This is a genomic window from Pseudoalteromonas sp. T1lg88 (genome assembly GCF_002964765.1).
GTDB lineage: Bacteria > Pseudomonadota > Gammaproteobacteria > Enterobacterales > Alteromonadaceae > Pseudoalteromonas.
Genome location: NZ_PQCF01000032.1, coordinates 230,685 through 288,355, shown reverse-complemented (window position 1 = coordinate 288,355; position 57,671 = coordinate 230,685). Strand labels below are relative to the sequence as shown.

Annotated in this window: 47 protein-coding genes and 1 other RNA gene (2 of these 48 cut by a window edge); 19 read left to right on the top strand and 29 right to left on the bottom strand. The window is 45.9% G+C overall.

All coding sequences use genetic code 11. The features are described from left to right. From purF to fabB, 10 genes are all read right to left on the bottom strand, one after another. On the bottom strand, window positions 1–1,510 hold the 5' portion of the coding sequence (gene purF, locus C2M34_RS12915; RefSeq protein WP_105199119.1) for an amidophosphoribosyltransferase. The gene continues 5 nt to the left of window position 1, outside the view; only the first 1,510 of its 1,515 coding nucleotides appear in the window; it begins with the start codon at window positions 1,508–1,510; its stop codon lies beyond the left edge, outside the window. 17 nt (window positions 1,511–1,527) lie between these two features. Further along, window positions 1,528–2,022, bottom strand: coding sequence for a CvpA family protein (locus tag C2M34_RS12910; protein WP_105199246.1), 495 nt, complete (start codon window positions 2,020–2,022; stop codon window positions 1,528–1,530). A gap of 60 nt (window positions 2,023–2,082) precedes the next feature. Then, window positions 2,083–2,751: an SPOR domain-containing protein gene (locus tag C2M34_RS12905; RefSeq protein WP_105259017.1), complete on the bottom strand. Its 669-nt coding sequence runs from the start codon at window positions 2,749–2,751 to the stop codon at window positions 2,083–2,085. 11 nt (window positions 2,752–2,762) lie between these two features. After that, window positions 2,763–4,022 carry a bifunctional tetrahydrofolate synthase/dihydrofolate synthase gene (gene folC, locus C2M34_RS12900; protein ID WP_105199117.1) on the bottom strand — a complete coding sequence of 420 codons (1,260 nt, stop codon included), beginning with the start codon at window positions 4,020–4,022 and terminating at the stop codon, window positions 2,763–2,765. Between the two features lie 27 nt (window positions 4,023–4,049). After that, the gene (accD, locus tag C2M34_RS12895; protein WP_105199116.1) at window positions 4,050–4,925 is read right to left on the bottom strand and encodes an acetyl-CoA carboxylase, carboxyltransferase subunit beta; all 876 of its coding nucleotides are present in this window, start codon (window positions 4,923–4,925) and stop codon (window positions 4,050–4,052) included. A gap of 187 nt (window positions 4,926–5,112) precedes the next feature. Next, entirely contained in the window at window positions 5,113–5,901 is a 789-nt protein-coding gene (gene truA, locus C2M34_RS12890) for a tRNA pseudouridine(38-40) synthase TruA (protein ID WP_105259016.1), read from the bottom strand. 101 nt (window positions 5,902–6,002) lie between these two features. After that, on the bottom strand, window positions 6,003–8,243 hold the full coding sequence (locus tag C2M34_RS12885) for a FimV/HubP family polar landmark protein (RefSeq protein ID WP_105259015.1): 2,241 nt from the start codon (window positions 8,241–8,243) through the stop codon (window positions 6,003–6,005). Between the two features lie 347 nt (window positions 8,244–8,590). Further along, window positions 8,591–9,607, bottom strand: coding sequence for an aspartate-semialdehyde dehydrogenase (locus C2M34_RS12880; RefSeq protein ID WP_105199113.1), 1,017 nt, complete (start codon window positions 9,605–9,607; stop codon window positions 8,591–8,593). 17 nt (window positions 9,608–9,624) lie between these two features. After that, window positions 9,625–10,740: a 4-phosphoerythronate dehydrogenase gene (locus C2M34_RS12875; RefSeq protein WP_105259014.1), complete on the bottom strand. Its 1,116-nt coding sequence runs from the start codon at window positions 10,738–10,740 to the stop codon at window positions 9,625–9,627. Window positions 10,741–10,845: 105 nt separating this feature from the next. Next, complete coding sequence (gene fabB, locus C2M34_RS12870) at window positions 10,846–12,060, bottom strand: beta-ketoacyl-ACP synthase I (protein WP_105212973.1); 1,215 nt, start codon at window positions 12,058–12,060, stop codon at window positions 10,846–10,848. 187 nt (window positions 12,061–12,247) lie between these two features. Here fabB and mnmC point away from each other — a divergent pair, with 187 nt between their 5' ends. The 11 genes from mnmC (at window position 12,248) to C2M34_RS12800 (ending at window position 22,995) form a co-directional block, all read left to right on the top strand. Beyond that, window positions 12,248–14,227 (top strand): bifunctional tRNA (5-methylaminomethyl-2-thiouridine)(34)-methyltransferase MnmD/FAD-dependent 5-carboxymethylaminomethyl-2-thiouridine(34) oxidoreductase MnmC, encoded by a 1,980-nt coding sequence (mnmC, locus tag C2M34_RS12865; RefSeq protein WP_105259013.1) that lies wholly within the window; start codon window positions 12,248–12,250, stop codon window positions 14,225–14,227. 165 nt (window positions 14,228–14,392) lie between these two features. Next, entirely contained in the window at window positions 14,393–14,752 is a 360-nt protein-coding gene (locus C2M34_RS12860) for a hypothetical protein (protein WP_105259012.1), read from the top strand. A gap of 471 nt (window positions 14,753–15,223) precedes the next feature. After that, window positions 15,224–15,895, top strand: coding sequence for a ribonuclease T (rnt, locus tag C2M34_RS12855; RefSeq protein WP_105259011.1), 672 nt, complete (start codon window positions 15,224–15,226; stop codon window positions 15,893–15,895). Between the two features lie 166 nt (window positions 15,896–16,061). Next, window positions 16,062–16,418: a transfer-messenger RNA gene (gene ssrA / locus C2M34_RS12850) on the top strand. 212 nt (window positions 16,419–16,630) lie between these two features. Continuing rightward, the gene (locus tag C2M34_RS12845; RefSeq protein ID WP_105259010.1) at window positions 16,631–17,848 is read left to right on the top strand and encodes an integrase domain-containing protein; all 1,218 of its coding nucleotides are present in this window, start codon (window positions 16,631–16,633) and stop codon (window positions 17,846–17,848) included. Window positions 17,849–18,360: 512 nt separating this feature from the next. Beyond that, window positions 18,361–18,567 (top strand): AlpA family phage regulatory protein, encoded by a 207-nt coding sequence (locus tag C2M34_RS16090; RefSeq protein WP_105259008.1) that lies wholly within the window; start codon window positions 18,361–18,363, stop codon window positions 18,565–18,567. A 341-nt stretch (window positions 18,568–18,908) separates the two neighbouring features. Then, window positions 18,909–19,598 carry a YagK/YfjJ domain-containing protein gene (locus C2M34_RS12825; protein WP_158681448.1) on the top strand — a complete coding sequence of 230 codons (690 nt, stop codon included), beginning with the start codon at window positions 18,909–18,911 and terminating at the stop codon, window positions 19,596–19,598. Between the two features lie 824 nt (window positions 19,599–20,422). Then, a complete protein-coding gene (locus C2M34_RS12815; RefSeq protein WP_105259004.1) occupies window positions 20,423–21,436 on the top strand; it encodes an HNH endonuclease domain-containing protein in 1,014 nt (337 codons plus the stop codon). Between the two features lies 1 nt (window position 21,437). Next, on the top strand, window positions 21,438–22,016 hold the full coding sequence (locus tag C2M34_RS12810) for a class I SAM-dependent methyltransferase (RefSeq protein WP_105259003.1): 579 nt from the start codon (window positions 21,438–21,440) through the stop codon (window positions 22,014–22,016). 24 nt (window positions 22,017–22,040) lie between these two features. After that, the gene (locus C2M34_RS12805) at window positions 22,041–22,448 is read left to right on the top strand and encodes a hypothetical protein (RefSeq protein WP_105259002.1); all 408 of its coding nucleotides are present in this window, start codon (window positions 22,041–22,043) and stop codon (window positions 22,446–22,448) included. A gap of 148 nt (window positions 22,449–22,596) precedes the next feature. After that, window positions 22,597–22,995: a hypothetical protein gene (locus tag C2M34_RS12800; RefSeq protein WP_199878799.1), complete on the top strand. Its 399-nt coding sequence runs from the start codon at window positions 22,597–22,599 to the stop codon at window positions 22,993–22,995. Window positions 22,996–23,039: 44 nt separating this feature from the next. On the opposite strand, the gene C2M34_RS12795 is transcribed toward C2M34_RS12800, so the two are convergent. The 4 genes from C2M34_RS12795 to C2M34_RS12785 form a co-directional block, all read right to left on the bottom strand. Continuing rightward, window positions 23,040–24,317 (bottom strand): McrC family protein, encoded by a 1,278-nt coding sequence (locus tag C2M34_RS12795; protein ID WP_105259000.1) that lies wholly within the window; start codon window positions 24,315–24,317, stop codon window positions 23,040–23,042. Next, complete coding sequence (locus C2M34_RS15780; RefSeq protein WP_234398817.1) at window positions 24,307–26,175, bottom strand: AAA family ATPase; 1,869 nt, start codon at window positions 26,173–26,175, stop codon at window positions 24,307–24,309. Before C2M34_RS15780 ends, C2M34_RS12795 begins: the two co-directional genes overlap by 11 nt. Window positions 26,176–26,267: 92 nt before the next feature. Then, window positions 26,268–27,032: a hypothetical protein gene (locus C2M34_RS15775; protein ID WP_199878798.1), complete on the bottom strand. Its 765-nt coding sequence runs from the start codon at window positions 27,030–27,032 to the stop codon at window positions 26,268–26,270. 17 nt (window positions 27,033–27,049) lie between these two features. Continuing rightward, the gene (locus C2M34_RS12785) at window positions 27,050–27,583 is read right to left on the bottom strand and encodes a HEPN domain-containing protein (protein ID WP_105258999.1); all 534 of its coding nucleotides are present in this window, start codon (window positions 27,581–27,583) and stop codon (window positions 27,050–27,052) included. A gap of 158 nt (window positions 27,584–27,741) precedes the next feature. On the opposite strand from C2M34_RS12785, the gene C2M34_RS12780 reads away from it, so the two are divergent. The 6 genes from C2M34_RS12780 (at window position 27,742) to C2M34_RS12755 (ending at window position 37,805) form a co-directional block, all read left to right on the top strand. Next, window positions 27,742–28,473: a hypothetical protein gene (locus tag C2M34_RS12780; RefSeq protein ID WP_105258998.1), complete on the top strand. Its 732-nt coding sequence runs from the start codon at window positions 27,742–27,744 to the stop codon at window positions 28,471–28,473. 191 nt (window positions 28,474–28,664) lie between these two features. Further along, window positions 28,665–32,132 carry a type I restriction-modification system endonuclease gene (gene hsdR / locus C2M34_RS12775; RefSeq protein WP_105258997.1) on the top strand — a complete coding sequence of 1,156 codons (3,468 nt, stop codon included), beginning with the start codon at window positions 28,665–28,667 and terminating at the stop codon, window positions 32,130–32,132. Window positions 32,133–32,210: 78 nt separating this feature from the next. Beyond that, window positions 32,211–33,719, top strand: coding sequence for a class I SAM-dependent DNA methyltransferase (locus C2M34_RS12770; RefSeq protein WP_105258996.1), 1,509 nt, complete (start codon window positions 32,211–32,213; stop codon window positions 33,717–33,719). Next, window positions 33,716–34,951: a restriction endonuclease subunit S gene (locus C2M34_RS12765; protein ID WP_105258995.1), complete on the top strand. Its 1,236-nt coding sequence runs from the start codon at window positions 33,716–33,718 to the stop codon at window positions 34,949–34,951. Before C2M34_RS12770 ends, C2M34_RS12765 begins: the two co-directional genes overlap by 4 nt. Next, on the top strand, window positions 34,951–36,702 hold the full coding sequence (locus C2M34_RS12760) for an AAA family ATPase (protein WP_105258994.1): 1,752 nt from the start codon (window positions 34,951–34,953) through the stop codon (window positions 36,700–36,702). The genes C2M34_RS12765 and C2M34_RS12760 overlap by 1 nt, the downstream gene beginning before the upstream one ends. Next, a complete protein-coding gene (locus tag C2M34_RS12755; protein ID WP_105258993.1) occupies window positions 36,702–37,805 on the top strand; it encodes a hypothetical protein in 1,104 nt (367 codons plus the stop codon). The genes C2M34_RS12760 and C2M34_RS12755 overlap by 1 nt, the downstream gene beginning before the upstream one ends. A gap of 539 nt (window positions 37,806–38,344) precedes the next feature. On the opposite strand, the gene C2M34_RS12750 is transcribed toward C2M34_RS12755, so the two are convergent. The 5 genes from C2M34_RS12750 to C2M34_RS12730 all read right to left on the bottom strand — a co-directional run bounded on the left by C2M34_RS12750 (window position 38,345) and on the right by C2M34_RS12730 (window position 45,906). After that, window positions 38,345–39,565 carry a S8 family peptidase gene (locus C2M34_RS12750; protein ID WP_105258992.1) on the bottom strand — a complete coding sequence of 407 codons (1,221 nt, stop codon included), beginning with the start codon at window positions 39,563–39,565 and terminating at the stop codon, window positions 38,345–38,347. Window positions 39,566–39,576: 11 nt separating this feature from the next. Next, on the bottom strand, window positions 39,577–40,134 hold the full coding sequence (locus tag C2M34_RS12745; protein ID WP_105201084.1) for a hypothetical protein: 558 nt from the start codon (window positions 40,132–40,134) through the stop codon (window positions 39,577–39,579). A 364-nt stretch (window positions 40,135–40,498) separates the two neighbouring features. Then, window positions 40,499–41,119 (bottom strand): response regulator transcription factor, encoded by a 621-nt coding sequence (locus tag C2M34_RS12740; RefSeq protein WP_105258991.1) that lies wholly within the window; start codon window positions 41,117–41,119, stop codon window positions 40,499–40,501. Beyond that, window positions 41,116–44,676: an ATP-binding protein gene (locus tag C2M34_RS12735; protein WP_105258990.1), complete on the bottom strand. Its 3,561-nt coding sequence runs from the start codon at window positions 44,674–44,676 to the stop codon at window positions 41,116–41,118. The genes C2M34_RS12740 and C2M34_RS12735 overlap by 4 nt, the downstream gene beginning before the upstream one ends. A gap of 420 nt (window positions 44,677–45,096) precedes the next feature. Continuing rightward, window positions 45,097–45,906, bottom strand: a complete 810-nt coding sequence (locus C2M34_RS12730; protein ID WP_105201081.1) for an ion transporter — start codon at window positions 45,904–45,906, stop codon at window positions 45,097–45,099. A 426-nt stretch (window positions 45,907–46,332) separates the two neighbouring features. Between C2M34_RS12730 and rnk the strand changes: the two genes are divergently transcribed. After that, the gene (gene rnk / locus C2M34_RS12725; RefSeq protein ID WP_105212998.1) at window positions 46,333–46,746 is read left to right on the top strand and encodes a nucleoside diphosphate kinase regulator; all 414 of its coding nucleotides are present in this window, start codon (window positions 46,333–46,335) and stop codon (window positions 46,744–46,746) included. A 113-nt stretch (window positions 46,747–46,859) separates the two neighbouring features. Here the strand turns inward: rnk and C2M34_RS12720 are convergent, their stop codons facing one another. Further along, on the bottom strand, window positions 46,860–47,795 hold the full coding sequence (locus C2M34_RS12720) for a general glycosylation pathway protein (protein WP_442792789.1): 936 nt from the start codon (window positions 47,793–47,795) through the stop codon (window positions 46,860–46,862). A gap of 249 nt (window positions 47,796–48,044) precedes the next feature. Between C2M34_RS12720 and C2M34_RS12715 the strand changes: the two genes are divergently transcribed. Next, window positions 48,045–48,470: a hypothetical protein gene (locus C2M34_RS12715; RefSeq protein WP_105201078.1), complete on the top strand. Its 426-nt coding sequence runs from the start codon at window positions 48,045–48,047 to the stop codon at window positions 48,468–48,470. A gap of 76 nt (window positions 48,471–48,546) precedes the next feature. On the opposite strand, the gene C2M34_RS12710 is transcribed toward C2M34_RS12715, so the two are convergent. The 9 genes from C2M34_RS12710 to C2M34_RS12665 all read right to left on the bottom strand — a co-directional run. Continuing rightward, window positions 48,547–49,269: an SIR2 family NAD-dependent protein deacylase gene (locus tag C2M34_RS12710; RefSeq protein WP_105258988.1), complete on the bottom strand. Its 723-nt coding sequence runs from the start codon at window positions 49,267–49,269 to the stop codon at window positions 48,547–48,549. A 103-nt stretch (window positions 49,270–49,372) separates the two neighbouring features. Then, a complete protein-coding gene (locus tag C2M34_RS12705; RefSeq protein WP_234398816.1) occupies window positions 49,373–50,689 on the bottom strand; it encodes a sensor histidine kinase in 1,317 nt (438 codons plus the stop codon). Continuing rightward, window positions 50,689–52,014, bottom strand: a complete 1,326-nt coding sequence (locus C2M34_RS12700) for a sigma-54-dependent transcriptional regulator (protein ID WP_105258986.1) — start codon at window positions 52,012–52,014, stop codon at window positions 50,689–50,691. The genes C2M34_RS12705 and C2M34_RS12700 overlap by 1 nt, the downstream gene beginning before the upstream one ends. Before the next feature lie 314 nt (window positions 52,015–52,328). Next, complete coding sequence (locus C2M34_RS12690) at window positions 52,329–53,534, bottom strand: ABC transporter permease (RefSeq protein WP_105258985.1); 1,206 nt, start codon at window positions 53,532–53,534, stop codon at window positions 52,329–52,331. 9 nt (window positions 53,535–53,543) lie between these two features. Continuing rightward, the gene (locus tag C2M34_RS12685; protein ID WP_105258984.1) at window positions 53,544–54,857 is read right to left on the bottom strand and encodes an ABC transporter permease; all 1,314 of its coding nucleotides are present in this window, start codon (window positions 54,855–54,857) and stop codon (window positions 53,544–53,546) included. A 1-nt stretch (window position 54,858) separates the two neighbouring features. Next, window positions 54,859–55,605: an ABC transporter ATP-binding protein gene (locus tag C2M34_RS12680; RefSeq protein ID WP_105258983.1), complete on the bottom strand. Its 747-nt coding sequence runs from the start codon at window positions 55,603–55,605 to the stop codon at window positions 54,859–54,861. A 29-nt stretch (window positions 55,606–55,634) separates the two neighbouring features. Next, a complete protein-coding gene (locus tag C2M34_RS12675; protein WP_105201072.1) occupies window positions 55,635–56,894 on the bottom strand; it encodes an efflux RND transporter periplasmic adaptor subunit in 1,260 nt (419 codons plus the stop codon). Window positions 56,895–57,263: 369 nt separating this feature from the next. Beyond that, the gene (locus C2M34_RS12670) at window positions 57,264–57,593 is read right to left on the bottom strand and encodes a Na+/H+ antiporter subunit G (RefSeq protein ID WP_105213005.1); all 330 of its coding nucleotides are present in this window, start codon (window positions 57,591–57,593) and stop codon (window positions 57,264–57,266) included. A gap of 8 nt (window positions 57,594–57,601) precedes the next feature. Then, a protein-coding gene (locus C2M34_RS12665) for a K+/H+ antiporter subunit F (protein ID WP_105201070.1) crosses the window boundary here: on the bottom strand, window positions 57,602–57,671 show its 3' end. 200 nt of this gene lie beyond the right edge of the window; 70 of the gene's 270 nt are visible here — the last part of the coding sequence; its start codon lies beyond the right edge, outside the window; its stop codon occupies window positions 57,602–57,604.

Below are 57,671 nucleotides of genomic sequence, written 5' to 3'. Positions count from 1 at the left end.
CGTCTTGGTTATGAATTTCCAAGTTTGCCGACATCGCCTTTTCACGACCAGACTTGGCCGAGTCATTACGTAGCTCGTCGATACGATTTAGGTAATCCTGGTCGATATCACCGGTCACATAGTAACCATCGAAAACCGAGGTTTCAAAACGGGTGATTTCCGGGTTTTCCTGGGAGACTGCGGCAACCAGGTCTTCCAGTGATTGATAGATAAGACCATCTGCACCAATGCTGGCATTGATGTCTTCTACTTCACGACCATGGGCGATCAGTTCGGCAGCCGATGGCATATCGATACCATAGACGTTCGGGAAGCGTACTTCCGGTGCCGCTGAGGCAAAGTATACATTCTTAGCGCCGGCTTCACGGGCCATTTCAACGATCTGGGCTGAAGTGGTGCCGCGCACGATTGAATCATCAACCAACAATACGTTTTTGCCTTTAAATTCACGGGCAATGGCATTGAGCTTACGACGTACTGACTTTTTACGCAGTTCCTGACCCGGCATGATGAAGGTACGGCCGATATAACGGTTCTTCACAAAGCCCTGACGGTAAGGCAGTTCAAGTACTGAAGCGATTTCCAAAGCGATATCACATGAAGTCTCTGGAATTGGGATCACCACGTCAATGTCCTTATCAGACCATTCTCGTTTGATCTTCTCGCCCAGCTTGGTACCCATGTTTACGCGTGTGGCGTATACCGACATATTATCGATAGTTGAGTCAGGACGGGCAAAGTAAACAAATTCAAAAAGACATGGGTTGTAAACCGACTTATCGGCGCACAGTTGTGAGTACAACTGACCGTCTTCGGTTACATAAATGGCTTCACCCGGAGCTACGTCACGGATAACTTCAAAACCGTCTGTGTCCAGTGCCACGCTCTCTGATGAGAACATGTACTCTGTGCCCTTTTCAGTTTCGCGCTTACCAAAGATAAGCGGACGAATACCGTGCGGGTCACGAAACGCAACCATGCCGTGGCCGATGATCATGGCGATAGTGGCATAACCACCGATAACCTTAGAGTTCACCTCTGAAATAGCGGCAAAGATATCTTCTGCGGCTAATTTCAGCTTGTCGCACTTGCTCAGCTCATGGGCAAGCACGTTTAGCAGGATTTCGGAGTCCGAGGTGGTATTTACATGACGACGCGCCTCGTTGAACAGCTGCTCTTTTAGCTGCTCGGCGTTAGTCAGGTTACCGTTATGGGCCATGGCAATACCGAATGGCGAGTTCACGTAGAAAGGCTGCGCTTCCGCCGAGCTTGAGGTACCCGCGGTTGGGTAACGCACATGACCTAGGCCGATATTGCCCTGCAGGCGCTTCATGTGTCTTGTATGGAACACATCTTTTACTAAGCCATTGGCCTTACGCAGACTGAAGGTATTATCTTCAATCGTAATAATACCCGCCGCATCCTGACCGCGGTGTTGCAAAACAGTTAAGCCATCATACAAAGCCTGATTAACAGGCGATGTTCCGACTATACCAACGATACCACACATTAAAATTTCCTCGCCGATTAACGGTTAGCTGAATTTAAAAAGCTTGAGTTGTTCTCGAGGTAGTCAAAAAACCACTCGATCACAAAGCCAAATTCAGGGATAAGTCGAGATGCGCTCCACCAGTTTGTATTCGGGGCTCCGGTAAAGGCATCGAGAAAGAATAGAATAGCGCTGACGACCAACACGCCACGCAAGGCACCAAACACGATTCCAAACACGCGATCGGTACCCGACAAACCGGTGCGCTGCACCAACTCGCCTAAGATGTAATTTAACAATCCACCCAACAACAGCGTAGAGAAAAACAGTATGGCTATCGCTGCGGCATTTCTTAAAAGGGGTTCTGAAATATTGGTTAGGTAGGAAGCTAAATAGGGGTAAAAGATACTGGATACAAAAAACGCAGCGGCCCAAACGGCCAGCGACATAGACTCTTTAATAAAGCCTCGCACTAAGCCAATAATGGTAGACAGTGCAATAATGCCGGCAATGGCGTAATCAACCCAGATCATAATAACCACTAGTCGTTAGTTTGGGGCGCATTCTAGCGGAGCGGGACGTTAAATACCAGATCATTTTGTTACTTGGAACTGGGTAATACGACCTTGTAAATTGGTCAGCTTTTGTAACTTGGGCAGTTGTTGCTCAAGCTTTTCCTTACTTAATTCCGGCCCCACCAACACCTTGGTCAGGGTGCCGTTAGCGGTTTTAACCTCGCGGGTAAAGACCTTGAAACCATTGCTCTTAAGCTTGGCCATCAGCGCATCGACACTGCCTTTGCGGGAAAAGGCACCCAATTGCACTACATAGGCCATTTGCGTTAAGCCACTTTGTTTGGGGCGCTCCAAGGGCTCATCCTTGGTCAGTGTGGAAACCGCCACCGTGGTGCTTTCTGTGCTGGGTTGCTGCGCCTTTGGCTGTGGCGCTGGTGTGCCGGCAGTTTTATCGACGGAATCACCGGCTAAACCATCAACTAAATCCTCAGCTGAGCCAGAAGCGAGCTTTTCATCGTCGGAGGCTAATTCTTCGATTTTTTCATCTTTAGGTAAAGGAGCCATATCGGCCTTGTCAGACAAGGCCTGCTGTAAGTCGATAGACTTGAACTCAGGGCGCTCGGGTATGGCTTTAAAACCTTCCTTGTACCGCACCTTATCGCCATCCAAAATATTAGGAATAAAAACAATAGCGGCAACAACTACAATAGTGGTTCCGATCAAACGGTTAACAAACCCTGAGTTCACTCTTACAGCCCCTAACTCTCAAAAAATGTGATTGCTTCTGCTACAGTGTAAAACGATCCGAAAATAATCAAAAGGCTTTGCTCGCAAAGTTGCGGTAAAACCGCCTCAATGGCATCGCCAACACAATTATGGGCGCCGGCTACACTGACCTGCTTGCCTATCGTTTTGGCCAACTGCTCAGCCTGTGTGCCCCTGGGGTTATCCAAGGTAGCCACATGCCAATAATCGACCGCATCCTTCATCGCTTCAATAACATCGGCGTGCTCTTTGTCGGCCAACATACCAACGATAGCATAAATACTAACCCCTTGTTGCTTAAAGGATTGTAAACGCTTGGCGAGAAAACGTGCAGACTCGCGATTATGAGCCACATCCGTGACTACTCGAGGCTGCTCGCTCAGGGTCTGAAAACGCCCGGTGACCTTAAGGGCCTTAAGGCAATCGGCGATCACCGTAATATCCGGTAATAGGTTGAGTTTATAAAGTACGCTCAGCGCCGTGGCGGCATTTTGCGCCGGAATAGCAGGTTGGGCAAAGCACAGATCATAATCATCCATTTGCCAGCTAAAGGTGACTTCATCTTCACTAAAATGAAAATCGCGACGGGATAGGCATAGATCGGCGCCAATTTCCTTGCCGTAATCAACCACAGTATGGGGTATATCCAAATCGCCCACAATAGCAGGCACACCGGTGCGGAAAATACCGGCCTTGTCATAGCCTACCAATTCGCGGGTATCGCCCAGGTATTCTTTATGATCCAGGTCTACCGTGGTGATCACGCTGGCAACGGGAGTGACTATATTGGTGGCATCATAACGCCCGCCTAGGCCTACTTCCATCAGCACATAATCCACATCCATACGCTTAAAGATGTGCAGCGCCCCTAAGGTGCCGAACTCAAAATAAGTCAGTGCGGTGTCCCCTCGCCCTTGTTCAAGCGCGTTAAAGGCATCCACATGAATTTGATCGTCAAGCTCGGCGCCATTGATGCGCACCCGCTCGTTGTAACGAATAAGGTGAGGCGAGGCATAGGTACCGACGCTATAGCCCTGGGCTAATAACAGCGCTTCTAAACATTGGGCCGTGGTGCCCTTGCCGTTGGTGCCGGCGATAAGAATGATTTTGCTGCGGGTATCGAGCAGGCCGATTTGCTCTGCCACGCGCTGAACGCGCTCAAGGCCCATTTCAATGTTGGCAGGATGGATCTGCTCTAAATAACAAAGCCAATCATCTAGGCTAGACGATTGGCTCGGTTTCGAATCTGACATAGGTAAGTTTCTAGATTGCCGAGAAATTTACGCTACTCTATGCTCTTGTTCGGTAGAAGGCAAGTTCATTAGCTTGGCCAGCAGACGCGCTAAGGTGTCACGCATTTCGCGGCGGTCAACGATCATGTCGATGGCACCGTGCTCAAGTAAGAACTCACTGCGTTGGAAACCATCCGGCAGGGTTTCACGCACAGTTTGCTCGATTACGCGCGGACCGGCGAAACCGATAAGTGCCTTTGGCTCAGCCACGTTAACGTCACCTAGCATGGCCAATGACGCCGATACACCACCCATGGTTGGGTCTGTCAGTACCGAGATAAACGGCAGGCCTTTTTCACTCATTTTCGCCAGTGCTGCACTGGTTTTCGCCATCTGCATCAGTGACATAAGCGCTTCTTGCATACGAGCACCGCCCGACGCAGAGAAGCACACCAGTGGCATGTTGTGCTCTAAACACACATTCACGGCTTCAACGAAACGCGCGCCCACTACCGAGCCCATTGAACCACCCATGTAGGCAAATTCAAACGATACTGCGGCAACAGGAATACCCTTTAGCTGGCCCTTCATGGCAACCAGAGCATCTTTCTCACCACTGCTCTTTTGTGCAGCGTTGATACGATCTGAATACTTTTTCGAGTCTTTAAATTTCAAGACGTCTTTAGGCTCATGCTGAGCGCCCAACTCGGTGCGACCGGCGTCGTCTAAAAATAGCTCCAGACGCTTACGTGCAGTGATACGCATATGGTGATCACACTTAGGACACACGTTCATTGCCTTTTCCAGCTCAGCCTTATAAAGGATGGCATCACACGAAGTACATTTAGCCCAAACGCCCTCAGGGATCTCTTTTTTGCCCGAAGACTTGGTTGTTTTTGGTAAGATCTTTTCTAACCAGCTCATTTGCAACTCTCTTAATGCTTGTTAGTAGCGAGGCGGATGTACCACCCCAAAATTAGCCGATAAATTAGCACAATTAAAACATGAATTTAGTTGCTTAGATATAAAAAACTGGTCGGCGTAGTCTATTACGGCGACCAGTCAAACTTTTGTATGAACTAAATACATCAAAAAGTGACGCTATTTTTCCCTAATTATTGGGCAGAAACAGCGGCCCCAAAGGGGTAGAAGGTATTTGCCACTTCTCGGGATAATCAACATCCACCAAGTATAAACCATTAGGCTTGGCGGTGGCGCTGGCCTGGGTGCGGTCTTTAAGCTGCAACAAATGTTGCATCCAATCCGGCTCCTGTGCGCCTACGCCTATGTCCATTAAACAGCCGGTGATATTACGTACCATATGGTGCAAAAAGGCATTGGCCTTGATATCTACGACTATATAGTCCCCCACCCGTTCCACATTAAGGTGATGAATATTGCGAAACGGCGTATTGGACTGGCAGTGCACCGCCCTAAAGGAGGTAAAGTCTTGCTCACCCAGCATATAATGACAAGCCGCATGCATACGCTCGGCATCAAGGGGCTGGTGATAATGGGTCACACCGGAGCGTAAAATTCCCGGGCGATAAGGATGATTGTAAATCACATAACGATAACGACGGGCGGTGGCACTAAAGCGGGCATGAAATTCATCGTCAGCCTGCATGGCATAGCGCACGGCAATGTCGTCTGGCAGCTGCGAATTCATGCCTAGGGTAAAGGCGCCCATATCGCGTTTGGCGTGGGTATCAAAGTGTATAACCTGGCCCGTGGCATGGACACCGGCATCGGTGCGCCCGGCACAGGTGATCTCAACCGGATGATCGCAAATTCGCGATAAGGCCGTTTCAATTTCTTGCTGAATACTGCTGACATGGGACTGGCGCTGCCAACCACTGTAGCGAGCACCGTTATACTCAATTCCTAACGCGACGCGCATTGACACTCTTTTCGATTGCAAAATTTTCGGCATTTTATCTGCTCTGGCCCTAAATAGCTAATCCGGCTGCTTATTAGGGGTTAGCAATCACGCCAAGGCGCTTATCTTTGAAGCCGCTCTTTCAGTGCCAGTGCTTCTTGCTGCAGGGTTTGCGGGCCATTATCAAGCACCTCTTGCAGCGCCTCCAGTGCCGAGTCAAGATCATCGATTTCCAGATAGGCACGGGCCAAATCCAGTTTAGCGCTATAACCGCCGTCCTCGGTATCGACATCTGTTTTCGCAGTATCTTCGAGCAAATCATCAAACTCGCCCAGGCCCACATCCATATTGGCGTCTTTATAAGGCTCCTCAACGAGTTCGGCGTCATCGCTTTGCGCCAGCAGATCATCGATTTCCACATACTGACCTGCGCTGCCCGCTTCTATTTTTTGTGGTGCGGCCGCCAGCTCGGTTTCGTCTTCACTTTGACCATCACTTGCAGCTTCATCAGAGGCTTGGCTAAACGCATCAACAAGGCCATCATTGATGGGTTCAAGATCGGCGAGATCATCATCCGCATCTTGCATCAATGCCTGCAAGTCTACATCACCAGGAATATCGTCCCGTTCCGGCAGCTGCTCCCTTGACTGAGTCGGTGACTCTGCCAATTCGTTAAGCATGGCATCGAAATCCGTGTCACTGATATCCTCAAGAAACGCTTCATCCATTTGCTCATCGTCAAGGGCCGAGTCTTCGTCGTAGTCCGCCGCCAACAGAGCATCGATATCGAACTCATCGGCAACTTCTTCCACTAAGATCTCGGCGGAAGGCTCAGGAGAAGGCTCCGCTAAATCCTCAGGTAAAAACTCGTCGTCTGCCTTTGCCGCATGCTCGGGTAAATCTTCCGGTAAAAGTTCAGCTGAAAGTTTAGCTGAAAGCTCGGCGGATGAAGCGCCTGAATGTTCATCATCTTCACCCTGTACACCAGCTAGCGGCTGATCAATTTCGAATTCATCGGCAACCTCTTCTGGCAAGAGCTCAGCTGAAGGCTCAGGAGCAAGATCTGTCAAAGGCTGGGATAAATCCTCAGGTAAAAACTCGTCTTCTACCCTTGCCGCATGCTCGGGTAAATCTTCCGGTAAAAGTTCAGCTGAAAGCTCGGCCGACAGCTCGGCTGAAAGCTCCTTGTCTTCGCCCTGAACCTCATCCTTATCTAGCTCTTCGTTCGCCGGCACCTTAGTGACAAATAAGTCATTAATTTCTGCATCGCTCAGCGCGTCCAGATTGTCACTTAGTGACACCGGTTTATCGGTCTCGACATAGGTATCGGCATCAATGCTCGGTAAATCAGAGCTCTGCTGGAATACTGCTTCTTCTTGGCTGATTTCTGCCTTGGCGTTCTTTTCCTCGACGTTCTCTTCCTTGGAATTAGCGGCAAAATCCACTTCATTCGGCTCGTTTAAGGGCTGAGCCGCGGCAACTGCTTGAGTCTCGGCGGTCAATGGTTCTGCTGCCACCGGGCTAGGCGCTTCTTCCTTGCTTCGCTTTTTCAAAAACACCACCACCAGCGCCACAATGGCTAAAACCGGCAACGTCATCATCAGCAACCAAGTCAACCAGCCGGGCAACGCATTAAACCAGTTGGCGTTTTGCTCCTGTTGAATTTGCTGTTGTCGCGCCATGGCCTTACGCTCGGCCATAAACTGCTGCAGCTGTTGTTGCAGCTCGGCATCTTTTTCATCAAGCAGGGCCTGAACCTGAATAAGCTGATCGGTAATTTTCTGCAATTGCGCACGTAGACGCTCATTGTCGGCGAGGATCGACTCGGCATTGCTTACCGAAGCGCTAAGCTGCTGTTGTAACTCGACTAAGCGCTCATTTTGCTCTTGCTTGAGTCGCTCAATCTCTAATTCCAATTCACGTTTTGCTTGTGCTGCCTGCTGTTGACGCACCCTACCGGTTTTAACACTTGCGGTTGTACCCGCAGTTCTGATCTTGGCCCACAACTTATCGTCTTGCTCCGATTTGGCCTTGGCCAAAAGCGGATCTATGGTGCGAATTTCCCGCATCGACGGTATCTGTAAGTAAGCGCCGTCACGCATATGGTTAAGATTGTTATCCAGGAAGGAGTTTGGATTCTTTTCATACAGTGCCACCATCACCTGATACATGGTCACCGAATTGTCCGGGCGCACCCTGGCGGCAATACGCCACAGGGTATCGCTCGGTTTAATCGGCCCGATAGCACGAATTTGCTCGCTATTATCAGCCCCTTCCGGGTCACGGTTCTCGGTGCTTTGCGCACTGGCACCAGCATGGCTTAAGGCCAGGAGTAAAAAAAACAGGGTAACTAGAGAGCGCATGCTTTTCCTTTACTAACGTTAAGTGCTTTATTTGCGGGGCTGTGGGCAAACGAGCATTTTTTGACGATTCGTTGTTATTTTTGTGCTTTATTGCAATTTATGGCAAGTAACAGCAAGTATTATTCCACTTGCAAACTATAAACCAGATATTGGCGAATATCCACGACCAGTGAGGCAATTTAAATCTAGAACGAAGCGCTTGATATGTATAAGAAAAGCGGCCATTAGCCGCTCTCTTGTAGGTCGGTGCTGTGCGCCGACATGGTGATATTAATTGAGGATTTTGTCGGCATAGAATGCCGACCTACAACCATAGCGGCAAAGGTCGACAACCTGTGCCGCTGATATCAAAGATAATGAGCGATCAGCTCTTCAGCAATCTGTACGCTGTTGGTAGCCGCACCTTTACGGGTGTTATCACTCACCACCCACATATTTAAGCCATGCGGATGAGAAATATCCTGACGCACACGGCCGACATAAACACTGTCGTTGCCGCTGGCATCGGATACCGGCGTTGGGTAATCATGCTCGTCTTCGATAAGCTCAACACCCGGGGCATCCTGTAATAACTGCTTAACGTGCTCAACGTCCACCGGCATCCGGGTTTCTAAATGAATGGCCTCGGCATGACCGAAGAATACCGGCACGCGCACCGCCGTTGGGTTCACCATTACGGTTTCATCACCCAGGATCTTCTGCGTTTCCCACACCATTTTCATTTCTTCGCGCGTATAGCCGTTGTCTTCAAAGGCATCGATTTGCGGAATAACGTTAAACGCCATTTGCTTGGTGAAAACCTTATTGTCCAGTGGACGACCATTCATCAGGTTAGCGGTTTGCTTTGCCAGCTCGTCAACCGCTTCTTTACCTGCGCCCGACACCGCCTGGTAAGTAGAGACATTAATGCGTTCAATGCCATAAGCATCATAAATTGGCTTAAGCGCCACCAGCATCTGGATGGTTGAACAATTTGGGTTGGCAATAATATTGCGGTTACGGAAATCCGCCAGACTGGCCGCATTCACTTCCGGCACAACCAGAGGCACATCATAGTCGTAACGGAATTGTGAGGTATTGTCGATAACCACACACCCAGCCTCTGCAGCGATGGGCGCGTATTTTTCAGACACACTGCCACCGGCCGAGAACAAGCCAATATGCGCATTGGCAAAGTCGAACTGCTCAACATCAAGTACTTCTATGGTTTCGCCGTTGAATTCAATCTCTTCACCCGCAGAGCGGCTGCTGGCCAATGGGAACAGTTGATCAACCGGAAATTTTCTTTCCGCCAAGGTCTCTATGATTTGACGACCCACTAAACCAGTGGCGCCCAATACCGCGACATTATATTTTTGCGACATATCTCTTCCTCAAGGCGTTAAATACTAAACCCAAACGCTGCCAAGGCGCTCAGGTAAGGGTTACTACCGCTGAGCGTCAAGGTGCTGAGCTCGCGGCGAACCGGATAGGTTTTGCGCAACAGATCAAAGCCATGGCTATGCAGTTGTGCACGTAAAATGGCGTCATCACGACGCACATCGTAAATTAGGTGTACCAGGGCGCCAAGCTCCTCCTTACTCCAGCTCTCGCTTAGAGTAAGCTGAGTCAGGCTTGGTGTCGGCAAATGCTGCGCTAAATCACTGTTGGGTGTCAGATCTAGGTGCTGACACAAGGCTTGATATAGCATCAAGGTACCACGGCCCTTGCCCTCCAGCGTATGTCCGGCAATATGCACCGTCGCCAGCTCTACATAGGGCAACAGCTCTTCGAGAATATCCGGCTCGTTTTCCCACACATCCAATACCAAGCATAAGTCATCCTCGGCTTGCTGACGCGCTAACAGGGCCTGATTGTCTATCACATCACCACGGCTGGCATTGATCAGAATTTTACCTTCACTCAATGCATCGATGCGCTGCTTATCGAGTAAATGATAGGTGCAATGCTCGCCGTCTTTAACCAGGGGCACATGAAAGGTGATGATATCGGCCTCGGCTAGGGCTGTTTCCAGGCTGTGCCAGTCTCCGACATCGCCGCGCGTCTGTCTCGGCGGGTCGACCAAAAGAGTTTTCACGCCGATAGCGGCGAGTTTATCCGCCAGACACTGGCCGATATTACCGACACCAACAATGGCAATGGTTTTGTCGAACACAGAAAAATGCTGCTCTTGCGCTAGGGCAAACACCGCACTGAGCACATATTCGGCTACGGCCACCGCATTACAACCCGGAGCACTGGCAAAAGGCACCTGACGCTCGGCTAAGTAAGCTTGATCTATATGATCGACGCCTATGGTGGCGGTGCCGACAAACTTTAAGCTGGTATTTTGCGCCAACAACTCGGCATTAACCTGGGTCACCGAGCGCGTTAGTAATACGTCCGCATCCTTGACCATTTCTGGAGTCAAGGCCCTGCCATCGAATCGCTCAATCTCGCCCAGAGGGGCAAAAAAGGCATCCACAAGGGGCATATTTTGATCTGCTAATATTTTCATTTTTCTTCCCAGAGGGACTAGCGGAGCGCTATTTTAATCATGCTGCTGCCACAAAGCAAAAAAGCCACGCAATTGCGTGGCTTTTTCTGCAAACTCAGGTCGGTATTAAGCTTTGTACTTGCTCATTACCAGGGTCGCGTTGGTGCCACCAAAACCGAAGCTGTTAGACATCACGGTGTTAAGCTCAACATCGCGACGCTCGGTCACAATGTCCAGGCCTTGTGCCTGCTCATCCAGCTCGTCGATATTGATAGACGGTGCTACGAAGTTGTTCTCAAGCATTAGCAATGAGTAAATTGCTTCGTGTACACCGGCAGCGCCTAGAGCGTGACCCGTCATCGCCTTGGTTGCACTGATAGCAGGTGAGTTGCCACCGAACACTTCTTGAATCGCACCCAGCTCTTTTACATCACCTACAGGCGTTGAAGTGCCGTGCGTGTTCAGGTAATCAACCGGCGTGTCCAGGTCTTGCATGGCTTGGCGCATACAACGTACCGCACCTTCACCCGAAGGAGCTACCATGTCGTAACCATCAGAAGTGGCACCGTAACCCGTGATTTCAGCGTAGATGTGCGCGCCACGAGCAAGGGCATGCTCTAGCTCTTCAACAACCACGATACCGCCACCACCAGAGATAACGAAACCGTCACGGTTAGCGTCATAGGTGCGTGATGCTTTTTCAGGTGTCTCGTTGTACTTGGTAGACAAGGCACCCATGGCGTCGAATTCCATTGCTAGGGTCCAGTGTAGCTCTTCACCACCACCGGCGAAGATCACGTCTTGTTTACCCAGCTGGATTTGCTCAACCGCGTGACCGATACAGTGTGCAGAAGTGGCACAAGCCGAGCTGATTGAGTAGTTAACACCTTTAATTTTAAAAGGAGTGGCCAAACACGCAGAAGTGGTGCTCGCCATGGTACGAGGAACCATGTAAGGACCTACACGCTTAACGCCTTTTTCGCGCAAGGTGTCTGCCGCTTCAACCTGGTACTTAGATGAACCGCCACCTGAGCCAACGATAAGGCCGGTGCGCTCGTTAGATACTTGCTCATCCGTTAGTTTGGCATCGGCAATCGCCTGAGCCATAGAAATATAAGCATAGGCTGCCGCATCACCCATAAAACGGAATGCTTTGCGATCAACGTGCTCTTTCACATCTAAGTCGATGCTGCCAGAAACCTGGCTACGAAGGTTGTATTCAGCAAACTCTGGGTTAAAAGCGATACCGCTTTTGCCCGTTTTTAAAGACTCTAATACTTCTTCTTTATTATTACCGATGCTTGAAACTACACCGATACCCGTAATTACGGCTCTTCTCATGAGAATTTACCCTAGCTTATTCCTAAATTGCGTGTAGTGTACGCGCAAATGTCCTACAAAGTGGTCATTCCAGCGTACATCTGTACTCTGAACTTTTCAAGCATGTCGCGATGATCTTTTGGTGACAATATACGTGCCGCCCTAAAGACGTTAAAATAGCGGCCAAACTGTTAAGCCTTGAGTCTTCATGATCACCCACGCGACTATCCATTTTAATGACACCGGCACTCCGGTAGCCGATGCCTTTGACGATGTTTATTTTTCCAACGAAGACGGCTTGGCCGAATCTGACTTTGTATTTTATCAGCATAATCAGATAGATGAGAGACTAAAATCACATCCTCGCAAACATTTTGTGATTGCCGAAACCGGCTTTGGCACCGGCCTTAACTTTCTTAATGCCTGGCAGCGCTTTACCCAGTGTGCCGATAAAAAGGCCGAGCGCTTGCATTTTATCTCATTTGAGAAATTTCCCATTCGCAAAGTCGATCTGTCCAAGGCCCTGAATAACTGGCCGCAACTGAGTCAATATGCCGAGCAATTATTGGCCCAGTACCCTGACGCCCTGCCAGGTTGCCACCGTCTGCACTTTGGCAATGTTACCCTAGATTTATGGATAGGCGATGTAAAGGACTCATTGGCTCAGCTAAATTATGGCAGCGCCGGACTGGTCGATGCCTGGTTTTTAGACGGCTTTGCACCGAGTAAAAACCCGGATATGTGGCAACAAAGCCTGTTCGATGCCATGGCTCATTTAGGCCGCGAGCAGGCCACCTTTGCCACTTTTACCGCCGCCGGTTTTGTCCGCCGCGGCTTGAAAGATGCAGGCTTTGAGGTAAAAAAAGTTAAGGGCTATGGCCGTAAACGGGAGATGATAGTAGGTCAACTAACAGCGCCGACAGCACAGGCCAACTGCCCAGCTCCCTATCAGCGCCAGGCACGCGCCTTAAATAAGGTCGCCATTATCGGCGGCGGCATTGCCAGCAGCCTGTTGCTGCATCGTCTTAGCGCCCGCAATATCGCCGCCACCTTGTTTTGCGCCGACGGCGATCTGGCCCAGGGTGCCTCCCACAATAATCAGGGCGCCCTCTACCCGCATCTACAGGCGGATGTGTCGCCTTCAAGTGAATTCTTTGCCCACAGCTTTGCCTACGCCAGACGCTTGTATGATCAATTACTGAGTGAGGGTTTCACCTTCGATCACCAATGGTGCGGCGTCTTGTTACAAGGGGTAAAGGATGAGATGCGCAAACGCCACGCTAACTTGGTGGCCAAGGATAACTGGCCTAACTGGCTTATTCACAAGGTGGATGCAGAGCAAGCCAGTGAATTAGCGGCAGTGGATATCCCTTATAGTGGCCTGTTTATTCCCAAAGGTGGCTGGCTGAGCCCGCCACAATTGGTGCAGGCCTTAGCGGATGCCGCCTGTAAAGAGGTGGCGCACGAGCTCAATTTTAACACCCCTATCCGCTCTTTGAGTCAACAAGACGGGCAATGGTATCTAGAGGGTGAGCAACAAACCTACGGCCCGTTCGACGATGTCTTTATTTGTATGGGTGAGCACAGTGACAGCCTGCTGCCGGGTCAAGGCTTGGCGCTGCAAAGCGTGCGCGGGCAAGTATCACATCTGGAAAACAGCTCGGCTTCAAGCAAACTTAATACCGTGCTTTGCCACAAGGGTTACTTCACCCCAAGTAGCCAGGGCGCGCATTGCATGGGCGCCACCTTTACCAAGGACACCAAAGAGCGGGATATTCGCGCCGAGGATAATGACACCAACTGGCAGCAATTTGCCGACTTTTATGGTGAATGTGATTGGACCGAGGAGTTAGGCACAGTCACAGGCGCTAAGGCGGCCATTCGCGCCACCTTGAGCGATCACCTGCCGCTCTTTGGTCAATATGCACAAGATCATGAATATATGAAGGCCTTCCCACAACTGGGTGTGGGCGTATGGCAGCAAGCTGAGCCCTTGCAGCACGAGTTTAGCGGTTTACACCTGTTTACCGGCCTCGGAGCCCGCGGTTTATGCACTGCTCCCATATGTGCCGAGGCGCTGGTTGCCAGCCTGTGTGATGAACCACTTCCTCTTAGTTTGCGTGTTGATCAGGCCCTGCATCCGGCCCGATTTACTATCCGAGGCCTAAAACGCGGACAAATAACATGATTTTTCGTTAAACATGGGTTAACTTTATATATGATAAGTAATAAACCTGAACTGGGATAGTAACTGCTTGAGCCGTAACTTATTTATTCCCTTAACACGGATAAGACGAATAAAGCCCTAGACCTACAATCCAGGTTAATAATTTTATATAAATGGAGTGAAACCATGAACAACGCGCTTCGTCGAGCGGCAACCTTAACATTTGCAGGCCTGCTGATGGCCGCCAGCCACCAGGCTAACGCCGACTTATCTATTTTGCCGTTGCCAAAAGATTTTCAAACCCACATGACGGTGGAAAAAAAGTACCCTATGGTCTTAGACGGTTTCACTCGCCTTAGTGACAGCCAGGTGCAGTCGTTCTATAGCGACAAACTGGGTGAGCCGCTGAAGATCACCAGCGATATCGACCGCTTTACCCTGTTTTATAATGTTGCCGGCCACCCGCTGCGCATTGCCGTATACCAGCGCGGCGAATGGACAGAGATCAGCGCCATGGTCAACGCCAAGACCGCCGGCGACATGTGATACCAATTCACTTAAATAGCTAATCATTCTAGCGGGCTAAATATCATGCTAACGGCGTTGGAATTTTTCTATGGAGAATAACTACATAAGAAAAATTCCGCCTTGTTATCACATCATTTATCCAGCGCTATCTCTGCTCACATACTTAACAGAATTGGTATAAGCATAAAAAAGCCAGCGGCCCGCTGGCTTTTTACTTTCCCCGAATTCACTAACGCCTTGCTAAGGCTTAGCCATCTGGATCACCACGCGACGGTTTTTGCCCCCACTCAACCAGGGTATTATTGGACTCAACATCTAATTGGCTCTTTGACCTCAAATTACATTCTGGCTCTATAGGAAATTTAGCAATTTATAAACCTCTCCCTAGAGGCAGCTCGGGTGAGCAACAATAATTTTTCCTTAGCCCTGTTGGCCGGGTCGAGTTTTTGCGATAATAGCCGACCTTTATCGGCTTTGGGCAGTAAATAGATGGCAGACGCACAACAACCTCTTTTTTCACAACGCTTTCGCGGCTTCTTTCCAGTAGTTATCGACGTTGAAACCGCAGGCTTTAATAAAGAAACCGATGCGTTATTGGAAATTGCTGTCACTACCTTAAAAATGGACGACCAGGGTGTGCTGAGCCTGGATCAAACCGAGCATTTTCATATTACTCCGTTTGAGGGCGCCAATATTGAGCAGGCAGCCATCGAATTTAACGGTATCGACCCGTTTTGCGCACTACGCGGCGCGGTTGACGAGCTTGAGGCGATAAAAAGCATTTGTAAGTTTGTGCGCAAGGCGCAAAAGGACGCCGGTTGTCAGCGCTCTGTTGTGGTCGCCCATAACTCCGCGTTTGATCACGGCTTTTTGAATGCCGCCATCGAGCGTTGCAAAATTAAACGCACCCCATTTCACCCTTTTGTCAGCTTTGATACCACCTCACTGGCGGGCTTAGCGCTGGGACAAACCGTGCTGGCCAAGGCCTGTCGTGCCGCCGGCATCGAATTCGATAACTCCCAGGCGCACAGTGCCTTGTATGACACCGAGCGCACCGCCGAGCTCTTTTGCTATATAGTCAACAAATGGCAAGCCCTTGGCGGCTGGCCTTTGCCGATAAATGAGCAGGAGCAAAACCCTGAACAAACAGCGTCAGAGTAATCATGATTAGCGCCCAACCTGAGCGATCATGACTGTTTTGTTATACAACTACCCAGTTTACTGTGTATTAACTAGACGAACAGCCCTGATTTATAACAAATTCTCATATCGTGCTTGTGGTCCAGGCGCCGACTCAGTTATACTTCAAGGACTGAAACGTATTTCAGGGGCTGATTAGGATTCGACGGGATTCAAGAAGCCTAAGGTGCATGTCGAGGTGCGGTTGGCCTCGTAAAAAAGCCGCATTTAAAGTAATCGCAAACGACGATAACTACGCTCTAGCGGCATAATAGCCCGCTAGCACTTCTCCGGTGTATGTCTGTGGACCCGGTTCTGAAGTGTCACCCTACACGGACTCGCTACGGAAACCCTGGCCGGGGTTGAAGGGCTAAAACTAAGCGGCCTCGCCTTTGTTTATCGTGTTCGTCCGAGACTCAAAGGTTAACCAATAGACGATACTAAACATGTAGGACCGAAGGTCGACGCTTTCCGGACGGGGGTTCAAATCCCCCCAGCTCCACCACTTTAGAGTTCGATTAAGTTCGAAAACGTTCAAAAACCCGTTGAGTTTCAAGGCTTAGCGGGTTTTTTAATGCCTTTAATGTTCGCCCACGTTTGCTGGAATTCACTTCTTTATGTACTATTTCATGTACTAAGTTAGTACATAGCGCACCAACTCGTAGTACATTGATGCGTCAAAGCCCCATATATCAAGGCCTTCAGGGAATAGTACATATGGCAAAAACAGTTAAGCCATTAAATGACACGCAGATTAAAAACACCAAAGCCACTGACAAAGTGCAAAGCCTAGCAGATGGCTATGGCTTGTATTTGAACGTGATGCCCAACGGTACTAAAAGCTGGGTGTTCAAATACCAAAAGCCCTACACCAAAAAGCGCACAAACATCAGCATTGGTAAATATCCAGAAGTTACTCTAGCACAAGCGAGGAAAAAACGAGAAGACGCGAGAGCCTTGCTAGCTGATAACATCGATCCAAAAGAGCAAAGAGACCGCCATTACCAACAAGAAGCCGAAAAAAGAGAGAACACGCTTCGACGCATTGCCGAGCTATGGTTTGACGTTCATAAGAGTAAAGTCAAAGCAGACTACGCAAAAAATGTATGGAATTCGCTCTCTTTACATATTTTCCCTGCACTAGGTAAGCACCCCATCCACTCGATTGACGCGCAGCAGGCGATCAGCGCCATTAACCCCATTGCCGCCAGAGGTAACCTTGAAACGGTAAAAAGGCTATGCCAACGGCTCAATGACATCATGAATTTTGCTGTTAATACCGGATACATTGAACACAATAGGCTGGTGGGTATTCGCTCGGCCTTTGCATCTCCAAAGAAAGTCCCAATGAAGACCATCAAAGAAGATGAGTTGCCTGAATTTCTCTCTGCACTGCATGATGCAAGTATCAAAACTACAACACGCTGTTTAATTGCTTGGCAGCTGCATACAATGACTCGCCCTAATGAAGCAGCTAAAACCAAATGGGATGAAATAGATCTCGAAAAACAGCTATGGGTTATTCCCGCTGAGCGTATGAAAATGAGCAAAGAACACCGCATTCCATTGTCACCTCAAGCAGTAAAAATCCTTGAAAAAATGCGTGCAATAAGCGGTAATCGAGAATACGTGTTCCCCGCAGATAGAAACCCTCGCACCCACACCAACCTGCAAACGGCGAATGCAGCGATTAAACGCATGGGATTTAAAGGCCGACTCGTTGCTCATGGTTTAAGGGCACTGGCGAGTACCATTTTGAATGACCACCAGCAGTTCGAGCCAGTACTTATTGAAGCAGCCCTCGCCCACCAAGACAAAAATGAAGTGCGTGCTGCTTATAACAGAGCCGACTACTTAGAAAAGCGCAGGGAAATGATGTGCTGGTGGAGCGATTATATTACTCAGGCGCAAATTAAAGGCTTTGAGTTGGTCTAAATATGCCACTCAGTAACTAAAGATAGGTGAATCATTACGGCGCCTAGCCAACAGAGACAGTGCTATTCGCTATCACTGTTATCCCCCTAATTCTTAATTAAAACAGAGGCGATGCACACCTAACCGCCTCTTCACACAAATATTAGGTGCAAAAAGCAAGTAGACAAGTTTTTTTCACTTTTTTTTTCACCATCATCCCCAAGGTCGCCTCGGCCAAAATACATATTTTTTCCTTAAACACGAAAACACATGAAACCTAAAATGCAGCGTAAGTAAACACTAACAAAATTAATTCAGGCGCACCTATTCATGGAGCATATCGCTTATACCAATGTTGAGCAAAAGCATCTCCTTGAAGTTTACGTTTCTATCTATCCGCAAGCTATCCGCAAGTTGCATCGCATTAAAAAACATTTAATCTTTGTCTCGTCCGCGGTTGATAAATTCCGATCTGCGGTGTTCGCAGGTGTTAAAACACACCTATTTTATTAAAACAGAATTGGAGAGATACGATGAATAGACTTCCAAAATTATTAACACGAAAAGAAGTATTATCGATAGTGGGTTTTAGTAGAACGACCATATATGAAATGGAGAAACTAGGAAGATTTCCTGAAGCCAAACGACTACACCCTAATAGTAGGAGCGTAAGGTACAACGCAGCGGAAGTTTATGAGTGGATTGATAACTTCGGTAAACAGCAAACATGCGATTCATGAGGCAGCACAGCATTATGGTGCCCATAGAGTTCGCAGTCATGAGCGAAAATGATGTCGCTGAGTACCTAAGAATGGGCGTATTAACGCTTAGGAGACACGTGTCAAAAGGCAGTGTGCCAAAACCAATTAAGCTGGGCAAAGTTTCGGTTTGGCCGACTCTGGAAATTAACGAGTTAGTGCAGAACATTACCGAACAAAAACGATCAAAAACGCAAAAGAAATGATGGTTATAAGATCGATGAGAGAGCTTAAAACAGCAGCCTTTAAGGGCAACTCCCCCGAAGGTTTTATCCTAATATCAAGCGAAATATATTCCAATAAATTGAATGGAGATTCTATTCATGACTAATGCAAAGTTCATCTTTATGAATATTGAAACTGAAGATAAAGAGCTAACAAGGCATAAAAGTTTCATTAGTCCTGCATTTGCGAGAGATCACCTTTTTAAAGGAAAGTGCGGTATCGCTCTAATCATCAAGGTTCTGAAAAAGTACAACATTGATAAGAGTCGAATGAACAGGATAGTCCATTTGGTTGATTCATTTATCTGCCAATATCAAAAAGTATTCGCGCTTCGCTTTGACTTGCACCACGGCCGGCAAAATACTGAAGACTCAAATAGCGTACTTCAACGTTTTCTGAAGCAAATAAAGCAAAGGTTAAAAGCCAATTATAAATCAGATATCAAGGTTGTCTGGAGCTGCGAGAAATGCAAGAGCCTTCACCATCATTATCATGTTGCCTTACTCTTAAACGGAAACAAGGTGAAAACGCCTCAGAAGGTATACAAAGTGGTACGGGAACTATGGGAGAGAATATCCGGTGGCATTGCTCCGTACATACCCCATGTACACTACAATCTTGTGCGTAAAAGTGACGAACGTTTCTGGATCACCCTACAAGCCCTTTTCGTTAGATTAAGTTACCTGGCAAAGAGTGAAACCGACTACAGGCCAGCTGGCGGCAAGAAATTCAGTTTCGGTATGAGCCGAGTAAATCCAGAGTATATTGATAGAGGCCCAGCAATATAAGCAGCCGACTCTAGGTTTAGGGCTACTCATCGCAATCAAGGTAGCCCTAATAATCCATCAGGAGAGTGATATGCCCAGAGGTGGAAAACGTAAAGGCGCAGGAGCCCCTAAAGGAAATAAAAACGCCCTCAAACACGGCGGCAGAGCCAAAGTCCTATTTGGCATTCCTTTAGATAAAGAGCTAACTAGAGTCGAATACTTAGGCTTGTGTCTTACACAGCTTGAATACATTCACAAACATTGTAAGCGCAATGGGTTTGCCCCAAGCAGTGAGTTTCTTATCCATAGCCAAAGATATGGGGGAGCTGTAAGAGGCAACCTCCCTGATATTCGATATCGCCGGTAACCACAACGTTACAGTGATCGCTTAAAGCCAAATAATCAAAGAGCGATCATACAGACCTTAAAATGAGCCAAGGATGGCTTAATTAAAACAACCACTCCTTTGTTATTTTAAAAAAACGAACATAGAAAAACGTTGTCGTATCACCAAAGAGGGATGGCTTTCGTTAGAGCGATCATCACTTTGGCTCTCAGTAAAAAATCCTGAAGAACATACCAAACAATCATACAGCCTTGCACCCAACACCATCACGTACCGTAACCCACAGTAAAACAAGGTTTCTATGAATTTTACCTCTAAATCAGCGATCACAACCTTAAAGTGATCGATCACTAATTTAGTATTAATCCCCCTAAAATATTTCTGCATAGCCAAGCGACTGTAGATTACCAAAGGCCACCAGTAAGCCTAATGTGACTTGCGTTTATTGGCGTTAAATTTTAACCTCTCCCTGAAGCTGTTGAAGAATGGATTAGATAAAATGGAATTTTATGAAGTAGAACCAACGCTGGATAACTACTGGCGAGCTATTATCCTATTCGGCCGCAATGTAGCATCCTACAAATTTGCCCTAGCCAAAGCCTTATATGACTTAAAAGCCGTCCCCAATGACTTAATCACACTCGATCAACTTGCAGTGCCTTTTAGCCAGCATCTGTGTGAGCATTTAAAACACTCCCCTAAACAAATCACATCACTGTCGAGTAAGTTTCTCAGTGCCTGCTCAAGCTACAATAAGGATGAAATTAATCACGACGAACTAATCAAACAAACTGTAAAGCTTGGCTTCGCCAACGTCATTGACGCATTTCATGTTGTAAACAGTGGTGAAATTGGTCACCGATTCTTTATCGATGAACGTAAGACACATAACGGTATCCGCCTTACCGAAAACTTTTTTAAGTTGGCTGAGCACGAGCAGTTCACTAACTTTAAAAACGAAACAGAGGCTCGGTGGAGATTGGTAGAACAAGCATGGAAAATGGGAGTAGCTAGAAATCTAATCAGCGTTGAGTACGATAAAGAGCTCAAGACGTTATTCACCGGAACAAAAGAACGCAGAGTCAACATCACTAGTTGCCGTGATAGCCTAAATGGCTATCAAAAGGGTCGCTGCTTCTATTGCTATCAGCCTGTCAGTATCAACACTCAAGCCGACCAGCTGGTAGATGTAGATCACTTTTTACCCTGGACACTAAAAGACCATGTACCAAATATAAACGGTGTCTGGAATTTGGTTTTGTCTTGCCAAGATTGTAATCGTGGTGAAAAAGGAAAGTTTGCTAAAGTGCCTGTTCTGGAGCTTCTAAAAAGGCTGCATAAGAGAAATGAGTACTTTATAAATAGTCACCTACCACTACGTGAAACCCTTATCCAACAAACAGGGAAAAATGAGGCACAAAGGCGAGCCTTCTTGCAGACTAATTATACGTTAGCGAAAAGTATTCTTATCCACACCTGGCAACCTGAAATCAAAGGCATAATCACTTTTTAATATGAGCATTCAATTTTACGAGCAAAACGCGCAAGCCTTCTTCAATGACACAGTCAATGTAGATATGACAGATATCTATACAAGGTTTACTGCTAACTTAGCTAAGGGAGCCAAGATTCTAGACGCTGGCTGCGGCTCTGGCAGAGATTCTAAAGCCTTTTTAGATATGGGCTTTGACGTTTATGCATTTGATGCCAGTAAGTCACTTTGCGAGCTTGCTAGTGCAGAAACAGGATTGATAGTTAAGCACCAGACCTTTGATGATGTAACAGCCGAATCTCAATATGACGCGATTTGGTGTTGTGCTTCCCTACTCCATGTTCTAGAGAGTGAACTACCCGAAATATTCAATAAGTTGTCTAGGGCGCTAAAGCCAGGCGGCATTTGGTACTTGTCTTTCAAGTATGGCGACGGAGAACGTATTAAAGATGGTCGCCATTTTACCGACCTTAATGAGCAAAAGCTTGAGTTCCTAGTCAAAGCCTTATCTAACGTCAGTATTGAGACAATATGGATTTCAGAAGATAAAAGGCCGGATAGAAGTGAAAGCTGGTTGAATGCCATCCTTATCCACCACTAATTAACTAATCAATCAGGGAAGATTATGCAAATAGAATGCCCTTCGTGCAAAACGGACAACAAAGTCGAGTTTGGTGATAATATTTTGTGCAATGAATGCAAAGAGTCGTTTGGTGGCCATTCATATAAAAAGTTCAAAAAGCCTTTGATATCAGCCTCAACAGCCTTATTTATCGGAGCGTTTGGAGCATATAAACTAGACAAAAACTTTATTGAGCAACAAAGGTACCCTGTTGAATTAGAATATGAACTAATCAATAGCTGCGTCAATTCTGATCGAAGCGCACTCACCAGTTCTTTATTTGTTAATAAAACAAAAGCCTGTATCTGCACATTAGAAAAAACAATGGACGAAGTTAGCTATAAACAGCTTAAAGAAAGTGAGTCGACTTTCGTGACCCACTTTCGCTCAAATATAAATTTATGCAGTTAGTTACCTAGTTCGGGGCGGGTTATTACCACGCCCTTTACCAGATGGATTACCAGTCTTACTTGGGCCATTAGGTGGAGTAATGCTGAGGCCGTCTGTAAACTTTGCACGTCTATTTATCATGATAATTTCCTTAAATTTAGATTGTGTAATGTCTCTATCGGAGACAGATTCATATTTGCACACGGAGAAAGGACAAATGGGGACACCCAAAAAAGAATCACAAATAAAACTAGAACTAGTGGCTTTAATTAACATGCTAGGCTGGTCCAGAAACCAAGCTGCAAGATACATATACACTGAGACACATGATTTCGATGATGATAGTGAAATACGTAAGTTTGAAGCAAACTTCATAAAGGCGTTACAGCGTGACCAAAATCAAGATAGGCTTGAGGTTTATTTTGATATTTTGCTCGCTTCACCTGAAGCCGAAGCTATTGATTTCGTAAAAAATAAGTACATTCCACTTGATGTTATTAGCTCATCACTGAGTGAAAGTATGAAAGATATATCAAAGTGCATTACTAAAACCTTAAAATCAGAATAAGTGAATTAGCAGTCTGCTAGCATAATGAGGGTTACATACAGTAACTACCCCAAAGCTATTGGGCACGTATCGTTGACCAGATCATACGGAACAACATTTAACTTTAAATCATCTTTGTAGTTGAAGCTTTCAAGGCTGGTGGAGAATCCAGCGTGGCTAGGGTAAATTAAATAGAGCTCTCCCCTGCCTTTCAGGTATTTTTCACCATAAGCAAATAATTGATAAATATCCGCCTGGCTCAAATGATATTTATCGCTCGTATTACTTAAACTCTCATTTATCAACTTCCACTTGGTATCAAGTACCGATACCGCTCTACTACCATCGTATATTACGAAATCGGGCTGAAGTCTAAACCACACATCACCTTTATGTTCCGTCAAGCCAAGGTGTCGAACTTGTTGCTTTAATGAAAAAGACTTGGGTATTTGAATAGAAAGCTGCTTCGCAACATATCGCTCAAAAAGCGTCTCCATCGGGAAGAGAAATGAAATGCCACGATGTTTTCCAACCATAGAAATAGGCGATCTATAACTCAGAATTAACTCACACCATGGTTTCAAAGGCCGATAGTGAGCAAGAGTTCGATCATCCCTCCATAATCGAAAGTCCTGCTCGTAGTTTGTTGATATGTCTATCTCATGGAAAAAGAACAATAGTTCTCTCCCCAATCTACGGTTAGCATCCGATTTAGTCCACTTTAGTACTTGTTTTAACGCTGCATGTATTAATTTGTTTTCTGCCCTGTCAGGAGTGTACACATCAACGTTAATATGAAATTCGCTACCTTTCCCTGGTCTTTGTGACAATTGCTTTGACAAATTCAACCGCCCTCTAAGAAACGGTGAATTTTTGTCTTTACGTTGATATTCGTATCTAACACCTTGTTTAATTAACTTCGACACCGAGTGTAAGAAGTAGCTAATTAATACCTCGTACAAGGGTTGTTTCGTGAGCTGCAGATGAGAAGAGCTGTACTGTTTTAATTCTAGGTTTTCAACCATAGCCAACATTTTCAACAGCACTTGTCTTGTACTTTCTTGGTTGTCAGTAGACTTAGAGATTTTCGGTAAAATTTCTATTCTGGCTCCGCATGGCGTTTCTAATACTCCCACATAGTTTACGACCTGTAATGCAATCGACCGCCCATATCGTTTCACTCTCACCAGCTCACGTTGGCTATCATCGTGACTAACACCATTCTCCAATAACCACAGGAAAGCGCTAGATGGAATAGATTGGCAGTCTAACCCCTGCTCTTTCCCATTGTTAGTCAAAATAGCAAACTCTCGTACGCTAATATCCAAGGCACTAGAGCGCACTGTATATCCCCTTGTACGCCTCAATACTTTCAAGAGCTGCTGGGTTGCGTGTAAATGGAGTTATTCCCTCAGAGCGCCAATCATGACCCATTAGTTTACTTATCGAGCTGTCGTCATACTTCTCTATGATGAACTTCAACTTCGGATCATCTTTTAGGTGGTCACCTAACACTTGGCCTACTCGTTCCCAATCCTCGAAAAAGTACTCTTCCAGAAGAGGTAAAATTTCCAACTGGAAAATCCTAGCCAACAGCCTTAACGAAGGGTTCTCTTTCAACGGTAAAAAGAAGCTATGCCCAAGTGTGTGCTCACGATCATATAAAAGTTCGATACGTTGATTGATGACTGACAGAAGCCTCTCTATGTCAATCCCTTCAACCAACACGCCTCCTAATAACTCAGGGTGAGGCATCATTTCGATAAATTCAAAACGGCGACGAAGTGCAATATCTACTTGTGCAAGGGACTTGTCAGCAGTATTCATGGTCCCGATGATATGGAGGTTTGACGGTACACTGAACTGTTGTTTTGAGTATGGTAGCTTTAGTGCTAATGCCTCAGCTCCACCAGCTCGTTTGCTGGGCTCTATAAGTGTAATCAACTCACCAAAAATATTAGAAATATTCCCTCGGTTAATTTCATCGATTATCAACACACGCTTTTCACTCTGCGGTGCTACTCTCGCTCCTATCCCATAATTAACAATATTCTCGACCAGAGGTGCGAGAACATTTTGATACCCGTTAACAATATATTTCTCTAACTTCGGGCTTTCGTTCCACTGAAAAACTTCTTTATTGCGTATCTGTTCTATTGTCAGCTTTTTACTCTTCACTAAAGAAGTTAATTCATCGACTATCAGCCTTGGTAAAGGTAAAAGCGCCCCATTAGGCTTTATTAACGTTATGACATCATCGGTAATTTTATCAATACTGTATGACGAGATTTTCATACCTTCACAAACACGCGGTATTGAATCGCTGGTAGGGTCGTCTCCTGTTAAAAGTTCTTTCAACTTTGTACTATCTAAAACAGGTTCTCGTAGCCTGTATAAAGTCATCTGAGAGAGATTCTTATTAAACAACTCCTCCAGTGGCAGCGAAGGGCTGTATACCCGATGCCAAATTACATTTCGCTTCTGAGAATAACTGGCGTCTTCAACAGCCGAAACATCAAATTCATAGTCACCTGTTACCTCGGCAATGGCTCTAAACTTCCTATTACCATCAGAGACAATGATCAAATCACCAATACTCATAACGTTTCGGAAATTGTGTACTGAAGTCACTTTATAATCGTTGCTTTCGTTTTCGATGCTTACGCCATTCATGCGATATACTTCTGCTACGGATGCTCGGTTACTGCTCGAGGTAAAATCAAAGTTATTGCCATACCCCAACAGTACATAATTGTTGTCTATGCATTGATCGTATATGTAAGAGTCATCCCCTTGTGTATCGCCCAAAGACATTTTCCACACTTTACGACCAGCGATATCAACTGAGCTTTTAATTCGGTTTGTTCTTGGCTGGGCAGAAGCAGCGTCACATATACGTTTGAATATGCCATCTTCAATATTGTAAGTTACGTTACCTGATTCAGTGGTATTGGCCTTTATTCCTTCCACAAAATCTTCATAGCTGAAGCTTTGATGAAACGTGACAAAACCAATCCGATTACTGCTGACTAGCTGGTCAAAGCGAGATTTTAATTTCTCTCTGTCACTTATATGTTGTTCGAGATAAGAAGGGTCAACAATCTCCAAAGCTTTGTTAATAGTGTTATAGGTTTTTCCTGTTCCCGGAGGGCCGTAAAGAATTTGATTCAAGCTATTTTTACCTTTCACCTTGTCTTTCACACCGTAGCTCCCGATTGGTTCCTGAATTTCAGTATCTTGCAACTTCTCGCTTGAAGTGTTCCATTTACTCTTTAATGGCTCAACGTAGAAGTCTAGCTCTTTGGTTCCAACTCTTCCTCTAAAGCCTGTCTGAGCTCTAAAAGCTTTGAGTCTCTGTCTCTGCAAGTCATCTTGTTATATTGGCTTTTAGTGATTGCAGTGAGTGTGACTAATATTCTTTGCCTATCGGTATTGCCGAAAATACGTTCATGTGAGTCCGGAAAGAAAAGAAATAACAGCATGTGTCGTAGCTGACGGCTTTCATTCTCCGGTACCCTCTCAAGCCACGAGCTGAACTCACCTGGTCGCTGTAGTAACTCTGTTCGTTTTGCTTTATTTAGTTGAAGTAACTCATGAGTCAAACGAATCAGATATGCAAGCTCTCTCCAACGCATGGTATTGAAGGCAGTACCGGAGCTACCAACACCTGTTAACGCCTTATCTGAGAGATATTGCTCTAGAGCTTTAGGCGCAATTGTGAAGCCACCCCAAGAAACAACACGCTCGATATTTGCTCTTTTTGTAGCGGGCCCGGTATTACTGGGGCATAAAAACATAAGCCAGAGCATTTCTGCTATCAGCAATTTAGCTTTTAACGAGGCTCCTTCAAGTTGAACCTTTAACTTTTCAAAGAAATCTCCATCGCCAGCATCTGGGTTTTCAACGAAGAATCTAATCAATTCATTACAATGCTCAATCGTCCAAACTTCCTCACTGGTGAACAAAGATTTTTCATCTATGAAACACCTTTGTTTGAACTCTTCTGCATTAACTAACAGCTGAGAAGGTTCCTTTCCACCACAAAATCTAGCCATCATTTCTTCCCAAATTATTGTTATCTAGCTTCTACAACTTCATCAGTAACCCTGACCAGCTCTTTGATAAATCGTATAGCTTTATGCAATTCATCACGCTTAATAACACTAGGCTGGTGGATACACGTTCGTCCACGGTGTACCGCGTCGCCTCGTTTGCTCAAAAGAGCGTTAAGTTGCTCTCTTGCTTGCATAGGTAAAGTGTTATTCCACTTCCAGTGGTTAGTCACGTCATACCCAAAAAACTCCTCAAAAAGCTGTTTGGTCTTACATGAACCTGGGTTATGAAACATCTTTAGGCGTGTATCGAGTTGGCTGCTCACAAAGTCATGTACTTGCGAGCCCTCGAGAATTTTGAAATTGGCTGAGACCTTCTCTTTTACCACATCTTCAACGTATGTTTCCCAAGCGGTAAGAGCCATTACTAGGCTTGCTTTTTTTAGCGCATCTGGGCAAGTAAAACCTTTGTCATTGTTATTAAGCTCATCAAAGCACTCCGCAAGTTGAAGTGATTCGCTAATACTGATTTTGAAGTTGTTGTAGGCCGTTGTCATTCTCTTCCCTAAAATTGCTTATCCTGCTTTAGCAACCTCTTGCTTATATGACGGCTAACGGCCGAAAACAGTTAGCATTCGCCTAATACGAGAGATTGCGATGATTTTTAATTTTTATCATACTAGGTAGCTAATATTAATAGGGAAATATAACTAACATGGATGAAAAGCTACTTTTTGCCATTTATGGCACTCTATCTACACTAATAGTTGCTTTGGTTGGATTTTACAGAAAAGTACATCACGAACGAGTACAAACTAAAAAGTCGGTTTTATTTCACTTATTGGAAATCAGACACAGTATCAAAGTTGAATATGCGGATCACAGAGAGCTTTCCGACATGTACTTCGAATACTGCAAGTCCTATTTTATTGAAATAGGCTTCTGGGGTGAACACACTGAAAATAATGAGGAACTCAACAGATTAATAACAAGCCTTTTCGAGGCGCAAATTGAACATTCTAAACCCACGTTAGGCACAGAGTTTTCGAGCTCCTTTTATGAAGTCATTCAAGCACTGTCAAAAGATGACCCCTTTCTAGCTCACTATTTAAAAGACAAGCAAAATATTAAGCTGTACTTACAGTCAACTTCAGCGTATACCGACAAACTGCAGGATATTGAATGTATAGCTGAAGAACCACTATTGAGTAGCTACGTCCAACAACAATCCAAGGAGAGCTATCATTCAAATATAGAAGAGCTTTTGAAAGACATTGACGCTGATATTCTGAAGGTCGCATGGAGTATAGACATACCTTGCTTCCTGAAATGCTGGTGGCGGTTAAAAAACAAGAACAAGCCCCAAGTGAATCTAGAGGAGCTGGGCATAAAAAAAGAACTAAACAGCCAACTCCATGCGCTAGTTAACCATATCAAGCAGGCTTAGGTAAGTTATTCAAGATCTAATGGTGAATTCAATGACTGAAGTATTATAAGTATAAAAATCGGGGTCATGGTGTTAATTTTGAGGGAAAGGTCCAGACCTTAGTCTAACCTTCAGTTATTATATTTTTATGATTTGACTATTATTAAAGGTCTATTTTTTTAGGGCGTAGAAATAATAAAAGGGATTAAACAATGGAGAGCACTAGCAATTTCTATTTTTTAAAAAAGCATCAAGACTGGCTATTCAAGCTAGCTGAATCGGCTGAGCGGAACTTTTCTCCCGATCCCAATACGTCTCTTATCAAAATGCGCCAGCTCGGTGAAGCTATTGCCCAATCGATTGCAGCACGTGTAGGGGTTGAATTTGGGCGCAACGTTAAACAGCTTGATTTACTAAGCAACCTCGATGCCAAACTACGTCTTGACGATAATGTGCGCGATGCATTCCATACCATTCGCAAGCTAGGTAACACAGCGAATCATACCTTTGGCAGCGAGAGTCACCGCGATGCGCTTAAATCCCTAATGGTTGGTCATGCGTTATCTATGTGGTTTCATGTCACCTTTGGAGGGAGTGCCGCCAAAGGGTTTACAATCCAACAGTTTGTTAAACCTCAAGACCCTTCAGAATATGTCCGTCAACTGGAAGAGCAAGTTGAACAATTAAAAACAGAGTCTCAACGTAGTTCCGAGCGCATTAAAACGGCCGAGTTGCTTAGCCAGGTTGAAGCCGAAAAAGCACAGGCAGAGCGAGAACGTGCTGAAAAGATGGAGGCAGACAAGGTTATTTGGGAGCAAATCGCCGAGGAGCATGAAGTAACGCTAACTGAGTATAGAGCGAAGATGGACGCTGCTAATTTTGCTTCCTTCAACGCCTTCCAAGCAAAACCTAAAAAGGACCAGGCTGCGGAAATAAAGCGCATTGAAAAATCACCATTTGAAATGGACGAGGCTGAAACCCGTGTCATTATCGATCAGCAACTAGTTGAGGCAGGCTGGAAAGCCGATACGATGAATATTCGCTATGCAGATAAAGTTGATCATGATGGCAAAAGAATTCCAAACTCTGGTTCGCGCCCTGAGCCGGGCAAAAACAAGGCCATCGCCGAGTGGCCAACAGATTCCGGCCCAGCTGATTATGCCTTATTTATCGGTATGACCTTGGTCGGTGTAATTGAAGCCAAGAAATCAGCTAAAAATGTATACAGTGCCATTGATCAAGCAAAGCGCTACGCTAGCAGTATAAATCATTTGCCTCAAGGGGTTGAGGTGCAGCAGTATGGAGAGTTTAAAGCACCTCTTACGTTCGCGGCAAATGGCCGTGCTTATCTTAGGCAGTTGGAGCAAGAAAGCGGGATCTGGTTTTTAGATGTACGCGATAACACTAACCGCCGTAAGGCGCTAAAAGGTTGGTATACTCCTCATGAAATTAAAACCTATTTGCGCCAAACCCCGCAGCAGGCCAATGCTGAATTGGATGGCATGGGGTTCGATTACGAATTAAAGCTCCGTGATTATCAACAACAAGCCATTCTCAGTGTCGAAAAGGCCATTAAAGAAGGAAGAGAGCGGGCAATGGTGGCGATGGCTACAGGTACTGGTAAAACAAAAACCTGTATTGCTCTGGTTTACCGATTATTGAAAGCCGAGCGCTATCGCCGTATTTTATTCCTAGTAGATAGAAGTGCCTTGGGTGTACAAGCAACAGTTGATTTCGGTGAAGTGCGCATGGAAAACCTCAACACCTTTGCCGATACCTTTGAGGTCCTCGGAATAGAGCCGGAAAAAGCACCTAAGCCCAACCCTGAAGACGATACCAAAGTCCACGTCGCGACAGTCCAAGGTCTAGTTAAACGTATTTTGTATCCGTCGGATGAAGGCGCAAAACCGGGCGTTGGCCAATACGATTGTATTGTTGTCGATGAATGTCACCGTGGCTACTTGCTTGATCGTGAGCTGAGTGATACTGAAATTCAATTCCGCGACCAAAAAGACTATATGTCAAAGTATCGTGCGGCGATCGAATATTTCGATGCGTTTAAAGTCGGTTTAACCGCAACGCCAGCATTACATACCAAAGAGATTTTTGGCGATCCTGTCTTCACATACAGTTACACCGAAGCGGTAATTGATGGTTACTTGGTTGATCACTTGCCGCCTACTCGGATTCACACAACATTGAACACAGAGGGTATTAATTACGCGGAAAACGAAGAGGTTGAGGTCTATGACCCACAAACTCAACAGCTTGATTTGATCAACACGCCGGATGAACTTAATTTTGATGTGTCACAGTTTAACCGCCAAGTTATAGCTCCTGAGTTCACAAAAGCAGTCTGTAAATGGCTTATTGAAAGTGATTCTTTGGACCCATATTCGCAAGAAAAATCGCTTATCTTTTGTGTTACGGATAAACATGCCGATGAAGTGGTTGAAGCTTTAAAAGAAGCATGTGAAACCTACCATGGTGAAGTAGAAGATGATGCAATTCAAAAGATCACGGGCACGTCAGATAAGCCTCTTGAAAAAATTCGCCGCTACAAAAACGACAGGTTGCCGAATATTGCCGTCACCGTAGATTTACTCACCACTGGTGTGGATGTGCCTGCCATTTGCAATCTCGTGTTTTTGCGCCGTGTAAACAGTCGTATCCTGTTTGAGCAAATGTTAGGCCGAGCCACTCGTCGTTGCGACGAAATAGCAAAAGAACGCTTCCATATTTTTGACGCGGTAGATATCTACAGACAGCTTGAAAATATTAATAACATGAGGCCAGTTGTCACTAAAGTAGACATCACTTTTAGTGAGCTAGAGGGCGAGCTTACCCAAAGTGATGATCCTAAATTACAGCAACTGGCTCGTGATCAGTTTGTTGCTAAATTACAAAGCAAAAAGAATTACCTTTCACCAGAGCAAAGCGCCGATTTTGAAACCATCGTTGGCAAACCACCAGCTGATTTTGCTAGAGAGCTTAAAAATATGAAAGTCAGCGACGTCGCTGATTGGTTTATCAGCCATCCTGGCCTTTGTGAGTTACTGGATATGAAAGTATCGGGAGGGGGTGGCAGCAATAAGATTGTGATATCCAGACATACCGATGAAGTCATCCACACTTCTACAGGCTATGGCAGCGGCCAGGAGCCTGAGGATTACCTGCAAGCATTTAGTCAGTTTATCAATGCCAATAGCAATCGCATGGTGGCCATCCAAACTGTGATACAGCGTCCGTGGGAGCTTAGTCGAGACAGTTTAAAACAACTGGCATTGGAACTTGAGAAAAACGAGTTCCGAGAGGAAGACTTAAAAGTCGCCTGGAAAGAAGTGAAAAATGAAGACATTGCTGCCCGGATTATCGGTTTTATCCGACAGGCTGCAATAGGTGAAGCCCTAGTACCTTATGACCAGAGGGTAGACAACGCGCTAGAAAAAATTCTCGCTAGTCAGCCTTGGAAAACGCCGCAGCGTGCGTGGTTGGAAACCATTGCGAGCCAGATGAAGGCAAATGTCATTGTCGACGAAAGTAACCTTAATGAAGGTATTTTCAAACAACGCTTGGGTGGCATAAAACGCGCAAGCAAATTATTTGAGCAACCTATTACTGACATACTGGGGCAATTTAACAAAGCTGTTTGGTCAGAAGATAAACAGCAATCGGCATAATTTATAAATTACTTAGGTATAATCAACTAATTTCAAGCCGGGCCGAGTCCCGGCTATTTAGAGTAAGAGCGTATTTCAATGAGCACACAAGATTTAATCAATAAACTCTGGAACCTGTGTAACCTGCTGCGCGATGACGGAGTAACCTACCACGAGTACCTAAATGAACTGACCTATCTAATTTTCCTTAAAATGGTCGAAGAAACCGGGCAAGACGAGCTGATCCCCGAGGGTTATCGTTGGACAGATATTGAGAACTTCAACGCCGCCACCCGGTTGGAAGAATATAAAAAACTGCTCATTCATTTAGGTTCACACGGTTCGCTGATCACTAAGGCTATTTTTGCCGATGCCTCAACCTGCATTCGTAAACCTGCCACCTTAAACAAGCTAGTAACAGAAATTGATAACCTCGATTGGTACTCAGCCAAACACGAAGGCCTGGGCGATATGTATGAAGGCCTGCTCGAAATCAACGCAAGTGAGAAAAAGTCTGGCGCAGGCCAATATTTTACCCCGCGTGTTTTAATTGAAATCATGGTTGAGCTGATGAAGCCGAACCTTGATGATGTCATTGTTGATCCAACCGCAGGCACAGGTGGCTTCTTAATCGCAGCCCACCATGAAATCGAAAAGAACAACGACATCAAAATGCTCGACGAGGCAGCTTACGACAAATACCAACACGGAACATTCTTCGGCATGGAGTTAGTACCAGACACGCGCCGCCTAGCCATGATGAACTTGATGTTGCACGATTTGGCCGTAGATGACACCAATGCTGGAGTATTATTTGGTGATACCTTATCAAACGAAGGAAAAGCCTTACCCAAAGCTAGCTTGATACTAGCTAACCCACCCTTTGGCACCAAGCAAGGTGGCGGTGTGCCAACAAGGGATGACCTTGTTCATTACACCTCTAACAAGCAGTTAGCGTTTTTACACACTATGTACCACAGCATGTTAAAGCCAGGTGGCCGCGCCGCTGTTGTGTTGCCAGACAACGTATTATTTGAAGGCTCAACAGGTCGAAAAATCCGTAACGACTTAATGGACAAGTGCAATCTGCACACTATTTTAAGGTTGCCTACAGGCATCTTCTACGCAGCAGGTGTTAAAACCAACGTACTGTTTTTTGATAAGCCTACCGACATCAATAAAGATAAAGGCAATACTGAGAAGGTGTGGGTATACGACCTTCGCGCCAATATGCCGCAATTTGGTAAGCGCACTGTATTAACCAAAGCCCACTTTGACGAATTCTATCAAGCGGTTGGCAGCGACTTAACTCAAATTGATGTAGCCAAACGCCAAGCCTTTATCGATAACCATAAAGACGGCAGTGAAGTGGGTGATGTTGATACTTGCCGTTTACGTTGTTTCACCCGTGAAGAAATTACCGCTAAAGACGACTCTCTTGACCTTGCTTGGATACGTGATGACAGCATTGAAGATGCCGCCAACTTGCCAGAGCCGGATGTACTCATCAATGAAGCTTTAGAAGAGCTAGCTGGTGCGATTACCGATTTACAGTCAATTCTAGTGGAGCTAGATGCCGCAGAAGAAACGGATGAGGTTGTTGCATGAGCCAGTTGCCTCAAAGTTGGGAAGAAAAGTCAGTAAAAGATATTAATCACCATAAAGGGAAAACGATTAAGCCTATTGATTTCCCTGATGAAACTTTTGAGCTATATAGCGTACCAAGTTTTTCAAGTGGTAAACCTGAGTTAACAACTGGTTCAGAGATTGGTTCTTCAAAGCAAATGGTTGAGCCTGGAGACGTACTTGTTTGTAAAATAAACCCAAGGATTAATAGAGTTTGGGTTGTTGAATCAAAAGGTGAGTACAGACAAATAGCATCTTCTGAATGGATTAATGTTAGAAATTCAAGTTTTGATTCTCGGTATTTACGTTATGCATTTACAAGGCAAGCTTTTAGAGAGTTAATTTGTTCGGAGGTGTCTGGAGTTGGAGGGTCACTAACAAGAGCGCAACCAAAGAAAGTTGCAACTTACCCTGTTCCAGTAGCTCCAGAACCAGAGCAAAAACGCATTGCAGATAAACTGGATTCGGTCTTAGCCAAAGTCGAATCGGCACAAGCACGCCTCGACAAAATCCCAACCATACTAAAACGCTTCCGCCAATCCGTCCTCGCCGCCGCCACCTCCGGTGAAGTCACCAAAGACTGGCGTGAGGAGAATGGGGTTCAGTTTAATTTCAAAGAATATGGATTTGACGAAATACTAACGGAGTTAAGAAATGGACTATCAGCAAAACCAAACGAAGACGGAAAGGGTACGCCAATTCTGAGGATTAGCTCTGTAAGAGCAATGGAGATTGATCAGCAAGATATCAGATATCTTGAATTGAGCGATAAAGAACTTGAGAAATATATGCTTTGTGAGGGTGACCTGCTGTTTACTAGGTACAATGGCAGCCTCGAATTTGTTGGTGTTTGTGGATTGCTGACAAAGCTAGAGCACGAAAATCTTGTGTATCCTGATAAATTGATAAGAGCACGATTAAATGAAAAAGCACTGCCTCAATTTATTGAAATCCTTTTCTCTTCTCTTGAAATGCGAGATAAGGTAACGGGTTGCGTCAAAACGACTTCTGGGCAGAAAGGGATATCAGGTAAGAACTTAAAGGAGCTGGTAGTAAAGTTACCAGGCATCAGCGAGCAAAAAGAAATTGTAAGACAAGTATCTAACCTATTAGCTAAAGCAGAAAGCGTTGAGCATAGGTATTTAAAGTCAAAGGTAAGATTAGACTCATTAACACAATCAATTTTATCAAAAGCATTTAGCGGTAAGCTCTAATGAAGTTGCAAAATCTAGAGCTTGTTGGAGAATTTAAATCTATCGCCGGAACCCGCAATAGACCCTTTATTTATGAATTCACAGACTCCAAGAAAGCTTTTAATCCCCTGTGCTTAGTCGGCTTAAATGGCTCTGGAAAGTCGAACTTTATTGAACTTTTAGCAGATATCTTCAATTACGCAGATCGTTTTTTTAACCAACAGTTTTCATCAAAAAACGAATTGAATTATAACTTTTCTCTGAGTTACCAAATTGAATTTGAAGGAGTAGAGGTTGATGTTGATTTAGTGTGCACAGACGGTCACTTAGTTCTCGATTATGATGAGAAACTGGTTACTATCTATAATCCTCATGATCTTCTTCCAAAACATGTTATTGCATATTCTTCAGGACATAATCAGGGGCTTAGCTCAATTTTTGCTAAAAACCAGTTTCAATATTTTGATTTGATTAGACAGCAAGGAGCATTTTTTAGGGAGTATACTGAAAAAAGAAATATAGCTTATGAGAAGGCAGCTATAGATAGTAATGCTGAAAACGACTCCATGTGGAGGGAATTATCTCACTATGTAAGAAGAAAGTTTGAGACGTCAGCGGATTTATTTATATGGCCAGAATCGGATAGAAGTAACTTAGATTATTACTTCCAGCGACCTGAAGATGCTCCAGAAGCGGCTAATATTTCACTTCCTGTAGGTATATTTACAGATCATTCATTAAATAGTTTAATCTTTGTTTTTCTAATGGTCTGTGAAGGGATTAATAAAGAAAAATCTGAAAAATTTAGAGAATTTGTTAAAAGCGAAGCCAATATCTATGGTGTCAGTTATTTCGATATTGACATACGGTTAAGCGAATATCGTCATTTTGATAAAGTAATCGATATTGTAGGTCGGTTAGTTAAACTTAGCTTAGCATCTCAAAAAAAATCTTCACCAAAAGAGCTTAAAGGTTTTAATACTGAAACTCTAAGTGGCAGGCTATCTTTTAGGGTAAATGATGAATTCCTACAAAGCCTCAGAGCAAATTATCTTGATGAAAATTATTTCTTCGAACATTTAATTACTCTAAACCACCTTGTAGCTAAAAGGTGGAGCCATGATGAAAAGCGAACACTGAAACTAGATAAATATGAACGCAATGTTCCAAACTTATCTGGTGGTTTAATGCCAATTCGATTTACCAATATCGAGATAATTTATGGTGAAAACGAAATTAAGAGCACTTACGACAGAGTAAGTGACGGTGAACACCAGTTGATTCAAGTTGTCGGCAGCTTACTATTGTTTTCTTCTGAACAAACCCTTTTCATATTGGATGAACCAGAAAGTCACTTTAATCCCGAATGGCGAACAGAGTTTTTAGACCTAATTGAGAAATATGTTGATACCTCAAAGATGGAACTTTTGATATCGACTCATTCGCCCTTTTTATTGTCTGCTTGCAAATCGAACAGAGTTCTTAGCTTTAAGAAAAATGATAAGTCTGAGGTTGAAATTACAGATCTTGATATACAAACATACGGAGCAGGATTTGACTCACTATTAACATCTGTTTTTGAAATGGAAGTGTTAATTTCACAAAAGCCTTTAAATGAAATCCGTGAAAAATTAAGAAAATACGACGACGGTGAAGTTGATGCTGTTACTGCATTAGAGAGTCTAAAGGAATATGGGGATTCTTTTGAACTGAATTATAGGGTTAATCAACTAAAGCAAGAGTTAAAAAAGCAAGGACAGCGAGAAAGCTAATGTTATGGACAGTTACTAAACCAGATAATTCAGGACTTTACTGGTTAGACGACGTATATAAAAACTTCTATCAACAGCTATTCGAAGGAGCAGGGTTTGATGAATGCTTTCTAGATGGCTTTAATATTGTTCTCGTAAAAAGCACAAAAACAAAAACAAAATTTCAGGATGTTTTTGATGGATTTAATGATCTTGAAGACCCGTTAAAAAATCGTGTTCAAGAGATCTACGCTAGTCATATTGCTTATAAACATTGCTTCTCTTCTATTGATAAAGAAATTAAAAAACCGTGTGAAGAACTAAGTGAGTTCTGGGAAAAAGTTAAGAGCTTAGCAACTTACTTATATTCAACAACACTTGGCCTAGTATGTTTCAAAGATGCTTGTGCCGAAGAAGCTGACATGGACGTTCACTATCAAGAATATAAAGAACTCAATGGCGTAGTTTGTTGCTTTTGCGGCACCGAAGAAATGATGGAAGAACGTGAAATAGAACCTGAAGATAAATTTGAAGCTGGAGCTAAAGACGAAAAACAGTGGAGAGCTTCTTATGACCATTATTTGCCTAAAAAGCTATACCCTTTCCTTTCTGTTGATTTTAACAATCTGATTCCTTGTTGCCAAAAGTGTAATGAAAAAGCAAAAGGTGAGATAGATGTATTATTGGCTGATGACGTTCGGACATTAGCATTCTATCCGTATGACGATGATAGCACTGTTCAATTAGAAGCGTCCTTAAATCAAGTCAGTGAAACATTAGCAATGACTATTGATATAAAAGATTCAGACGGTGAGGCTAATGCTAAAGCTGATACGTGGAATAGAGCCTTTAAAGTTATACCCAGGGTAAATAGAAGACTTAAAAACTTTCATCGCTCTTGGTTAGCCCCACTACTTAACGGAGTAGAAGGTATTCCAAATGTTCGAACCACATTAGGCAATGAAATACAAAGGTGTGTCGATGTGGCTCGTAATGAGAGAGAAGCTTTTATTAAGCATCTCTGCTTCACAGAAGTTGAATCTAAATCTGATGAAGAAATAGAGGTATTGATAAAAACAGTTAAAGAGATATATTCGAGAAGACAGATAAGGAATACCTTATGACAAGCTGGCCGAAATGTTCATTTATACGATTCGCAGTAATTCTGATTAGAAGTTTGAGGGAAGATCAGTTTACGGCCAATAGTTAGTTAAACTCTGGACAGAGCTTTAGCCTGAGGATTTAAGCCTACTTCCGATCAGTCAAATTTTAAGGGAAAAGTCATTTTCAGACGGCGGTTCAAAGTTAATTTGGGTATCATTTTAATGTACTATGAAATGTACTTTTATGTGAAAAATAAATTAACTTTAACCTATCAATCAAATAGTTAAGTTATAAATTTTAACTCCCCCAGCTCCACCAATAAAGAAACCCTGTGCTGACAAGCACGGGGTTTTTTATTGCCCGGAATTTGGGTGGTGACAAATTTTCCGGGAGTTCAGGCAATAAAAAAGCTCCTTAAATAAGGAGCTTGAATGAGGTTGGGAACCAGAATTGACCTAGCTGATAAATCCTACTTCCCTGTAAGAAGCTGCGCATCCACCTATTTGCCCATCAGTCTAATAACCATCGCCCCGTGAATGCACAGGTGCAGGATTCCCTTTTACTTGACACCTAGGCCATCACAACTGTTTTCAGTTAGATAGTCGTATGCCGCTTTCGCCTGAACGAGGCCGTGACCATATTTATAGTCGTAGCCCTCATCACCTAGGTCTTTCGCTGAAGCAGTTAAGGCGCTGCGAATCTCATAGTTGTTACACTGTGGGAAGTAGCTCCACACCAAGGCTGCTACACCAGCAACGTGCGGGCTCGCCATTGAGGTACCACTCATGTAAGCATATAAATCCTGCGTGTTGCCCGGAATAAGATTTCTAGCAACCGTAGAGACAACATCTACACCCGGCGCAGCCAATTCAACTTGAGAAGTACGCTGTGAAAACTCCGCATGCTCCATTTGAGAATCAACCGCTGCAACTGACACTACACCGTCATAGGATGCTGGGTAGCTATGCGTAGCATTACCATCGTTACCTGCGGCGGCTATCAACAATACGCCTTGCTTTTCCAAACGGGAGTATGCGCGTTCCTCCACCTTGGTCGAAAAGGCACCTCCGAGACTCATGTTTACCACCTTTGAACCCGCATCGGCACAATCATTTACCGCACCCGCTAAGTCTGACGCATACACAAAATTACCGTCGTCATTAAATACACGGGCGATGTGCAATTCTGGCATTCCTGAACCAATAACACCCGTTAGAGAGTTTGCCCCGGTACCGTCTAATGCTGCGATAGTACCGGCGACATGTGTGCCATGCCCATGGCCGTCTTGATACCAAGGACCTGCTCCCTCGCTGTCACCGTCAACAGTAGATGATGGAAGGTCGCCATGGCCTAAGTCATAACCCGTGTCGACGATACAGACCTTTATGCCGCCCATATACTTCAACTGATCAGCCTGAACCATTGGCAAGCCATAAGGCACATAATCTTCAAAGTTTGCTGGTTCAGCGCCAATTTCCATTTGCGGTATTGCAAAACGCTTAGCGTCAACTTCCGCAGATTTAAGGGCTTTGTTATCTTTGATTTGTGCGTATACATCTGCATTGATAGTAGCCGCGAATGAGTTGTCACTGTCCAATAGGCGTACTACAGAACCACCCGCGCGCTCGATAGCAGAAATGAGCTCAGCTTTGGAGCCATTGTGGTATTCAAATACAACGCGAATATCTTTTTGCTGCGTTGCTTGTGAATCATTAATAAGTTCAGCATTGGCCGAAAAAGCAGTAGCGACTAATACAGCAATTAAACTTTTATTTTTCATCTTGATGCTCCTTATTCTGACTCTGTTTCTTTGTTTTTATCTGGGCAACTATGCGTTTGAATGTTGCCATTCATAGTGCCGTGATTTAAGTAGCCTTCATAAGGGCCATTATCCAATTTCATTGCCGTAACAATACCGTGGAAGTTTCCTTTACCAGTACCCGTGTCGATGAAGCATGCAAAACCGGTTCCTTCACCCGGTGCTTGTGGATTCTTTGAATCATAAGTAAATTGCGCTTCATATTGGTTTTCACAATTACACTCTGCCGCCTCGGGATCGCCTGCACCAAGATCCAGTGTGCAATAACCAAAATCATCAACTTTTGCGTTAAAGCTCACCCCACCCATATGTTCGAAATCAATGGCTGAATGGTCTTGATAGTTCACACGACCTGACGCTTCTTCACCACAGCTTTCAACATTGAAAGTGAAGACTGCATTTTTGTCACCGCCAGCCGAAGCCATGGTGCCGCCACCTGTCATTTTATGCTCACCGACCAGACTACAACCCGTTGACAATGTACCGGCCAATAGAGCCATTGTGATTACCTTTAGATTTTTTTGGACCATTGAGTCCCCCTATTTGGATCTTATTTTATGATTCTCTATGCATGAGTTTTATAACTTCAACATCTGTTTATTGTTTGATGCCAAAGCTCATGCGACCTCAGTAAAAATAAGGAGCTTAATCATTTAGTTAGGGCCCCAAACCCTTACTGTGTGGGATCAGTGTACGGGTTTACAAAAAATTAAAGTATTGAACATATAACCCAATCTTCTGCGTCTCGGGACTTAAGTCATTTGACTCAAATAAGTGCAATAAAAGAAGTAATTAGTTGAATTTTATAAATTATTTGTAAATTACAAGGAGGTGCCTAGCGGAGCAGCTGCACTAAATATGAAGGCGGCAGACAGTATGTACATTCAGAGGAGGTTATTGATTAATGAGCTGCTGATATTTGACAGTGGCTTGAGTGCGGTTCTCCACTTCCAGCAACTTAAATATTGTATAAGCATGTGAACGAACTGTTTTTTCGGAAATATTGAGCTGATTGGCGATCGCTTTGTTACTAAGACCCGAGGCAATCAAAGCCATCACTTTTTGCTGTTGTCGAGTGAAAATGGCTAAACTAGCAGGCGCGGAATGCGACGCTAATATTTTCTCTATATCGGCTTGGTCCTCTGCCAAATATTTGGCAATCAATTTTACGATATCTGTGTCTATTTCTGTTTTTGATACAAACTCGGAGGCACCTGCTTTTAGGCACTCATTCATGCTCTGAAAGTCATCGTGCGCACTGATGATAATTAGAGGCAATGCGGGGTAGTGGTCCGTTATATACTTAGCTCCCTCTACACCAACACACCCGGGCATTGATAAGTCTACGATAGCTAAATCAAGGTCTTCTTCTTTTTCACTTAAGAGACGAAATAGTTGCTGATAACTATTAGCGCTGTGAATAACAACATTTGACCATATCGCTTTTATTTTTTGCTCTAGCGCGAAAACAAAAAGGGGGTGGTCATCTGCAATTACAACCTGAAAACGACTCATTGCTTTAGACCTCTGATTAAAAGTTGTTCTAGCTTTTTACACTTTATGGGTTTTTTCATAAAGAAAACGCCACTGTTTTTGCTCAACCTTGCTTTAGCTTGAAGGTTACCGGAAACATACACAAGCACACCATGCTCTGCCAGCTTTTGCCGATATTCTTCGAGATAATCTATACCATCTTTTGGTTGCGCTAAATCAACATCTGAGATGATCGCCCAAAACTGTGTGCCATCAGTTGCGAGTAACTCGTCAGCACATGTAAAGCAATGAACCTCATAATTCATCGCTCTTAAGGTGTTTGCAAGCCAATTTAATTGTTGCGGGTCATCCTCAACGAGTGCCAGCTTTATCGGTGCCGATTGCTCTGTCTGGTCTGAAATATCTGCCGGTTTGGCTGTTTTAAGCACTATTTCAAAAATGGCGCCATGGGGGTTAGCGTTGCGATAGCTCAAGGGAATGTTTAACAGCTCGGCAATCTTACTGACCACCGAGAGCCCCAGCCCACTGCCGGTATATGAATGAGTTCCTCTGGAAAATGGCGCTATGTTATCGAGACAGATGCCTTCGGGTAAGCCTGGACCATTGTCTTTAACGAGAATATGACAACTATCACCCGAACATTCAGCAACTATACCTACCTCTCCATTCTCTGGTGTGTTTTTAATGGCATTGTCCACCAGGTTATTTATGAGTCTGAGCAGTAAATGACCGTCTGTTTGAATAAATTGACCCTTAGGTGCGCTGACTTTAAAGGACAAGTTTCTGGATTTACACAGGGGTGAAAACATATTCTCAACGGATTTTAAAATGGGGTCCAAGGCAACTTGTGCTTTTACGGGCTCGATGATCCCCGCATCAAGCTTTGAAAGCTGCGCAATATTTTCCGTAAGCTGGTCCAAGCTATCTACAACACTACCCAGATGGGCACTACTGTGCGTCGCACTCGCCCCCGTCGGTGAGCCCCTGAAAACATTGAGCTTCAATAAACTCACTAAATTTTTAATATCATGACTAGCGCCCGTAATGAAGCGCGCCTTATCCTGTTGTTCCTTTATTCGCAGCCGCTGCTTCTGTTCTAATTCTTCGGTTGTTTGCTTTATTTGATATTGCAGCTCTTTGGTGTAAGCGTCTTGTAAGGCTTTTTGCTTCTCCAGATACTTTAGTCGCTCCAATTTACTGCGCATGACCAGGCTATACACCCAAATTACAAATGCCGTGAAAATCAAGGTATAGATTATTATTGCAGGCGGTTGCAGCCACACTGGCGGCTTAACTTTAAATTGAAACTTAAGAGTGTTACTGAGCATGCCGTTTTCTAAGCGAGCACGAACAAATAGTTGGTAAGTACCTGATGACAAGGAAGGTAAAGTAACCAAGGTTTCCTCTTGCTTAGTCCACTCACCCTCTTGGGTGTTTAACGAATACTCGATGACGGTATTGTCATTGAGAGACATAAAACTCAATGCTGTTTTAAATGCCAACATATCGGGCGCGGTAAATTGCTGCTCTTCGCCATAGATAGTGAATGGTTTGCCGTCGACCTTTGAACTCACCCAACTCAAGTACGGCCCTGGCCTGAGTGCCAGCTTATCGTGAAATACCGTCACCCCATTAAAGCCAACATTCACAGTGCTGTTGTTTATCTTTGTGCAAGCAAATTGAAAGCTTTCGCGGTGGCTCAAGCCGTCATCCATGATTAAATAGTCTTGTAGAGAAAGGCTGTTATCAAATATCGCCACGCCATTATTAGTCGAAACTATCCAGCCCTCTCGCATATAAGGCGCCATACACAGTGTCACTTTATTAATCAGTAAATGATTGTCTTCAATTTCCACTTCTTTAAAACCATCCTTAGTTGGCTCGATACGAGATAAACCCTGACCCAAAGTCAGCAGTACAAGGGCATTATCAATCTGCTCTATGCCAGTTAACATTTTCTCACTAGCTATGGTCTGCCAACCTTCAGGTGCCTGTTTATCATCCCAATTAGCTATCAGTAACCCGTCGTTGAACGTCGCGACAAAGAGAGTGTCGTCCTTTACACTAACACGATAAGCAAGCTCTGCTGCAAGTGGAGTTCGCCATTGAATGAAATACTGTTCAGCCCGTTTCCTCATAAAAACCAGCTCATCGAGATACAGAAGCAGCAGGTCGCCTGAGGCCAGTTCGTATACATCCGATAAAGGCGTTTTTTCTCCCTCTAGCTCTGGCATTAGCGACCCCAAGCCAAGCCATTGACCGTTTGAGTGGTATAAGCTCCCGGAACGATAAGAGTTTAAAAAGACCCTGTTAGCAGTATGGATAAAATGGACGGGTTCAAAACCCTCGGGGTAATTGCGCCGTTCGAGTAGGGTAAGCTCCCCCCGCTCTTCTTTAAAATAAAGTAGCGTGGAAGACCCAGCTAACACCAGACGTTGTTGTTCATCTTCTTGAATCACGGCGGCCGACAAGGGCTCTTCGCCAAACCTAGTCTCAAAATCAGCATAGCTTGAAATGGCCTCATAACTTGAAGGCAAAAGGTAAAGCCCATCCATAGAACCTATAAGTAAATCACCATTGTCGCCGATCAACAAACTATGATAGTGAAGACGCTTGGTAAACAGGTTTTTCTGATTGTCTGTCGTTAATAGGCTTACATTGTTAAGTTGTGCGTTTACAACGAATAAACCCTCGCTGCTGACTATAAATAATTTGCCATTATCCTCGACAATTCGACCTGCGGATGCGACCTCCCCTTCCTTAGTGACCAAGCTCACTGATTCACATTGAAGCTTGTCGCACCTGTAAATATTGCCTCCCAATGACACAACCCAGAGAAGATTATTACTATCGAGCGTATAACTAATTACCCTGCGCTTATCCGGGACAGGATAAGCGGGTGTTAATGCAAAGGTCTCCGGCTCAACCCAGCTAAACTGATTCTCTGTTTGTATTAAGAGGCGACCATTGATTTCTCTTTGGTTGTTTACTGGGCCAAGTGAATCGGGAGCCTTAACAACACTGAAGCGTGTTGTATCAATCAAAACCAGTTGGTTATCCGCGAGCGCTGCTATGTGCTGGTTATCCCATTGAATTAGGCTTCTCAACGTTTGCGCCGGCGGAAGCTGTGGACTTACATCAACGGCTGAAAAATCCACCGTATCCAAACGTTCGATCCCATGGTTTGACAACACCCACAAACCACTCTTGTTATCGAATAAGAGCTCATGAATGTAACTGCCCTTTAGCCCTCGCTCCACGTGCGTCGGACCAAAGGCGATAACTTGATTGGCATCAAGCATATTTACGCCGTCTTGCGTTGCTATCCAAAGCCTAGAAAATTGATCAAACTCCATATCTTGTAGCGAGTTGGCGGATAGGCCATCTTCCACATTGAAGGAGGTCGCGTTGACGTGGTGTTGACGGTCGGCTTTTAAAGTTAAGGTTGCGTTGGCATTAGAGGCAAACCCCAGGCAAGAACCGAGCACAAAAACAACCAGTAATATATTTGGCCTAAAGATATTGAGAGGAACTCTCCCAAACACCAGTTCTCGGTACTGCTCGATGGTTTTCGTCATAGGACTAGCTTAGTAAATAATAATTAAGAGCAACGGATCCACTGCCACCACCAAACATACAAGATGATAGCGACAGGGATTAATAAGAATAACAACACAAAACCTGGCGCGAGCCAAGTAATGAGAAAGGAGAGTCTGTGCTTAGCTTTACGCATTTAGGTTTGAATTCCCGGCTCAAAAATAAATAGGCCCTGTGTCGATAAACAGGGTTTTCTATTGTCTGGAATTTGAGTGGTGACAAATATACCAAGAGCAGATTAGGCTGCTCAGGCAAATGCATGAATGAATGGCGTACAATTACAAAGGTGAGATAAGGCGATAAAATCAGCCATCGGGTCAAACTATTGATGAGTGTTAAACCCGATGGCTCAGTGGTAACTTAAATTGGTGGATATGACATACCCACCGAGATAAAGGCGTTTACCCTTGCCCCTTGCCCTGCTCTTTAATTAGCTGTTTCAGCTCTTGTATTTCCTTGTGCAGGTCTTCTATGGTTGGGGTATTGTCCGCCGCTTCCTTTTCCTGGCGCACCTTGGCGTGTTCGTCTTCCATCACATTGACCACTATGCCGATCACCATGTTCAAAAACGCAAACGCGGTGAAGAAGATAAACGTCAGGTAGAAAATCCACGACATGGGGTAGACTTCCATGGTCTCGTATTGAATATCCGTCCAGTCTTCGAAGGTCATTATGCGGAATAAAGTCAGCATGGAAATGGCGATGTCACCCCATAAATCCGGGTTAATGTCTTTAAAGATAAAACTGCCGAATGCGGCGTAGATATAGAAGATGATAAACATCAACAGGATCACATAGCCCAACTGCGGCAGAGCCTTGATCAGGGAGTTGATCAACACGCGAAGCTCCGGCACCACAGAGACCATACGCAATACCCGGAACACCCTGACCAGGCGCGCCAACAGGGCCATTTCACTGTCATTGATGGGGATCAGGCTGACGGCAACAACCAGGGTATCGAATATATTCCAGCCTTTTTTAAAGAAGTTCTTCTTGTCTTCATCTGTGATAAAACGGATCGATATTTCGAACAAAAAGAAAACGGTAATAAACACGTCCAGTATGTTGGTGAAGGACATGGCTCCATCCGGCAAAGAAAAGGTTTTTGCTCCTATCTCTAAGGCGGAAATAATGATCACCGACACCACGGCCAGCTCGAACAGCTTGTTGTTCTTCAGGTTGTTTAACGAGTATCTTATGTTTTCGTACATGATTAGCTAAATTTAATAAACCAAAAATAGACGCAGTGAGCGCGATTCTATCATTGGAAAACAAAAAGCGTATCGTTAAATTTGTAGTTGGAGCAGATGATTACACAGGGCGTCATGAGAAGCCTTAAGCACATTAGGTCTATCAGCCTAATCCCTTGCAGGGAGCGCGAATTGCGCCGGCCACGAGTGCCCAAGGCATCTATATGACGTTCTCCATTGCCGCCTTACGTTCTTGACTGGTTTCCATGAAAAGGGAGCGATATCAATTTTATTTCCCCACCTTGAAATCAATATTTATATTGCAAAAAAGCCAATAAACCCCATTAAATAAAACAGCAAAAATAACCATTGGCTTTATTTATTTTGTAGATATACTCGGCTAAATACCCTGTATGCCTACGGGCATTTATTTGCTAGCTGAGAAAAATGAACAAGAAACCTGACATTACTATTTCTACCTTGGATTTAGATCGCCTTTATGACTTGATTGAGTCTTTGCCTCACAACAGCGCCTCTGGCCTTGAGTTGTTGGAGGAAGAACTAAATCGAGCCAATGCGCTGCCGCCTGAGCAGATGCCACCCAATGTGGTTACCATGAATTCAACGGTTAAATTTTACGTGGCGTCGACGGATAAAGAACTCGAACTGACCTTAGTGTATCCAAAAGATATGGACACCAGCGGTAAAAAAATATCTATTCTTGCGCCGGCAGGCAGTGCCTTAATTGGTTTGGCCGTGGGCGATGAAATTGAGTGGCCTAAGCCCAGTGGCGGCACCCTTAAAGTGAAAATTACCGAGGTGCTGTATCAGCCCGAGCGCGCTGGCGACTTCGTTTCATAAAGTAAGCCAAATTTGGGCTTAAAAAACAGGGGAAATACCGGGCTTGGCTATTTCCCCCATAACTACTTGGACCCTAACTAGGGCATTACCCCACTTGCCTTTGGTTGCGCAATCTACACTTTTGTGCGCCGCTGCTGCGCCTCCACCAGCATTAATTCGGCCTTGGCACCGAGGTAAACATAAATCCCCAAGCCGATTAATAAGCCGATAACACTGAGCATCATCAATAACGCGGGAATGGTAAATTCGCCTTGCCCTAACGAGGCTTTAAACATGGTAAGCAATGCCTCGATGGACACGGCTATCAATATTGTCGAGATAAACCGGGTAATGGTGCGTCGGGTTGAACTATGTCGGAAGATATCCTTATGCATTAAGATTTCTTCTTCTAAAATGGTTTTGCCAAGGTCAAATATCGACAGGGCTAAGGTGATAAAGATAATAATTCCGAACGGCCTTAGCGGATCGCTCACATTATTAATGTTGGCCAGTAAATCTACTATGTCTAGGCCAACGTTATAAACCAAGACTAAAACCAGGGTAAATAGGCTCACCACAATCACACTGTATCCGACTTTAAATGCGCCACTGAAGCGGCCGCGATAGCGATCCCCCATGATATATTCAATAAGCTTAACCAGGTTAACATCGACAACTGCGTAACCTTGCTTATGCTCTGCCAGGGTGCAACTTGTTAATACAGAGACACACAAATTGCCCGATGCCAAAGAGATATAGGGCTCGGTCATCACTACGGCGGATTGATTGTCCGCAATGGCAATAAAGTAAGGCCTGCTGGCACGATTGACGCCCCTGCCCGGGGCAATATGGCCATCGGCTTGAATATTAGCACTGAGCTGCATGCCTTGGGCATTTAGCACATACACCAACTCGGCAAAACCATAACACCGGCATACCTGTGCCACCGCTTTATTCACATTACCCGGCCAATCGCTCTGGGCAACCAGCGAATGTATTAGTGATTCCAATAAGGGCACCACATCGGCGTAATGTTCTCGATATCGCTCGATCGCGCTTAAGTAACTCATCGCCATACTCAATCCTCGCTGCAATTGCTTACAATTTCTGCACGCAGGTTTGATGCCACATTAAATTAAGCCGGCATATCATATAATTACGTATTAAAACCCTGTTTATTTGGACTATGGATGTACTAAAACGGGGCGAAATCACTAAGTCCGTGCCCTGCTTCGGTGCGAGCTGTAAAAAACATTCATTCTCTATTTAAGTTCTTGTTCTATAATGAACCCATTACTTAAACATAAAGGGAAATGTAAATGAAACAGCTAGTTGCCGTAATCACCTTAATCGCCAGCGCCTTAGTACTGAGTGCCTGTGAAGATGCTAAAACCAGCAGCGAAAAAGCTAAAGAAAGTGCCGCAGAGGCCAAAGAGGAAGTGGTAGCCGCCTGGGACAGCGCCGTTGATGAAGTAAAAGAAGCCGCCAACAACTTGCAAGAAGAGTCCTTCTCTGAAAAAGTTGATGAATTGATGGCTGAAACCAAGGCTCTTGCTTCAGCTGCCAGCGATGAAGGCAAAACTCAGTTCAGCCAGCTAATGGCCGACTCAAAAGAGTTAGCACAAAAAGCCTGGGATGAGTCAAAAGAAGGTGCCGGCGAGCTATCGGATGAAACCAAAAACCAGATTGATGCGCTGATTGAGAAAATCCGCGAAACACGTGAAGAGCTTGAAGCGAATCAATAAGCGTTAACGACTCAATTGTGATGTTACCAAACCCGACGAAAGTCGGGTTTTTATTTGCGCAAAACTTGGGCTCGCCCTAGCCCTGCTTTTGAATATATTCCAGCGCCGTCATTTTATGATAAGTGACGTTAGGATGGATAATATGCGCGGGTTCTGGGTCAACCACCTCAATGGGAATTGTTAAACTGCGCGCCACCTCCAGTGCCATCTGGGTAATATTGACACTAAAAGAGGTGCCCATAAATACTATACGATCCGCCGCCAGCATGCGCCGCTGCGCCTCATCTATGCCATACAGGTCGGTATAAAACTCATCAAACAGCAACACAAAGGGCTTAAATGAGCGATAAAGCATGGGCCCCTGCTCGGGAATGGCAAATATCTCTAACAACGACTGGCTAAGGCGCGACTCATCCACCTGCTCCCAAGGGGTAATATGCTTTTCGACTGGCTCACCCTGTTCATGAAATTCGGTCATCAAATCCAGGCGACCATGAATGGCGATGTAGTCCTGGTTACCGGCCTTGCCATCGAGGCCATCGATGTTTTGAGTGATCAGATTTTTATCCGCCAACCAGTAATGCACCTCGTTCGGACCATGGTCACGATAACTGGCAAATCGATGGTAATACCAGGCGAGAAACTCATCCGGGCGCGTTTGGTACATGCGCCGCGTCGCCATTTCCATGGGCGTATAGTTCTTACTGCCGATGCGCCAGTAACCGTCTTCACCGCGAAAGGTGGGAATACCGCTAGCGGCACTGACGCCGGCCCCGGTGATATAAAGTGTGTTGCTCATAGCTGTGGACAATAGGGTGTCATGCCATTAGCTTGCCCCAAGCGCCGTGGGCGAGCAAGTTTAATTACCCGCCACGCTGATTTGGCCCAGGCCATGGCAAAGCCTACACCTTTACCATGGGCAGATTTACCCGCACCACCAGCCCGCCTTGGGGCTGATTATGCAAACTGATATCGCCATGATGGGCTTCACAAATTTCACGGCACAAGGCCAGACCTAGACCACTGCCGCTGCTTTTGGTGGAATAAAATGGCACCAGGGCGCTGGCCATCACTGTCTCGGTCATGCCCTTGCCCTTATCGCCGACACAAATTAACTGCTGTCCGTGATTTTCCACGCTCAGCCACACATCCTCGGCGGCACCACCTGCTTCATGGGCATTTTTTAGCAAGTTGATCAGTAATTGCTGAATTTGCGTCTCGTCGCCATAACCGAACTCCGCCAATTCTCCCTTCACCTTAAACTGCCATTGCTGTGATAATCCTTGAATTAACTCGACCCATCTAAATTTACTCAGTTGCGGCTGCGGCAATTTTGCAAACTTGCCATAGCCTTGCACAAACTCGCTCAAACGGGCGATGCGCTCGTCTATGGTGTTAAACACCCGCTCAAGACGCTCATCATCACTGCGCTGGGCGATTAAACGCCCGGAATGCAACATGGAAGAAATTGGCGCCAAGGAGTTATTCAGCTCATGGCTGATAATACGTATCACCTTCTTCCATACCTGCACCTCCTGACGGGATATTTCCCGAGTCATGGGTTTAAGAATAAAGAGATTATGGGGCTGGTTATTTAATAAAAATTCACCGGTGGCCAGATGCCAGGTTTGCCTTTGTTGCTGCTCCTGCTCTACGCTAAACAGGCCCTCACCGCCGCGTTGCAAGGCTTCGGCAATGGCCTTAGGCATGCCACCAAAAAGATTCGAGAGCGTTTCCCCTTCCACCTTAGTGCCGGCAAACAGCAAACCGCGGGCACTGTGGTTGGTATAGACAATTTGTCCTTTCGAATTCACCAACAGCAAAGCTTGCGGCGAGTTATGCAAGACCTTGTCGAGCATCAGCTCTCGTTGATAGATCCACTGACGCTCTTGATGCAGCTTGTTGGCGGTTTCATTGTACAGGGCGCATAAATCCCCCAGCTCATTATTGCCCTGATAGGCCAAGGTGGTGGAGAAATCCCCGTCTTTAAAATTTAACAGCCCCGACTCAACCGCCTGCAAGCCTTTGGCAACGGGCGATACCACCAGGGTTACAAAGAGCGCCTGAACTACACCCAAAGCCAGGGCCAGAACCAGCCCCTGCATAAGGTTAAATACGTCAAATAAGACGCCGATGGTGACAAGCAGGCAGATAAACAGGCTCATCCACAGACTGAGCTGCCAGATAAGTCGACCCGCCCCTTTGGGAAATATAATCATCAGTAATCGATACCAAACTTTTGCATGCGTCGATACAAGGCCTGACGCGATAAACCAAACTCCCGAGCGACCTTAGCGACGACCCCCTGGTGAGCGCGCATGGCCGCTTCAATTTCGTGCTTTTCCGGCTCATGCTTGGCCTGGTGATTATCACCAACACTGTGCAGGGCAAAGTCTTCTACCTGCAACTCGCCTTCGGGTTTGAGCACGCCAATGCGCTTACAGGCATTTTCCAGCTCACGCACGTTGCCGGGCCAGCAGTGCTGGCGCAACATGGCTTCGGCGTGGGGGCTTAATTCCCGTCCCGGTAAAAAATGCCCAATGAGGGCGGCAATATCGTCCTTGCGCTGCGCCAAAGGAGGGATGCTGAGTTCGATAACATTAAGACGATAATACAGGTCCTCGCGAAAGCGCCCCTGCTGGATATCACCGAGCAAATCGGCGTTAGTGGCGGAGATCACCCGCACATTCACCTTGCGGGTTTGGGTTGAGCCCACACGTTCAAATTCGCCGGTTTGCAGCACCCGCAACAGCTTCACCTGACCATCGAGCGGCAGGTTGCCAATTTCATCCAAAAACAAGGTGCCACCATCGGCGGCTTCGAAACGACCGATGCGGGTTTGCTTGGCACCGGTGAAGGCCCCCGCTTCGGCTCCAAAGAGCTCGGCCTCAATCAAATCCGCGGGCAAGGCTCCGGCATTAACCTTGATAAAGGGCTTGGCTTTAAGGGGGGAATTACGGTGGACAATCTCGGCGATGCCTTCTTTACCACTGCCGTTGGCACCTGTGATAAGCACGGGCACATCCGAGCGCGCCACCTGCAAGGCCATGTCCACCACTCTATGCATGGCGGCGCTGGCAAAGACCTGGCCGGCCAAATCGGCACCTTCCTGGACCTGGGTGCGCTCTTGTGCCTGGCGTTTAAAGGTGGCATTTTCACTGGCCGCCTCGCCCAGGGCCACCAGGTTATCTATGGTGGTGAGCAGCTTTTGGTCATCCCAGGGCTTGCTCAGGTAATCGGCGGCACCGGCCTTAACCAGCTCCACCGCGGTGCTGAGCTCGGTCCAGGCGGTGATAAGGACAATGGGCAGATGCGGGTTAATGTCGCGCAAGTCGTAAAATAACTTTTTGCCTTCCTCACCCGAGGTGGTATCGGCGCTGAAATTCATATCCTGAAGCACCAGGGCGATACGCTGATAGCGCACAATATGTAACGCCTCGGCAGGCGTTTCACAGGTCACGGCGTGGTAGTCATGCAGCTCGAGGAGCAGCGACAAGGCGTCTAACACCGCCGGGTTATCGTCAACTATCAGTATCTTTTTCATATTATCCTGAGGGTCTGTTTATCTTTGCGGTTTACTTTATGTTCAATCTAAACGCATTCTGATCACGACGCTCGTTATGATGCATAGTCACTCTATGTACATAGCGAGCAACACAGAGCAGGATGCGTTTAGATGAACCCGTAGGGCAGCGCTTGTAGCGCATTTCTACTGTGTTGTTACATGTTTATGTAGAATAACTACACCACACATGTACCGCCTTGTATAAATACACTACAAACTGCTGCAGAAACAAACAACAAAGGTCAACAGACCCTTATCTAGAGCGCGCCCAAGGGCGCGCTGAATTGTTGTTATTATATTGAGCGCGTGGCAATACTTGGTGCCACTTTGGCAGCGCGCAGTGCGGGTCCCCATGCTGCCACTAGGCTCATTATGAGCATAAATACCGCACTCGCCAATACGAAAGTAAAGGATAAGCTGGGTAAAGAGAAGACTTTCATCAGTTGCTGGCCTAATAAGACCGCCAAGGCAGCGCCAATCACCAGGCCTAAACCGGCAACCAAAAAGTTCTCAATGAGGAAGTAACGAACAATGGCCGACTTGCGAGCCCCGAGCGCGCGGCGCGTACCAATTTGCTTGGTGCGTTTACTGATATTGAATAAGGTAAGACCGAAAATACCCAAGGCAGTCACCAGCACCAATACCACTATCAGGACCACCAGCATGCGCATCACCAGGGTATCGCGGGCCAGATAAGATGCTTTACTTTCATCCAAGCCTTCGATGCCGTAAAAAACACGGCGCGATTCGCTTTTTAATAAGAGCTCTTCCACTTTTGCCATCACTTCCGCACGCTTGCCCGGCTCGGTACGTACTAGAAATCCGGTGCGCGGCTGCGACAGGTTGAACGGGAAGATCACCACGTTAGCCGGACGACTGTCATTGAGCCAAGGGCCTTTTATGGTGTCGATAATACCGATAATTTCTACCGCATCTTCGCCCTGATACAGTACTTTGCCAAGGGCCGAACCATCGGGGTACAACTCTTCGGCAAAATCCTTGGTAACTATCGTGGTATTGGGCAACTTACCGTAGTTATCCGCATGCACTACTTCTTCCGGGTAGAAATTACGTCCTTCGATCAGCTTGGCGCCCAAGGTATTGAGCATATGCTCATTGGTGGTAAAGTATGCCGCCCGTACCCCGGTGCCAATTTCGGGATTGGGCACCAAATGCATGCTACTTGAGGAACCACTGCCCGACAACGGCATCCAGTTGGTCATGGCTGCATCGATAACACCGTCAATGGCGCGCAGGTCACGCTCATCCTGTGCATATTGTTGAACCAGGTTAATACTTGGGTCGAAGGTGCTGACACTCAGGCTGAAAATTGCTTCTTCGTCATAGCCGGTTTCCTGGTTTAGATAGGTCAGGCGATCGCTGATCATAAAGGCGGCATTGCTGACGATAGCCAGGGTGATTGCCACTTGTATCAGCAAGAGCACCGCCCCTATTTTTGAGCGCAGCAGTGCGTTGATCATGGGTTTTAATTCTAACATGGGTCTCTCCTACTGCGTTTTCAGGTAATAAGCTGGGTTGGTACGGCACACCTGCCAGGCCGGCAGCAAACCCGCCAAGATGCAGGCGACAATGGCAATGATAGGTGCGCTGGCCAGCATCAAAAAGTCCATCTTCGCCAGGGCCGAATAATAGCTGTAGCTTTCTCTGACCCCCCACAAGCATAGCTGCGCCAGTAAAATACCCAGCAGGCCGCCGAAAAGTCCCAATAAGCCAACTTCAACAAGGTGTTGTACAAACACCTGAGTTTTACTTGCCCCCAGGGCGCGACGCACGCCCACCTCGGGTGCACGGCGCATAAATTTCGCCAACAGCAGGCCAAGAATATTGGCCAAGCACACGGCCAGGAACATAAAGCTTAATAACACCAAAATCTTGTTATCCTCGCTGACCACCTCGTTGTATTCCATCCATTGATTTACATCACGTAAGCTGTATTTCGGCTCTTTGCGGGCAAAGCGACCTATCTTCTGTTGCTCCTGAATATAGCCTTTTAAATACTGCTCATAATTGGCTTTCGATTCTGGGCTATCGAGCTGCACCCAGTACTGGATCCAGACGATCTCAGAGTCCAGCCTTTGCTTAAAGGTGGTTACCATTTCACGCTTCCAGCCGTTGCTGTTACCCCAGGTGCCTATTTCCAGTTCTTTAACCAGTGAAAATGGGTAAAACACCCGCTCGGCACGTCTAAAAGCACCGTTATTCAAATCGTAGTATTTGGTGTGCTCGGTAATCGGCTCAATCACGCCGACCACTTCAAACAAGAACTTGTCGAGAAACACCGTCTTACCTACGGGGTTAGTCTCACCAAAAAGCTCTTCGCTGAGGCTACGCTCTAACACCACCTTGTTAACGGCATTGTCTTCATCACTTTGGCTCCACGGGCCGCCATGGATAAATTCGGCGTTGAACATGGAAAAGAAATCCCGTCCTGTCGCCCTCGCGTCCATCAATTTAGGGGCATTGCTCTCGTCGCCCAGGTGCACGGCAAAGCCGGTGCGCACCATAGCCGCTTGGGCATCGCCCTTGGCGTCTGTCATCAACCTTTGCGCATCTTTAAAGGTCAACTGGTAAGGAATATCGTCCTTGGTAAACCAACCCTCACCTTCGTCCATGGTTTGCAGTTGCAGCGCAAATAGCTGCTCGCTTTTGCTTGGGATGGGGTCGGCGCTCATCATGTGATACACCGACAAGGTGGTCATGGTAATGCCGATACCTATGGCAATGGCTATCACCATCAAGATGCTGACCAGGGGCGTGCGTTTAAACGAACGCCAGCTTAAATCTACGTAGTACCAAAGCATATTAGGCCTCCGCTGCGCGTGCGGCTGCGCGTGCGGCGATGTCACCCGCCGTCTGTTGTTTATTGGGCGCACCCTGATACAGACTGAAGTCGGCCAGTTGACCGTCAACCACCTGAATATTGCGCGGTGCGCGACGAGCAAGCTCAGGATCGTGAGTCACCATGACTATGGTAGCGCCTTCGCGATTAATTTCTTCGAGGATTTCCATCACTTGGCGGGCCATTAGGCTATCCAGGTTACCGGTGGGCTCATCGGCGAGTAAAAAACGCGGCTCACCGGCCAAGGCTCGGGCGATGGCCACCCGCTGCTGCTGACCGCCGGAAAGCTGCTGCGGCAGGTGTTTGGCTCGGGCGCCCAGGCCTACCAGCTCCAGGCAGCGTTCGATGCGCTTCTTACGCTCCGCCGATTTAATGCCACGATAGCGCAACGGCACTTCCACGTTCTCATACAGATTCAAGTCGGGAATAAGGTTAAAGCCCTGAAAGATAAAGCCGATTTTTTGGTTACGCAGATCGGCACGCTGATTGTCGTTGAGCTTGCCGACATCGATACCATCGAGCTCATAGGTGCCACTTGAGAAGGGCTCCAGCATGCCGGCAATGTTTAAAAAGGTGGTTTTACCGCTGCCGCTTGGGCCGGTGACGGCGATAAACTCGCCCTGCTCCACCTCGAGATTAAAGTCGCGTAGCGCATGCGTCTGCACCATTTCCGTTTGGTATACCTTGTTGATGTTATTCATTTTAATCATTGTATTCTTCCTCTGATGTTGAGCTGGAGTTAGCGCAGTAAAACGCGCTCGGCCTGCTTAAATGAGTCATAGTTTGATACCACCAGGGTATCGCCTTCGGCGACGCCGGCGGTGAGCTCCACATTGGCTACGCTGGTCGCTCCGGTTTGAATTTGAATGCGCTCGGCAACATCGCCATTGACTCGATAGGCTATCAAGCCGCCCTCGTTCATAAAGGCCCCGCGGCGCACCATCAATACGTTTTCTCTGTTTTCTAATAGGATGCGTGCCGATAAGCGCTGATTCTGACGAATTTTGTCAAATTGCGATTGATCGAAGCGCACCCGGGCACTGACTTGGCGTTCTTTCACTTCCGGCGAGATGGACGACAAGGTGCCGACCACACGGTTGTCGGCAATTTTAAGCTCAACCTCCAGGCCCAGCCCCAGTTCATTGGCATAGCTTTCCGGCACCTGCAGCTCGGCTTCGAAAGCGCTCAGGTCAACGAGTGTCATCAGTGCTTCGCTTGGCGACACCGCTGCCTGCTGTTGGACCAGCCAGTTACCTACCACCCCGGCAACGGGGGCAACTATCTGCAACTCGTTAACACGGCGGTTTAGTTCATCCACCACCAGTTGTTGGCGCGTCACATCCCCCTGCGCCGATTTAAGCTCGAATGCCAGGGTGTCTTTACCGATTTCGACTTCTTGTTGAGCGTGTTTGTAGGCCAACTTAGCACGCGCCAGGTCGTCCTGAGCCTGCTCCATGTCGATTTGGCTGATAAGATTATCCTTGATAGATAACAGCGCCCGACGGTGCTCACGCTCCGCGGCATTCAGGGTGACCGTGGCCATATCTAAGGTTTGAGCCAGCGCCAACTTGTCGCGACGGATCTGCAATTCCTTGCGTGACAGCTCATCGCTCAGGCGCTGCAGCTCTGATTCTTGTTGTTTAAGTTCGTTAGTCAGTTCCGGGCTGTGCACCTTAGCTATGGTTTGGTTCTTTGCCACTTCATCGCCTGGGTTGACCAGTAGCTGCACATAACCCTTGGACGGGCTGTAGATTTGCGGCGCATTGGCGGCCACAATAAACCCTGTGGTGGCGATATCGCGAACCAGGTCGCCACGGACCACGGCTGCAGTTTTCACCGCGTCTCGATTCAGTGATAGCTCGGTGCCGCCGTTACTGGCGCTCAAGCTGTAAGCGGCCAAGGCCGCAACCAAGGCGACACTCGCCGCTCCAAGCCAATATTTGCGGTAACTTTTTGTGGCAGCTAGTTGAATATCTTGTCCCTGAGTATCGCGGATCATAGTAACGCCTCACCTTGGTTAGTGAGGTATGGCGTTTTTACTAAACCGATAATAAATGCCGCCACTAGCATCAACAGTGGCGAGGTAAAAAAGACTAAGGTAGTGATCAACATGCTGCTATCCGTATGTTTTCTAATTGGTTTATTAGTTACGAGAAGCATGCCAACATGATAAAAAACTTATCTACTTGTTTTTATTGAATTTTAATTTTAACTGATGGAGTTTGGCGTTTGTCCGCGGACATTAAAAGTGTCCGCAGCGGACACTTTTAATGTAAACATCTTATCGGGTTGTGGGTCGCAGCTTTGCGCCGAGATAGGATTTTTTTTGGGGGGAGCTGTGTCGGGATAAAATCCCGACCTACAAGGTTTAATCGTCCTCGATATTATCCATGCCCTTGGTGCCATCCTTCGCCTTGAGTTCATGATGGATAGCGGATTTGATCAGCATATAGCCAGTGATGGGCGCGGTGATCAATAAGAAGATGGAGATCAGAATTTCTTTGATATTAATCACCCCATTTTCTACGCTGAAGAACACGTTGGCGGCTATCAGCAGCAAGGCCATACCTAAGGTGGTGGCCTTAGTCGGCCCATGCAGGCGCATAAAAAAGTCCGGCATTTTCACCAAACCAATGGAGCCGATTAAGATAAAAAGTCCGCCGGCTATTAATAATGCCGAAATTAGCCATTCAGTCATAGCCGCTCCTATTCAATAATATCGCCGCGCAGCAGGTACTTACAGACCGCCACCGTGCTGACAAAACCCAACATGGCA

What these genes read in the sequence shown, in the direction of transcription:
- C2M34_RS12785 (WP_105258999.1), bottom strand. Translation starts at nt 27,583, where the DNA reads ATGACAACGGCCTACAACAACTTCAAAATCAGTATTAGCGAATCACTT.
- C2M34_RS12710 (WP_105258988.1), bottom strand. Translation starts at nt 49,269, where the DNA reads ATGAGCAACACACTTTATATCACCGGGGCCGGCGTCAGTGCCGCTAGC.
- C2M34_RS12720 (WP_442792789.1), bottom strand. Translation starts at nt 47,795, where the DNA reads ATGAGTTACTTAAGCGCGATCGAGCGATATCGAGAACATTACGCCGAT.
- C2M34_RS12780 (WP_105258998.1), top strand. Translation starts at nt 27,742, where the DNA reads ATGGATGAAAAGCTACTTTTTGCCATTTATGGCACTCTATCTACACTA.
- C2M34_RS12880 (WP_105199113.1), bottom strand. Translation starts at nt 9,607, where the DNA reads ATGTCGCAAAAATATAATGTCGCGGTATTGGGCGCCACTGGTTTAGTG.
- folC (WP_105199117.1), bottom strand. Translation starts at nt 4,022, where the DNA reads ATGTCAGATTCGAAACCGAGCCAATCGTCTAGCCTAGATGATTGGCTT.
- C2M34_RS12885 (WP_105259015.1), bottom strand. Translation starts at nt 8,243, where the DNA reads ATGCGCTCTCTAGTTACCCTGTTTTTTTTACTCCTGGCCTTAAGCCAT.
- C2M34_RS12860 (WP_105259012.1), top strand. Translation starts at nt 14,393, where the DNA reads ATGAACAACGCGCTTCGTCGAGCGGCAACCTTAACATTTGCAGGCCTG.
- C2M34_RS12740 (WP_105258991.1), bottom strand. Translation starts at nt 41,119, where the DNA reads ATGAGTCGTTTTCAGGTTGTAATTGCAGATGACCACCCCCTTTTTGTT.
- C2M34_RS12705 (WP_234398816.1), bottom strand. Translation starts at nt 50,689, where the DNA reads ATGATTATATTTCCCAAAGGGGCGGGTCGACTTATCTGGCAGCTCAGT.
- C2M34_RS12745 (WP_105201084.1), bottom strand. Translation starts at nt 40,134, where the DNA reads ATGGTCCAAAAAAATCTAAAGGTAATCACAATGGCTCTATTGGCCGGT.
- C2M34_RS12675 (WP_105201072.1), bottom strand. Translation starts at nt 56,894, where the DNA reads ATGATCCGCGATACTCAGGGACAAGATATTCAACTAGCTGCCACAAAA.
- accD (WP_105199116.1), bottom strand. Translation starts at nt 4,925, where the DNA reads ATGAGCTGGTTAGAAAAGATCTTACCAAAAACAACCAAGTCTTCGGGC.
- C2M34_RS12845 (WP_105259010.1), top strand. Translation starts at nt 16,631, where the DNA reads ATGGCAAAAACAGTTAAGCCATTAAATGACACGCAGATTAAAAACACC.
- C2M34_RS12815 (WP_105259004.1), top strand. Translation starts at nt 20,423, where the DNA reads ATGGAATTTTATGAAGTAGAACCAACGCTGGATAACTACTGGCGAGCT.
- C2M34_RS12800 (WP_199878799.1), top strand. Translation starts at nt 22,597, where the DNA reads ATGTCTCTATCGGAGACAGATTCATATTTGCACACGGAGAAAGGACAA.
- C2M34_RS12875 (WP_105259014.1), bottom strand. Translation starts at nt 10,740, where the DNA reads ATGAAAATATTAGCAGATCAAAATATGCCCCTTGTGGATGCCTTTTTT.
- C2M34_RS12770 (WP_105258996.1), top strand. Translation starts at nt 32,211, where the DNA reads ATGAGCACACAAGATTTAATCAATAAACTCTGGAACCTGTGTAACCTG.
- C2M34_RS12670 (WP_105213005.1), bottom strand. Translation starts at nt 57,593, where the DNA reads ATGACTGAATGGCTAATTTCGGCATTATTAATAGCCGGCGGACTTTTT.
- C2M34_RS12765 (WP_105258995.1), top strand. Translation starts at nt 33,716, where the DNA reads ATGAGCCAGTTGCCTCAAAGTTGGGAAGAAAAGTCAGTAAAAGATATT.
- rnt (WP_105259011.1), top strand. Translation starts at nt 15,224, where the DNA reads ATGGCAGACGCACAACAACCTCTTTTTTCACAACGCTTTCGCGGCTTC.
- C2M34_RS12750 (WP_105258992.1), bottom strand. Translation starts at nt 39,565, where the DNA reads ATGAAAAATAAAAGTTTAATTGCTGTATTAGTCGCTACTGCTTTTTCG.
- truA (WP_105259016.1), bottom strand. Translation starts at nt 5,901, where the DNA reads ATGCGCGTCGCGTTAGGAATTGAGTATAACGGTGCTCGCTACAGTGGT.
- C2M34_RS12810 (WP_105259003.1), top strand. Translation starts at nt 21,438, where the DNA reads ATGAGCATTCAATTTTACGAGCAAAACGCGCAAGCCTTCTTCAATGAC.
- C2M34_RS12700 (WP_105258986.1), bottom strand. Translation starts at nt 52,014, where the DNA reads ATGAAAAAGATACTGATAGTTGACGATAACCCGGCGGTGTTAGACGCC.
- C2M34_RS12680 (WP_105258983.1), bottom strand. Translation starts at nt 55,605, where the DNA reads ATGATTAAAATGAATAACATCAACAAGGTATACCAAACGGAAATGGTG.
- C2M34_RS12760 (WP_105258994.1), top strand. Translation starts at nt 34,951, where the DNA reads ATGAAGTTGCAAAATCTAGAGCTTGTTGGAGAATTTAAATCTATCGCC.
- C2M34_RS15775 (WP_199878798.1), bottom strand. Translation starts at nt 27,032, where the DNA reads ATGATGGCTAGATTTTGTGGTGGAAAGGAACCTTCTCAGCTGTTAGTT.
- rnk (WP_105212998.1), top strand. Translation starts at nt 46,333, where the DNA reads ATGAACAAGAAACCTGACATTACTATTTCTACCTTGGATTTAGATCGC.
- hsdR (WP_105258997.1), top strand. Translation starts at nt 28,665, where the DNA reads ATGGAGAGCACTAGCAATTTCTATTTTTTAAAAAAGCATCAAGACTGG.
- C2M34_RS12825 (WP_158681448.1), top strand. Translation starts at nt 18,909, where the DNA reads ATGACTAATGCAAAGTTCATCTTTATGAATATTGAAACTGAAGATAAA.
- C2M34_RS12735 (WP_105258990.1), bottom strand. Translation starts at nt 44,676, where the DNA reads ATGACGAAAACCATCGAGCAGTACCGAGAACTGGTGTTTGGGAGAGTT.
- C2M34_RS12690 (WP_105258985.1), bottom strand. Translation starts at nt 53,534, where the DNA reads ATGTTAGAATTAAAACCCATGATCAACGCACTGCTGCGCTCAAAAATA.
- C2M34_RS16090 (WP_105259008.1), top strand. Translation starts at nt 18,361, where the DNA reads ATGAATAGACTTCCAAAATTATTAACACGAAAAGAAGTATTATCGATA.
- C2M34_RS12755 (WP_105258993.1), top strand. Translation starts at nt 36,702, where the DNA reads ATGTTATGGACAGTTACTAAACCAGATAATTCAGGACTTTACTGGTTA.
- C2M34_RS12910 (WP_105199246.1), bottom strand. Translation starts at nt 2,022, where the DNA reads ATGATCTGGGTTGATTACGCCATTGCCGGCATTATTGCACTGTCTACC.
- C2M34_RS12715 (WP_105201078.1), top strand. Translation starts at nt 48,045, where the DNA reads ATGAAACAGCTAGTTGCCGTAATCACCTTAATCGCCAGCGCCTTAGTA.
- mnmC (WP_105259013.1), top strand. Translation starts at nt 12,248, where the DNA reads ATGATCACCCACGCGACTATCCATTTTAATGACACCGGCACTCCGGTA.
- C2M34_RS12730 (WP_105201081.1), bottom strand. Translation starts at nt 45,906, where the DNA reads ATGTACGAAAACATAAGATACTCGTTAAACAACCTGAAGAACAACAAG.
- C2M34_RS12685 (WP_105258984.1), bottom strand. Translation starts at nt 54,857, where the DNA reads ATGCTTTGGTACTACGTAGATTTAAGCTGGCGTTCGTTTAAACGCACG.
- fabB (WP_105212973.1), bottom strand. Translation starts at nt 12,060, where the DNA reads ATGAGAAGAGCCGTAATTACGGGTATCGGTGTAGTTTCAAGCATCGGT.
- C2M34_RS12805 (WP_105259002.1), top strand. Translation starts at nt 22,041, where the DNA reads ATGCAAATAGAATGCCCTTCGTGCAAAACGGACAACAAAGTCGAGTTT.